General features: G+C 43.1%; 66 protein-coding genes and 1 riboswitch (1 of these 67 running past the window's edge). Of the genes, 64 read left to right on the top strand and 2 right to left on the bottom strand.

Annotated features, from left to right (window positions below; translation table 11 throughout):
- The 32 genes from AC3AQ9_RS07820 to flgL all read left to right on the top strand — a co-directional run.
- A protein-coding gene (locus AC3AQ9_RS07820; RefSeq protein ID WP_488306908.1) for a glycosyl hydrolase family 28-related protein crosses the window boundary here: on the top strand, window positions 1–221 show its 3' end. The gene continues 1,294 nt to the left of window position 1, outside the view; 221 of the gene's 1,515 nt are visible here — the last part of the coding sequence; its start codon lies off the left edge, out of view; it ends in the stop codon at window positions 219–221.
- A 290-nt stretch (window positions 222–511) separates the two neighbouring features.
- A complete protein-coding gene (locus tag AC3AQ9_RS07815) occupies window positions 512–1,585 on the top strand; it encodes a D-alanyl-D-alanine carboxypeptidase family protein (RefSeq protein ID WP_488306907.1) in 1,074 nt (357 codons plus the stop codon).
- A 160-nt stretch (window positions 1,586–1,745) separates the two neighbouring features.
- The gene (locus AC3AQ9_RS07810; protein ID WP_488306906.1) at window positions 1,746–2,807 is read left to right on the top strand and encodes an S-layer homology domain-containing protein; all 1,062 of its coding nucleotides are present in this window, start codon (window positions 1,746–1,748) and stop codon (window positions 2,805–2,807) included.
- A 58-nt stretch (window positions 2,808–2,865) separates the two neighbouring features.
- Window positions 2,866–3,927, top strand: a complete 1,062-nt coding sequence (locus tag AC3AQ9_RS07805) for an S-layer homology domain-containing protein (protein ID WP_488306905.1) — start codon at window positions 2,866–2,868, stop codon at window positions 3,925–3,927.
- A gap of 78 nt (window positions 3,928–4,005) precedes the next feature.
- On the top strand, window positions 4,006–4,383 hold the full coding sequence (locus AC3AQ9_RS07800; protein ID WP_488306904.1) for a hypothetical protein: 378 nt from the start codon (window positions 4,006–4,008) through the stop codon (window positions 4,381–4,383).
- A gap of 115 nt (window positions 4,384–4,498) precedes the next feature.
- On the top strand, window positions 4,499–6,025 hold the full coding sequence (locus AC3AQ9_RS07795) for a glycosyl hydrolase family 28-related protein (RefSeq protein WP_488306903.1): 1,527 nt from the start codon (window positions 4,499–4,501) through the stop codon (window positions 6,023–6,025).
- A gap of 654 nt (window positions 6,026–6,679) precedes the next feature.
- Window positions 6,680–7,693: a glycosyltransferase family 2 protein gene (locus AC3AQ9_RS07790; protein WP_488306902.1), complete on the top strand. Its 1,014-nt coding sequence runs from the start codon at window positions 6,680–6,682 to the stop codon at window positions 7,691–7,693.
- A gap of 31 nt (window positions 7,694–7,724) precedes the next feature.
- Window positions 7,725–9,260 carry a lipopolysaccharide biosynthesis protein gene (locus AC3AQ9_RS07785; protein WP_488306901.1) on the top strand — a complete coding sequence of 512 codons (1,536 nt, stop codon included), beginning with the start codon at window positions 7,725–7,727 and terminating at the stop codon, window positions 9,258–9,260.
- Window positions 9,232–9,849, top strand: a complete 618-nt coding sequence (locus AC3AQ9_RS07780; protein ID WP_488306900.1) for an acyltransferase — start codon at window positions 9,232–9,234, stop codon at window positions 9,847–9,849. Before AC3AQ9_RS07785 ends, AC3AQ9_RS07780 begins: the two co-directional genes overlap by 29 nt.
- Window positions 9,850–10,435: 586 nt before the next feature.
- Window positions 10,436–11,329, top strand: a complete 894-nt coding sequence (gene galU, locus AC3AQ9_RS07775) for a UTP--glucose-1-phosphate uridylyltransferase GalU (protein WP_488306899.1) — start codon at window positions 10,436–10,438, stop codon at window positions 11,327–11,329.
- Window positions 11,330–11,815: 486 nt separating this feature from the next.
- The gene (locus tag AC3AQ9_RS07770) at window positions 11,816–13,042 is read left to right on the top strand and encodes a nucleotide sugar dehydrogenase (RefSeq protein ID WP_488306898.1); all 1,227 of its coding nucleotides are present in this window, start codon (window positions 11,816–11,818) and stop codon (window positions 13,040–13,042) included.
- Between the two features lie 336 nt (window positions 13,043–13,378).
- Window positions 13,379–15,469 carry a S8 family serine peptidase gene (locus tag AC3AQ9_RS07765; RefSeq protein WP_488306897.1) on the top strand — a complete coding sequence of 697 codons (2,091 nt, stop codon included), beginning with the start codon at window positions 13,379–13,381 and terminating at the stop codon, window positions 15,467–15,469.
- 297 nt (window positions 15,470–15,766) lie between these two features.
- Window positions 15,767–16,120: a hypothetical protein gene (locus AC3AQ9_RS07760; protein WP_488306896.1), complete on the top strand. Its 354-nt coding sequence runs from the start codon at window positions 15,767–15,769 to the stop codon at window positions 16,118–16,120.
- Between the two features lie 85 nt (window positions 16,121–16,205).
- Complete coding sequence (gene fliW / locus AC3AQ9_RS07755; protein WP_488306895.1) at window positions 16,206–16,652, top strand: flagellar assembly protein FliW; 447 nt, start codon at window positions 16,206–16,208, stop codon at window positions 16,650–16,652.
- Window positions 16,653–16,655: 3 nt separating this feature from the next.
- Window positions 16,656–16,877 carry a carbon storage regulator CsrA gene (gene csrA / locus AC3AQ9_RS07750; RefSeq protein ID WP_488306894.1) on the top strand — a complete coding sequence of 74 codons (222 nt, stop codon included), beginning with the start codon at window positions 16,656–16,658 and terminating at the stop codon, window positions 16,875–16,877.
- Window positions 16,878–17,496: 619 nt separating this feature from the next.
- Complete coding sequence (locus tag AC3AQ9_RS07745; RefSeq protein WP_488307562.1) at window positions 17,497–17,559, top strand: hypothetical protein; 63 nt, start codon at window positions 17,497–17,499, stop codon at window positions 17,557–17,559.
- A 256-nt stretch (window positions 17,560–17,815) separates the two neighbouring features.
- Window positions 17,816–18,988: a flagellin N-terminal helical domain-containing protein gene (locus AC3AQ9_RS07740; protein ID WP_488306893.1), complete on the top strand. Its 1,173-nt coding sequence runs from the start codon at window positions 17,816–17,818 to the stop codon at window positions 18,986–18,988.
- Between the two features lie 428 nt (window positions 18,989–19,416).
- Window positions 19,417–19,593, top strand: coding sequence for a YjfB family protein (locus AC3AQ9_RS07735; RefSeq protein WP_488306892.1), 177 nt, complete (start codon window positions 19,417–19,419; stop codon window positions 19,591–19,593).
- 35 nt (window positions 19,594–19,628) lie between these two features.
- Entirely contained in the window at window positions 19,629–20,444 is an 816-nt protein-coding gene (locus tag AC3AQ9_RS07730; protein ID WP_488306891.1) for a putative phage abortive infection protein, read from the top strand.
- Between the two features lie 245 nt (window positions 20,445–20,689).
- Window positions 20,690–21,442 (top strand): glucosaminidase domain-containing protein, encoded by a 753-nt coding sequence (locus AC3AQ9_RS07725; protein ID WP_488306890.1) that lies wholly within the window; start codon window positions 20,690–20,692, stop codon window positions 21,440–21,442.
- Between the two features lie 157 nt (window positions 21,443–21,599).
- Complete coding sequence (flaG, locus tag AC3AQ9_RS07720) at window positions 21,600–21,947, top strand: flagellar protein FlaG (protein WP_488306889.1); 348 nt, start codon at window positions 21,600–21,602, stop codon at window positions 21,945–21,947.
- A 12-nt stretch (window positions 21,948–21,959) separates the two neighbouring features.
- Window positions 21,960–23,495: a flagellar filament capping protein FliD gene (fliD, locus tag AC3AQ9_RS07715; RefSeq protein ID WP_488306888.1), complete on the top strand. Its 1,536-nt coding sequence runs from the start codon at window positions 21,960–21,962 to the stop codon at window positions 23,493–23,495.
- Window positions 23,496–23,885 carry a flagellar protein FliT gene (gene fliT, locus AC3AQ9_RS07710; protein WP_488306887.1) on the top strand — a complete coding sequence of 130 codons (390 nt, stop codon included), beginning with the start codon at window positions 23,496–23,498 and terminating at the stop codon, window positions 23,883–23,885.
- Window positions 23,886–23,902: 17 nt separating this feature from the next.
- A complete protein-coding gene (gene fliS / locus AC3AQ9_RS07705) occupies window positions 23,903–24,280 on the top strand; it encodes a flagellar export chaperone FliS (RefSeq protein ID WP_488306886.1) in 378 nt (125 codons plus the stop codon).
- An 85-nt stretch (window positions 24,281–24,365) separates the two neighbouring features.
- On the top strand, window positions 24,366–25,163 hold the full coding sequence (gene motA / locus AC3AQ9_RS07700; protein ID WP_488306885.1) for a flagellar motor stator protein MotA: 798 nt from the start codon (window positions 24,366–24,368) through the stop codon (window positions 25,161–25,163).
- Window positions 25,153–25,932: a flagellar motor protein MotB gene (motB, locus tag AC3AQ9_RS07695; protein WP_488306884.1), complete on the top strand. Its 780-nt coding sequence runs from the start codon at window positions 25,153–25,155 to the stop codon at window positions 25,930–25,932. The genes motA and motB overlap by 11 nt, the downstream gene beginning before the upstream one ends.
- Before the next feature lie 9 nt (window positions 25,933–25,941).
- The gene (locus tag AC3AQ9_RS07690; protein ID WP_488306883.1) at window positions 25,942–26,367 is read left to right on the top strand and encodes a flagellar basal body-associated FliL family protein; all 426 of its coding nucleotides are present in this window, start codon (window positions 25,942–25,944) and stop codon (window positions 26,365–26,367) included.
- Window positions 26,368–26,426: 59 nt separating this feature from the next.
- The gene (locus AC3AQ9_RS07685) at window positions 26,427–26,861 is read left to right on the top strand and encodes a flagellar protein (RefSeq protein WP_488306882.1); all 435 of its coding nucleotides are present in this window, start codon (window positions 26,427–26,429) and stop codon (window positions 26,859–26,861) included.
- 20 nt (window positions 26,862–26,881) lie between these two features.
- The gene (flgM, locus tag AC3AQ9_RS07680) at window positions 26,882–27,154 is read left to right on the top strand and encodes a flagellar biosynthesis anti-sigma factor FlgM (protein ID WP_488306881.1); all 273 of its coding nucleotides are present in this window, start codon (window positions 26,882–26,884) and stop codon (window positions 27,152–27,154) included.
- A gap of 30 nt (window positions 27,155–27,184) precedes the next feature.
- The gene (locus tag AC3AQ9_RS07675) at window positions 27,185–27,670 is read left to right on the top strand and encodes a flagellar protein FlgN (RefSeq protein WP_488306880.1); all 486 of its coding nucleotides are present in this window, start codon (window positions 27,185–27,187) and stop codon (window positions 27,668–27,670) included.
- Window positions 27,671–27,695: 25 nt separating this feature from the next.
- Window positions 27,696–28,919 carry a flagellar hook-associated protein FlgK gene (gene flgK / locus AC3AQ9_RS07670; protein ID WP_488306879.1) on the top strand — a complete coding sequence of 408 codons (1,224 nt, stop codon included), beginning with the start codon at window positions 27,696–27,698 and terminating at the stop codon, window positions 28,917–28,919.
- A gap of 25 nt (window positions 28,920–28,944) precedes the next feature.
- Complete coding sequence (flgL, locus tag AC3AQ9_RS07665) at window positions 28,945–29,766, top strand: flagellar hook-associated protein FlgL (RefSeq protein WP_488306878.1); 822 nt, start codon at window positions 28,945–28,947, stop codon at window positions 29,764–29,766.
- Between the two features lie 143 nt (window positions 29,767–29,909).
- Here the strand turns inward: flgL and AC3AQ9_RS07660 are convergent, their stop codons facing one another.
- Window positions 29,910–30,752 carry a flagellar hook-basal body protein gene (locus tag AC3AQ9_RS07660; protein WP_488306877.1) on the bottom strand — a complete coding sequence of 281 codons (843 nt, stop codon included), beginning with the start codon at window positions 30,750–30,752 and terminating at the stop codon, window positions 29,910–29,912.
- Window positions 30,753–30,770: 18 nt separating this feature from the next.
- Window positions 30,771–31,604 (bottom strand): flagellar hook-basal body protein, encoded by an 834-nt coding sequence (locus AC3AQ9_RS07655; RefSeq protein ID WP_488306876.1) that lies wholly within the window; start codon window positions 31,602–31,604, stop codon window positions 30,771–30,773.
- A 211-nt stretch (window positions 31,605–31,815) separates the two neighbouring features.
- A riboswitch (cyclic di-GMP riboswitch) is annotated at window positions 31,816–31,903 on the top strand.
- 78 nt (window positions 31,904–31,981) lie between these two features.
- Here AC3AQ9_RS07655 and flgB point away from each other — a divergent pair.
- The 32 genes from flgB to AC3AQ9_RS07495 form a co-directional block, all read left to right on the top strand.
- Complete coding sequence (flgB, locus tag AC3AQ9_RS07650; protein ID WP_488306875.1) at window positions 31,982–32,383, top strand: flagellar basal body rod protein FlgB; 402 nt, start codon at window positions 31,982–31,984, stop codon at window positions 32,381–32,383.
- A gap of 6 nt (window positions 32,384–32,389) precedes the next feature.
- The gene (gene flgC, locus AC3AQ9_RS07645; protein WP_488306874.1) at window positions 32,390–32,845 is read left to right on the top strand and encodes a flagellar basal body rod protein FlgC; all 456 of its coding nucleotides are present in this window, start codon (window positions 32,390–32,392) and stop codon (window positions 32,843–32,845) included.
- A gap of 26 nt (window positions 32,846–32,871) precedes the next feature.
- On the top strand, window positions 32,872–33,168 hold the full coding sequence (gene fliE / locus AC3AQ9_RS07640; RefSeq protein WP_488306873.1) for a flagellar hook-basal body complex protein FliE: 297 nt from the start codon (window positions 32,872–32,874) through the stop codon (window positions 33,166–33,168).
- A gap of 32 nt (window positions 33,169–33,200) precedes the next feature.
- Window positions 33,201–34,832, top strand: a complete 1,632-nt coding sequence (fliF, locus tag AC3AQ9_RS07635) for a flagellar basal-body MS-ring/collar protein FliF (protein WP_488306872.1) — start codon at window positions 33,201–33,203, stop codon at window positions 34,830–34,832.
- Window positions 34,833–34,843: 11 nt separating this feature from the next.
- Window positions 34,844–35,860: a flagellar motor switch protein FliG gene (gene fliG, locus AC3AQ9_RS07630; RefSeq protein WP_488306871.1), complete on the top strand. Its 1,017-nt coding sequence runs from the start codon at window positions 34,844–34,846 to the stop codon at window positions 35,858–35,860.
- Window positions 35,853–36,650, top strand: a complete 798-nt coding sequence (locus tag AC3AQ9_RS07625; RefSeq protein ID WP_488306870.1) for a FliH/SctL family protein — start codon at window positions 35,853–35,855, stop codon at window positions 36,648–36,650. The genes fliG and AC3AQ9_RS07625 overlap by 8 nt, the downstream gene beginning before the upstream one ends.
- On the top strand, window positions 36,631–37,953 hold the full coding sequence (gene fliI, locus AC3AQ9_RS07620; protein WP_488306869.1) for a flagellar protein export ATPase FliI: 1,323 nt from the start codon (window positions 36,631–36,633) through the stop codon (window positions 37,951–37,953). Before AC3AQ9_RS07625 ends, fliI begins: the two co-directional genes overlap by 20 nt.
- Window positions 37,950–38,417, top strand: a complete 468-nt coding sequence (gene fliJ / locus AC3AQ9_RS07615; RefSeq protein WP_488306868.1) for a flagellar export protein FliJ — start codon at window positions 37,950–37,952, stop codon at window positions 38,415–38,417. Before fliI ends, fliJ begins: the two co-directional genes overlap by 4 nt.
- A complete protein-coding gene (locus tag AC3AQ9_RS07610) occupies window positions 38,414–39,736 on the top strand; it encodes a flagellar hook-length control protein FliK (RefSeq protein WP_488306867.1) in 1,323 nt (440 codons plus the stop codon). Before fliJ ends, AC3AQ9_RS07610 begins: the two co-directional genes overlap by 4 nt.
- A 20-nt stretch (window positions 39,737–39,756) precedes the next feature.
- Window positions 39,757–40,221 carry a flagellar hook assembly protein FlgD gene (gene flgD, locus AC3AQ9_RS07605; protein ID WP_488306866.1) on the top strand — a complete coding sequence of 155 codons (465 nt, stop codon included), beginning with the start codon at window positions 39,757–39,759 and terminating at the stop codon, window positions 40,219–40,221.
- Window positions 40,222–40,261: 40 nt separating this feature from the next.
- Window positions 40,262–41,041 carry a flagellar basal-body rod protein FlgF gene (flgF, locus tag AC3AQ9_RS07600; RefSeq protein ID WP_488306865.1) on the top strand — a complete coding sequence of 260 codons (780 nt, stop codon included), beginning with the start codon at window positions 40,262–40,264 and terminating at the stop codon, window positions 41,039–41,041.
- 49 nt (window positions 41,042–41,090) lie between these two features.
- Window positions 41,091–41,306: a flagellar FlbD family protein gene (locus AC3AQ9_RS07595; protein WP_488306864.1), complete on the top strand. Its 216-nt coding sequence runs from the start codon at window positions 41,091–41,093 to the stop codon at window positions 41,304–41,306.
- Window positions 41,307–41,320: 14 nt separating this feature from the next.
- Window positions 41,321–42,310: a flagellar motor switch protein FliM gene (gene fliM / locus AC3AQ9_RS07590; protein ID WP_488306863.1), complete on the top strand. Its 990-nt coding sequence runs from the start codon at window positions 41,321–41,323 to the stop codon at window positions 42,308–42,310.
- Complete coding sequence (fliY, locus tag AC3AQ9_RS07585; protein ID WP_488306862.1) at window positions 42,300–43,358, top strand: flagellar motor switch phosphatase FliY; 1,059 nt, start codon at window positions 42,300–42,302, stop codon at window positions 43,356–43,358. The genes fliM and fliY overlap by 11 nt, the downstream gene beginning before the upstream one ends.
- A gap of 26 nt (window positions 43,359–43,384) precedes the next feature.
- On the top strand, window positions 43,385–44,008 hold the full coding sequence (locus AC3AQ9_RS07580) for a flagellar biosynthetic protein FliO (RefSeq protein WP_488306861.1): 624 nt from the start codon (window positions 43,385–43,387) through the stop codon (window positions 44,006–44,008).
- Window positions 44,008–44,694 carry a flagellar type III secretion system pore protein FliP gene (gene fliP / locus AC3AQ9_RS07575; RefSeq protein ID WP_488307561.1) on the top strand — a complete coding sequence of 229 codons (687 nt, stop codon included), beginning with the start codon at window positions 44,008–44,010 and terminating at the stop codon, window positions 44,692–44,694. Before AC3AQ9_RS07580 ends, fliP begins: the two co-directional genes overlap by 1 nt.
- A gap of 16 nt (window positions 44,695–44,710) precedes the next feature.
- Window positions 44,711–44,980, top strand: a complete 270-nt coding sequence (gene fliQ, locus AC3AQ9_RS07570; protein WP_488306860.1) for a flagellar biosynthesis protein FliQ — start codon at window positions 44,711–44,713, stop codon at window positions 44,978–44,980.
- 3 nt (window positions 44,981–44,983) lie between these two features.
- Entirely contained in the window at window positions 44,984–45,763 is a 780-nt protein-coding gene (gene fliR / locus AC3AQ9_RS07565) for a flagellar biosynthetic protein FliR (protein WP_488306859.1), read from the top strand.
- A complete protein-coding gene (gene flhB / locus AC3AQ9_RS07560) occupies window positions 45,764–46,852 on the top strand; it encodes a flagellar biosynthesis protein FlhB (protein ID WP_488306858.1) in 1,089 nt (362 codons plus the stop codon).
- A 22-nt stretch (window positions 46,853–46,874) separates the two neighbouring features.
- Window positions 46,875–48,935, top strand: coding sequence for a flagellar biosynthesis protein FlhA (gene flhA / locus AC3AQ9_RS07555; protein ID WP_488306857.1), 2,061 nt, complete (start codon window positions 46,875–46,877; stop codon window positions 48,933–48,935).
- On the top strand, window positions 48,932–50,080 hold the full coding sequence (gene flhF, locus AC3AQ9_RS07550; RefSeq protein WP_488306856.1) for a flagellar biosynthesis GTPase FlhF: 1,149 nt from the start codon (window positions 48,932–48,934) through the stop codon (window positions 50,078–50,080). The genes flhA and flhF overlap by 4 nt, the downstream gene beginning before the upstream one ends.
- A complete protein-coding gene (locus AC3AQ9_RS07545) occupies window positions 50,073–50,930 on the top strand; it encodes a MinD/ParA family protein (protein ID WP_488306855.1) in 858 nt (285 codons plus the stop codon). Before flhF ends, AC3AQ9_RS07545 begins: the two co-directional genes overlap by 8 nt.
- 38 nt (window positions 50,931–50,968) lie before the next feature.
- Window positions 50,969–51,745 (top strand): FliA/WhiG family RNA polymerase sigma factor, encoded by a 777-nt coding sequence (locus tag AC3AQ9_RS07540; protein WP_488307560.1) that lies wholly within the window; start codon window positions 50,969–50,971, stop codon window positions 51,743–51,745.
- Between the two features lie 37 nt (window positions 51,746–51,782).
- Complete coding sequence (locus AC3AQ9_RS07535; RefSeq protein ID WP_488306854.1) at window positions 51,783–52,265, top strand: DUF6115 domain-containing protein; 483 nt, start codon at window positions 51,783–51,785, stop codon at window positions 52,263–52,265.
- Between the two features lie 14 nt (window positions 52,266–52,279).
- The gene (locus AC3AQ9_RS07530) at window positions 52,280–52,717 is read left to right on the top strand and encodes a YaaR family protein (RefSeq protein ID WP_488306853.1); all 438 of its coding nucleotides are present in this window, start codon (window positions 52,280–52,282) and stop codon (window positions 52,715–52,717) included.
- A 30-nt stretch (window positions 52,718–52,747) separates the two neighbouring features.
- Window positions 52,748–53,098: a PilZ domain-containing protein gene (locus AC3AQ9_RS07525; protein WP_488306852.1), complete on the top strand. Its 351-nt coding sequence runs from the start codon at window positions 52,748–52,750 to the stop codon at window positions 53,096–53,098.
- Window positions 53,099–53,365: 267 nt separating this feature from the next.
- Window positions 53,366–53,851, top strand: a complete 486-nt coding sequence (locus AC3AQ9_RS07520; RefSeq protein WP_488306851.1) for a VanZ family protein — start codon at window positions 53,366–53,368, stop codon at window positions 53,849–53,851.
- Between the two features lie 165 nt (window positions 53,852–54,016).
- On the top strand, window positions 54,017–54,970 hold the full coding sequence (locus AC3AQ9_RS07515; protein ID WP_488306850.1) for an acetamidase/formamidase family protein: 954 nt from the start codon (window positions 54,017–54,019) through the stop codon (window positions 54,968–54,970).
- A 36-nt stretch (window positions 54,971–55,006) separates the two neighbouring features.
- Window positions 55,007–55,462, top strand: coding sequence for a VanZ family protein (locus tag AC3AQ9_RS07510; RefSeq protein ID WP_488306849.1), 456 nt, complete (start codon window positions 55,007–55,009; stop codon window positions 55,460–55,462).
- 30 nt (window positions 55,463–55,492) lie between these two features.
- Window positions 55,493–55,906: a hypothetical protein gene (locus AC3AQ9_RS07505; RefSeq protein WP_488306848.1), complete on the top strand. Its 414-nt coding sequence runs from the start codon at window positions 55,493–55,495 to the stop codon at window positions 55,904–55,906.
- Window positions 55,907–56,200: 294 nt separating this feature from the next.
- Entirely contained in the window at window positions 56,201–57,220 is a 1,020-nt protein-coding gene (locus tag AC3AQ9_RS07500; RefSeq protein WP_488306847.1) for a peptidoglycan bridge formation glycyltransferase FemA/FemB family protein, read from the top strand.
- 72 nt (window positions 57,221–57,292) lie between these two features.
- Window positions 57,293–57,671: helix-turn-helix domain-containing protein (locus AC3AQ9_RS07495; protein ID WP_488306846.1), on the top strand; the 379-nt coding region annotated here is incomplete at its 3' end.

Here is a 57,671-nt window from a genome sequence, read left to right as displayed (position 1 = left end):
TGCCTCCTGCACCGAAACATCAATTCGGAGAAAAACTCGAGATTTTCGTCGAAGACAGCGGCGGCCAGCCAGTGCACTTGGTGTGCGAGTATGCCCGTGTCAATAAACAAGCCGGAAACGTAGGAGTATTCGTTCCAGCTGGAATCGGATTTGTCATTACCGTGTATTACAGCCAAAGAAATTCCTCTTGGATGGTGTCCCGAACGATGCCGGTTAATTAAAAAGCTGTTACAAACAACCTGCTTTTATTCTTTAGAAAGGATAAGAGCAGGTTGTTTTTTATTTCAGTTGTCTGAATAAAACTGGTTTAATTAAGAAATAAAGAATAGAGAGACCAATACATTCCGGTGTTCTCTTACAAATAGTACGAAGAAAAGGGTCATATAAGTTTTTTATTAAGAAAACAGGTAATATAGAAAGTATGTTTTATTAATTTATTGATGTAAAAATCAAATACGAAAACAGGCCTCTGGCAATCAGGTGCAGAGGATGGAAAAGGAGTGGAACAGCGGTGAAAAAATATTCTTGGCTGAAAGCAGCGGGGCTGGCCAGTGCAGCAACGGCATTAACCCTAGCGGTTACGCCGATCGGAGAAGGTTTTTCTTTCAACGAGGTGGCTCAAGCGCAAGCGGCAACTCATACATATCAAACAGCAGAAAATTTAAATTTGCGTACAGGTGCATCAACCGAACATGATGTGGTGAGCATCATTCCGAAAGGTGAAGGGGTTCAGATTATTTCTAAGAGCGGTTCTTGGTATGAAGTCCGATATGGTTCAGAAACAGGCTTTGTTCATTCAGCGTTTTTGAAGAAAGCTGATGGGCAGGAAACAGTCGCCAAGCCATATGTGGCAATCGAGAATTTGAATTTGCGTGAAGGCGCTGGAACGGATTATGGCATCATCACCGAAATTCCAAAAGGCGGAACAGTAAATTACTTATCAAAAGACGGCAAGTGGTATGAAGTTTCCTTTGGTACAGAAAAAGGCTATGTCAACTCTGACTATTTAAAAGGTGCCCCTTTAGAAGCTAAGGAAAATTATCCTGCTCCGTCAACAGACACGCCTGGAACTTATATCAATGATATCCTGGTCATCAATAAAGCAAACGCTCTGCCATCCGATTATAATCCAGGTGTCATTCCGGAAGCTGAAAGAGCCGTTTCCGACATGCTGGCAGATGCCGGGGAGCAGGGAATAGACATCCGAACTGTCAGTGCGTTTCGATCGTTCTCTTATCAAGCCGGGCTATACGATAAGTATGTAAATCAATACGGTTCAGCAAAAGCAGACACCGTCAGCGCAAAAGCTGGGCATTCGGAGCATCAGGCAGGGTTGGCTTTTGATTTTGCGGGATCTTCCAATACCGGTTTGAGTATATCATTTGCGGATACGGAAGAAGGCAAATGGCTGGCAGCTAACGCCCATCAATACGGTTTCATCCTCCGCTATCCAAAAGGCAAGGAACATATTACCGGCTATCAGTTTGAGCCATGGCATTTCCGTTATTTAGGCACAGAAAATGCAAGTAAAGTAAAAAGCAGCGGCAAAACGCTGGAAGAATATTTGAACCTTACTGAAAAATAACGATGGAAGAAGTCAAAATCCGCATCGGACCATAACCGTATGCGGATTTTGTCTATTACATAAAAAATTCTGAATTTTTAATAAATAAAGTATATATTAATATTTTTTTGCTGTTAAAATAAAGGCAAGAAGCAAAACAACGAAGTGGAGGAGTGAAAGTATGAAAAAATTATTGAGTCCCATCGCTATTGTGCTCTCCTTGTTGTTAGTTATCCCTGTAGCAGGTGCTCCGTCAGATTTACCTCAAAAACACCCATTTTATGATGAAATCAATTATTTGATGGAGAAAGGAGTTGTGACGGGGTACCCTGATGGCACTGTGCGCCCTGATGAAAAAGTCACACGAGCTCAGGCTGCGGTGATGATCGGACGCTTGAAGGGGCTGAACGGCACGAAAAAAGCTACGGGATTCCGGGATGTGCCGGCGGGACATTCTGCCAGCGGCTATATCGCGGAAGTGGCAAAAGCCGGGTACATCAAGGGCTTTAAAGATGGCACTTACCAACCGAACAAGCCATTGACCCGCAGTGACATGGCGTTGATCATTGAACGGGTCTTCGATTTAGCGTTCACTTTCAATCAGTCTTTCAAGGATGTACCGCAAAATGCCGCATACTCGGAAGCCATCAGTAAGATTTTGGCGGCAAATATCACCATAGGCTATCCCGACAATACATTCCGGCCGCGCCAAGAAGTGACGCGGGGCCAGTTTTCCGCCTTTTTAGCCCGTGGTTTGGAACCGAAATTCAAGAACGAAGCGGTTATCCCTGATTCATATCAGAAAGATAAAACCAAAACGTATACGTATCGAATGTCAGACGGTACGACCGCGGTACACCAGTTCGTCAATGTGCCGGATCGGGATGGCCTTGACTTTGGCTTTATGTGGACTGTACGGGTTGGAGAAAATGTCTATGAATACCTGGAGCTTGAAAACTATCAATTTTTCGCATTCGGCTACCCTTATTCAGAGTATGATCTAGCGCTCGTTTATCCGGTTGAGGTGGGCAAGACTTTTGAAACAGGCCTCGGCGATGAAACATTGACGAATACCATCACCGGCGTCAACAAAACCGTCACGACCCACTACAAAACATTTACCAATGCTACCGAAGTAACAACAGAAGCCGGCTTGAAATATTATATGGTTGAAGGTTTCTCGACAGTCAAATCGGTAAATGCCCAAGGAGTGGTGGAGTCTGAATTAGTGGATGTTAAATAGAAAAAATAGTTGAGGCTGCCGGCCGGTGTAGGGCTATAAAAACAAAGGAGTGGAGGGTATGAAGAAGTTTTTGAGTCCCATCGCCGTCGTGTTGACCCTGTTCCTGGTTTTGCCTGTCGCTGATGCCGCCACAGACTTGCCGGACAGCCACCCGTTTTATGAGGAAATTAATTATTTGATGGGGAAAAAAGTGATTGCGAGTTATCCAGACGGTACAGTTCGGCCGGATGCAGAAGTGACACGCGCTGAAGCAGCAGTGATGTTCGGCCGATTGAAAGGATTGGACGGCACGAAAAAAGCGACAGTTTTTAAAGATGTTCCAGCAAATCATTTTGCCAGCGGCTATATTGCAGAAGCTGCAGAAGCGGGGTATATTTTGGGTTTTCCTGATGGCACTTACCGTCCAGGAGAAACCATTGACCGCGGCGATTTGGCAGTGATGATTGATCGGGTTTTTGATTTGAATTTTATTTTTTATTTTGATTATAAAGATGTTCCGAATGCTGCGCGGTATCATGATGCGATCCACCGGCTTGCGGCTTCAAGTATTTCCATCGGTTATCCGGACAACACCTATCGTCCGCAGCGTAAAGTCACGCGTGGTGAATTTTCCGCAATGCTGGCCCGTGCCCTGGAGCCGGCATTTAAGAATGATACAGCCATTGAACATTCCTATCAGCGGGACAAAACCAAGACTTATACGTATAGACAGGAAGATGGCAGAATAGCAGTTGACCGCTTTGTCAGTGTGCCGGCAATTATTGGGCCAGGGACTGAATTTGTTTGGGAAACGCGGATTGGAGAGGAAGTCTATTTAGAACTGGAGTACGAAAACTACGACAGTTTTGAGATTGGCTATCCGTACTGGGAATCCGGCGTTCTATTGGTTTATCCCATTCAAACCGGTAAAAAATTTGTTTATGGTCATGATCTTGAACCTATAATTTATACGATTACCGGAGTGAACAAAACCGTTGAAACCGAGTACCAAACCTTTACCAATGCCGTGGAAGTAACGACGCATGATGGCGGAAAGTATTATATGGTGGAAGGGTTTGCCATGGTGAAATGGATTAAAGGAGATGGGGCGGTTTATACAGAATTAATGAATGTTGAATAAAGCATAAAATCAGCCCAGCTCCAGGCGTTTTCTGGTACTTGGGCTGTTTCGTCTTTTATTTTCAGGAGGGGATGCAATATGTTCGGTAAAAATAATTTAGTGCTGGTGCTTGAGGATTATGAGCTGTCATTTGGTGTTCGGCTGATCGACCGGGACGGCTTAGTTTACAGCGACAACCGCTTTATGGAAAAGCCGCATATCTCGAAAATCAGGATCCTTATCGGAACTCTGACGCAAATCTTCGGAAATTTTAACCGTGTGACATATAGCAAGAATTTCGATTTAGTGTGGGACCATGAAGCGCGCCCTGACTCTTTCGGCAAATTTATGGCAGAGCTGTTTACTTCGCATGAAAAGGTTGATCCAAAATATCATATGTGGGAGCAATTCAGCGAGTTTCTGGAGCAGCAGGAAAAAGAATCGCATCGGAGCCGGCTTGAAGATCTGCCATTTTAATATGCGAAAGTTTCGGCAAAGGGCAGGAGTTTGCCAGTGTTTATTGAATATGTACTATTAGCACAATTAACAGGTCTTTTGTCTCGGGATAAACAACGAAGGAGTGGGCATATAGATGGCGTTTGGATTTACGAAAGAAAAACAGACTCTTGCAACTGCAAATAAATTAAAGAAAATGGCTGATGAAGTGACATTCAGTGAACGGCCAGACAAAACTTTCAATGTTAAAGCATTCGGTGCGAAAGGCGACGACGAGGCGGATGATTGGAGAGCACTCCAGCAGGCGATTGCCTTTGCCTATAATGCAAAAGGCGGCGGCACGCTGTTTTTTCCGCCGGGCTTGTACCGTATCAGCAAACCGCTTGAAGTGCCGGTGACCGAAGATGAAAAGGCGGTGTCTTGGGTTGGCTATAGCGATAAGACAACAGTGATTGCACCTTCTGCGCCGATGGATTATTTGGTGCGCATGCGCGGCGGCGATGGCCATATCAAGGGCTTGACTTTCAGAGGCACCGATCCGTTGAATGGCTCTGTGCAGCATGCCAAAGTCTGCATGCTGGCATCCGATATCCGCAACAAGACTTTTTCAAATGTTTCATTTACCTGGGCGAAAGTCCACGGTTTGCAAATTACTGAAGAAGGCAATAACAATCTTTGCGTCTTTGATCAGGCATGTAAATTCGAACAAAATGGCACAGTGGTTACGGGAAGCGATGGCAGCGGTTCTGGAGACCAGGTAACGTTCTCGAAATTCAATCCGGAGTCGGGCAATGTCCATGTCGGTGCATACTTGAAAATCGGCAGTGGCGAAGGCTCGGTTTATCATATCAATTCTGTCAGTGCGAAAGGGATGACGGTATCGCCAGCGCTTAAGAGCCCGCTCCGCTCCGGAACCGAGTACAAAATACATATCGGCTGTGGCCTTCAGACGGACCGTGGCAGCGACAACAATGTTTATGGCATTTACGACTGCCATTTTGTTGGAAATGCGGGCGCCGGGCTAATGGTGCGTGGGTTATATGGCCATAATATTCAGGGCGGCAATTTTGACTCGAACGGCATCGCGGGGATCCATGTCGGATCCGGCATGATCAATGTAACACCTGCTTATTCAAATACCATCAACCATGCTTATTTTGAAGCAAATGGCTACGCCAATGTGATTTTGGATTACCCTTCAGGCCTCAGCATAATCGAACCTTTGCTTGCCGAACCGGTAGATGGTACAGCAGGCGGTATCGCTTCAATTGCTTCACTGCGGAATCTGCCGTTCGATTACGAAACTACCAGTGTCTTGCATAATGGGCGAATGTATAATTTTATCAACGAAACAACCCGGAACTTTGCTTCGAATTCGGTGGAAACCTCAAAAATCACGGTCAATCAGGCAGGCGTTCTAATGGGGCCATCAATCGTCAATCTGCCTGAACCTCCAAAACACCGCTTTAAAGAAGAACTGGAAATCTACGTCGAGAACAGCGGCGGACAGCCCGTGCAGGTTATTTGTGATTTTGCAAAAGTGAATAATAAAGCAGGAAGAGTCGGTGTTCAGGCGCCGGCGGGATTAGGATATAAGATTACCGCTTACTACAGCAGGAGCCTGGATAGTTGGATGGTGTCGCATACGATGCCAATAATATAGCAACACAAAAAATACTCTTAGCATTTGATCATGGAGTTAGGAAAAAGCAACGAGGAAGAGTTTGATAAAGAGATTATCAGAATCAGCATTGGAATGCGATGAATAGACGGCATTCTTCTAGCGTTGCTGAAAGTGAATATTGGCGGACCTCTTATTTTTAGATAGGAGTTGACAAACTATAGCTTGAGTTAAATAAGTAAAGAATTTTTGCAGAACGTTCAAGTGAACGTTCTTTTTTTACAGGCTGCGCATCGTTACCATTACATTGGCTATGATGAAGGAAAAAGAAAGGCTTAGTATTAGAGACATTTTTGGAAATATGATTTCTGATTAATTTAGTTAAATTACTATAATCTAGTATTTTCCATTTTCTAAAGTGCATTCAATTATTTCTATTTCTCACAAATAAATAGTAAGTCTCATTTTTTAAAAAACTTTAAAAAATAAATACTAAAATTGTAAACACTGTTATTATTGAAAGTAAAACAAAACTTTAAAAATTCATTAAATTCAGTTTTTTATTTGTTAGAGGCATGTTTTACTGGAAAGCTTGAACATGAGCGAACCTATATTTGCTTTTGCCAATATCTTTATAGCCTTGTCATTCATTTATTGTGAGGAATAAAGGGAAAATGAAGTCTAGGAGAGTGGGGTATGGGAGAAACTATAAGCATAATCATTCCTGTATACAATGTCCAAGATTATTTGCCAAAATGCATCGACTCCGTTATTAAGCAGACTTATAAAAACTTGGAAATCATCTTGATAAATGACGGATCCACTGACCAAAGCGGAGAAATTTGTGATCAGTATGCCCGAAAGGATAGCCGAATACAAGTCATTCATCAAAAAAACAAAGGGCTAGCTGCTGCTCGAAACGTAGGATTAGAGGCTGCGACAGGCGATTATATTGCTTTTGTGGACAGCGATGATTGGATTGATGAGGATATGTACGAATTTCTGCGTAGGTTAATGGACGAATACCAGGCGGATTTGGCAATTTGTAGATTGAGGAAAATTTTAAGTTCAAGTGTGGTCGACGGTTCTACGGATGAGTTGCTGCTTTGTGATGGTTTAACGGCTTATAAAAAAATGGTTCTAGAAATTTTTCCGATTAATATCGGAGTATTCAATAAGCTGTATAAGAAAGAACTGCTGGAAGGACTCCGGTTTCCAGTTGGAAGATTGACTGAAGACATCTATTTTACGCCGAAGGTCTTGCATCGATGCAAAAAATGCGTTTATCAAGACACTGCGAAATACAATTATTTAAAGGAGCGGCCAGGCAGCATTATGAATGCTCACATCAGTTCCAAAAGGATTTTCGATGAAATGGAAGGATATCTTGAAATCGAACGCTATTTTAAAGAGAAAAACTTAAAAGAACATGCTTCGCTCATTCAGGAGTATTACCTCAATAGTTTGATGGTTTTTTATTATCAAGTAGCAGCCAGCCCACTTAAAGACAAAGAGGCTATCCTGAAAACCTTAAGGATGTACTTTCATAAAAGTAAGAACAAGTATACTCAAAAAACTTTTAGATGGAAGACTAAAACAAAAATTTTTCTGTTTGCTTTTTCACCAGCTTTTTATCAGTCAACTTTCGAATTTGCTAACACCATGAGAATAGCAAAAAAAAATTTAAGGGAAAATATCTTGCGGTTATAGTGGGAGCAATGCCATGAGGACTAAGAAAGCAATGAAGAATTTAATTATTAATTTATTTGCTTTTCTAATAAGCTTGTTTCCTGTGTTTTTGCTTAGGAAAGTATTTTTAGACACTCTTGGAGAAGAGTACTTAGGGATGCATTCCCTTTTCGGAAGCATTCTCGGGATATTATCATTGGCGGAACTCGGGATTGCAAGTGTAATATCCTATTCTTTGTATCAGCCATACGCTGAAGGCAATAAAGGAAAAATAAGAGCATATATTAACTATTACTCGAAGATCTATAAAATCATTGGGGCACTTATTTTTTTGATGGGCGTTCTTCTGATGCCGGTATTAAATCTGTTTATACAAGACGGAGTAAATATTGAAGAAGCACAAAAATATTATTTTCTTATTCTCCTTGGGGCAACTTTTACGTACTTTTTTTCAGTAAGATTATATATTTTAATAGTAGCCCAAGAAGGCTATAAAATAGTAATCGTATACACATTGGCAAAGTTATTGATTGCGCTTCTTCAAATACTGGTATTGAATCTCTATGCTAATTTCTATATTTTTTTGATTGTTCAGATGTTCATTGCATTGCTATATTTCCTATGCATGAACTTATATATACGAAAAGAATATCCATGGATCTATTCTTCGGCGGAACAATTAGCATTTAAAGAGAAGCAATTGCTGATTAAGAATATTAAAGCCATTTTTTTTCACAAAATTGGTGGAGTAGCAATTTTCAGTACGGATAATTTACTGATATCCTATTTTTTGAACTTGACGGTAGTGGGAATATACAATAGTTATAATTTGGTTATCGGAGCAATGACAAGTATAGTGTCGAGTGCTTTATCAGCAGTTACGCCGAGCATTGGGAACTTGCTTGTGGAGGGGAATCACCAAAAGATATTCCTTATTCATAAACGACTGTTCTTTTTCAGTTTTTGGATTGTCTCTTTTTTGTCTATTTCTTTATTTAATACACTTAAACAATTTGTGTTCTTATGGCTTGGCGATTCTCAAGTACTAGGTGATTTTACAATCGGGTTGCTGATTCTCATTTTTTATATGTCATTAATGAGAGGATCCGTTGAAATTTTCAAAGAAGCGGGGGGAGTTTTTCAGCAAGATCAGCTTTTTCCAATCTTGGAGGCCATCATTAACTTGGTTGCTTCTATTCTATTGTTCCAATATTTTGGATTGGCAGGAGTGTTTCTTGGAACATTGATTAGTATGGTGACAGTAGTTTTTTGGGTAAAACCTAAAATGGTTTACAAATATATATTTAAAGAAAAATTGATTCTTTATTTTGTTATGTATTTCAAGTACTTTGGAATCGGTCTAATCCCCTTGTTTCTGACATATGCCATCACCAAAGAGTTACAAAATTCAATTACACTTTATGCTTTCCTTTTGAATTGTCTTATTAATATCCTGGTTATTAATGTCTTTTATTTGATTCTTTTCCGCAATAACGCCGAGTTAATTTATTATAAAAATTTAGCAATGAGAGTTTTATCAAGAAGAGGAGGGACGAAATTTGAGGAAAGCAATTACGAAGAAAATTAAAGATATAAATTTAGTCGCAACTCTCTTGTTAAATAAAAATAAGAAATTAAGCTTTATTATCTATAAAAATTCATTCGTTAAAAAGCTGAAAGGAAGTAATTTTATTATCAAGGGCAGGTTTCGTCTCGGCCGTAATTGGAATGGAATAACCCATAGCAAATCGAGCTTAACGGCTAAAACATCCAGCCAATTGATTGTGAATGGGAACTTCGATTGCTATGAAGGATGCATTATCACAATAGAGGAAAATGCGGTGTTAGAACTGGGAAGTGGCTACATAAATTCCAATTCAAAAATATATTGCTTTAATAAAGTAACTATAGGAGAAGGAGTGGCAATTTCTGAAGAAGTCATCATTCGGGATTCTGATAATCATAAATTGATGTATGAAGGTTATGAAATGACTAAACCGATAACAATTGGCAATCATGTATGGATTGGTTTCCGGGCAGTTATTTTAAAAGGAGTTACAATCGGTGATGGTGCGGTAATTGCAGCGAATGCGCTGGTCAACAAAGACGTGCCACCAAATTGTTTAGCTGCTGGAATTCCAGCTAAAGTCATAAAGAGAGATATCAGATGGGAGTGAAAATGAGTAGGGAAAGAAAATATTATGATCTGATAAAGAGCTTTTAGAGCAGGCTGTGATAGTTGCTAGATAGAGAGTTTCGGTATTAGATTTACGTGCCTTGTCTAAGTTGCCACAACTTCCACGAACAACATTCCTATGTTACCCAATTTCAATTCAAATAATGACATGCCCCGCTATCACCCCGTGAAGTTGCCCGTGTTCTAATTGCTTGTAGCTATTGAGCGATTATTTAATCAAAAAAGAAGCAGACAATACTGCTAGTTTGCAATTTAGATCTGTTTTAAAAGTGACATTTTCCTATTTAAGGGAAATAATAATTTATTTCGACTTAAAAATTTTTATTTTTCGAAATAATCAATTACTTACAATAGAGTTTATGTTAGAATGGAAATGTATCAAATAATAGGCTAAAAGACCAATGGGTAAATTTTTTTTTTGCTCTCATATATTATTGCTAGTTTAAAATTAACGTTTATATTACTAATATTGTATTTAGTGTAAGCGATGTATTAGTGATCATTTTCTTTATAAAACGAATAACAAAATAATATTACAATTTATTAAGACAAAAGGAGGTCAGTAGATGGAAAAGAAAGTAACAAAAGCAATTATACCGGCAGCTGGTTTAGGTACTCGTTTTCTCCCAGCAACAAAAGCGATGCCAAAGGAAATGCTTCCTATCTTAAACAAACCTACTATTCAATATATAGTAGAAGAGGCGGTTGAATCTGGAATAGAAGACATTCTTATCGTAACGGGCAAAGGGAAAAGGGCAATCGAAGATCATTTCGATAATAATTTCGAACTTGAGGATAATTTGCTAAGAAAAGAGAAGTATGAGTTGCTCGAAGAAGTAAGGGCATCTTCAAAAGTGGAAATTCATTATATCCGGCAAAAAGAAGCAAAAGGATTAGGACATGCTATCTGGTGTGCGCGGAAGTTTATTGGCAATGAACCTTTTGCAGTGTTATTGGGAGATGATATTGTCCAGGCGGAAAAGCCCTGTTTAAAGCAGTTGATTGACCAATACGATCGTTTGCAAGCATCAATTATTGGTGTACAGGAAGTCGCTGATGAAGATACACACCGGTACGGGATAATTGACCCTCATTCAAAAAAAGGGAGGAGCTATCAAGTTAGAAGCTTTGTCGAAAAGCCGAAACAAGGCACTGCCCCTTCCAGTTTAGCTATTCTTGGCCGCTATATCCTTACACCAGAAATTTTTCCGTTTCTTGGTCAACATAATATTGGGAAAGGCGGAGAAATTCAATTAACTGATGCCATTCAGCAATTGAATAGTATTCAAAATGTTTTTGCCTATGAATTCGAAGGCAAGCGTTATGATGTTGGTGAAATGTTAGGATTTATACGTACAACGATGGAATTTGCTATAAACGATCAGGAGTTCGGTCCGGAAGTAGAGGTAATCATGGCCGAGCTTTTATTGGAAAGAAAAATCCTATCACTAGAGCCTTGATTGTCAAGTTTCATTAGAAGTATAAGGTTTTCGAAATTGCTGAGCTTTTTAAATGATTAATAATCAGCTTATAAAATAATGAAGCAGCTGATATTAAAAGAAACAACAATTTAATGTGAAATGAATAATATAAGAAATCTTCAGGATTATTACTGGGGATTTCTTTTTTTATTGCTGTAGAGGAAGCGAAAAACTTTGGCATAAGCATTAAATGTACGTTCAAAACTAACCTATCAGTAACTTTATGCTACTTGATTTAAATTATGCTATAATATTAACGCTTGCAAAAAAACAAGAAGAGATTTACAGTCGAATAGTCGCTTCTATATAATGGCAAGGTCCGGTATGGATTCATAAAATAAAACAGATAAATATCGCTGTTTCTTTTAGCCTAATCAGGAAATGAAGAAGCAGTTAATTAAACAATTTGCTCAGCCATATAAGTTTAATGAGGGAAACAATAGCAGCAAAGGGAGAGAAGTTCAAATGTCTTTAGTAAATGTAGTCGGGCTTGGTTATATCGGCCTTCCAACAGCGTTGATGCTAGCAAAAAGCGGGGTAGAAGTAGTCGGAACAGACTTGAACCAGGGATTAGTGGATTCGTTGAATCAAGGCAAGTTGACGTTCCAGGAAGAAGGGCTGCAAGAACTGTTTGACGCAGCGCTGGCGAATGGCATCACGTTCAGTACAGAATACCAAAAAAGCGATACATACATCTTGGCTGTACCAACACCTTATATAGAAGAAAGCAAAAAGCTGGATCCGAAATATGTCATTTCAGCGGTCAATAATGTGCTGAATGTGTGCGACAAGGGCGCGGCGATTGTCATTGAATCCACGATTTCACCAGGAACCATCGATCGCCACATCCGTCCGATCATCGAGCAACGGGGCTACGTCATCGGGGAAGACGTGCATCTTTTGCATGCCCCGGAACGCATTATTCCGGGCAATATGATTTACGAACTGGAAAACAACTCCCGCACGATCGGGGCAGACAATCCGGAAGTGGGAGAGAAAGTAAGAGAAATCTATCAGACCTTCTGTAAAGCGGAAATCGTTTTGACGGACATCCGTTCAGCGGAAATGTCGAAAGTCATCGAGAATACGTACCGCGATGTCAATATTGCGTTTGCCAACGAATTGGCGAAAATTTGCCGGACGGATGATATTGATGTGTACGAAATCATCAAAATCGCCAACAAACACCCGCGCGTCAACATTCTGCAGCCGGGACCGGGTGTGGGCGGACACTGCATCTCCGTGGACCCATGGTTCCTAGTCGGAGACTATCCGGATTTGACGAACCTGATCCTGGCAGCCCGGAAGATAAACGACTCCATGCCGCGGCACGTCTTAGGGCGCATTCGGGATATCATGCGGGAAAATGACATCCGGGACATCTCGAAGATCGGCCTTTACGGCTTGGCCTATAAAGAAAATGTGGACGATACACGGGAAAGCCCGACACTGCAGTTATTGGAGCGCATGGACGAGCATTTGGCGTTCGGCGTGAAAGTGTTTGACCCGTTTGTCAAAGAACGCATGGTGGACCACCAGTTCATGAACTTCGAAGATTTCATGAATGAGATCGAAGTGCTGGTCGTCATGGTGGGACATGACCACATCAAAGAGAACATGGACCTGATCCAGGACAAGCTGGTGTTGGATACGAAAAACATTTGCGAATTTGAAGGCGCATATAAACTTTAAGATAATAGAATTGAATATGATTGTTTATATTTCATGCAAAACCTTCCATTATTCATTTATGGGAGGTTTTGCTTTTGTCAATTTGCCGGCATGTAGACAAAAACAATAGAATATTTAATTTTACCGCTTCTGAAAAGCACTTATACAAAAAGTGCTGATTCAGAGACATATTTTTGAAAATAGAATATCAGTTTTAGCAAAAAAATATAAAAATATATGTTAAAATTAATTTTTACTATAGAGCTTGATAGAAATATGATATAAACTGATTGGAAGAGATAAAAGTTAAATATTACTTTTTTAGCAAAAATTTCAGGGTGGCAAGGAGAATGCTTAGTGAAGAAAATATTGTCGGTGATATCCGTTTTGATGCTTTTTTCTGCTTCAGAAAATGTGGCATTTGCAGAAGATGAGAATTTATTGGCAAAAGAGCAAAACGAAACCGATCGAGTGATCGTAAAAATGAAAGACGATGCCAGCATCAATTTGACAACTTCGGAAACCGTGGCCAGTGAGCTTCAAGGAAATGACCAGCTAATGGCGCTGGAAGTTCCGGAAGATCAATCTGTAGATGCCTTTATCGCTGATTTAGAAAAGCACGAAGACATTCAAAGCGCTGAACCTGATTACCTGGTAAAACTGAGTTACAGCCCGAATGATCCCGATGTCAGTACACAGCAATACCATCATCAAAAAATAGAAATGCCAATGGCATGGGGGAAAACACGCGGATCGGAGAAGGTCATTGTAGCAGTGATCGATGACGGCATCGACATTTCTCACCCTGACTTAATCAAGCAGATTGTACGCCCTTTTGATACGGTAAAAGAAAGCAGCAGCATCGCGGCTGGAAACCACGGCACGCATGTGGCCGGAATAATCGCAAGTTCTATCGATAACAGTATCGGAGGAGCTGGAATTGCCCCCCAAACAAAAATCCTGCCAATCAATGTGTTTGACGGAAACTTTGCCTATACTTCAGAAATTATCGAAGGCATTTATCATGCAGTAGCCCAAGGGGCAGACATCATCAACTTAAGTCTTGGAGGCTATGCTTACAGCAGTGCTTTTAATCAGGCAATCCAGGATGCCCATAAAAAAGGCGTCTTAATTATAGCAGCTGCAGGAAATGAAGGAATCAGCGAGCCTTACTATCCAGCGTCTTATCCAAATGTGATTTCAGTGGCTTCTACGACGTCTTTGGATAAAATCTCTAATTTCTCTAACTTCGGCAAAAACATTGATATTGCAGCTCCAGGAAGTTCCATTTACTCTACGCTGCCGAAAGGTACATATGGGCTAATGAGCGGAACATCGATGGCAACTCCGATGGTATCAGGTACAGCCGCGCTCATTAAGGCGACTGAGCCTTCTTTAACCAATATGGAAATTGAGAACAGGTTGTATGAGTCAGCCGATGACCTTGGAGCTTCCGGAAAAGGTCCTTATTTCGGCCATGGCCGGTTGAACGCCAGAAAAGCATTGATGATCAATTATCTTCCTGCTCCGTATTTGCAGGGTGTTTTTGATTATTCTGCGGCTGTCAAAGGAACTTCGGAAGCCAATTCAACCATTACGGTCAAAAACGGAACGGCCGTGCTGAAAACCGGAATCGCGGACAGAAATGGAAGATTCAATATCGCCATTCCCAAACAGAAAACAGGCACGAGATTAAAAGTTTCCAGCACCAACAAAGCAGGGCTTGTGAGCAAAGAAAAAGAAGTGATTGTAAAAGACGGAACGGCTCCGGCTGTACCGGCCGTCAATCCGGTTTCTTCTATTTCAACGAGCATCACGGGAAAAGCCGAAGCGAATGCGAAAGTGTTTGCTTATGCAGGAAATCAGAAAATCGGGGAAGCGGCAGCGGCTAAAGGCGTCTTCACGATTCCCATGGCTAAACAAAAGCCAGGGGCTGCTATTGCCGTGTATGCAGTAGATGCAGCAGGCAATAAGAGTGCCAGCAAAACCGTGAAAGTGACGGATAAGACCCCGCCGGCTCTGCCGGTTGTCAATCCGGTCACTGACCAATCTGTTGCGGTCACTGGAAAAGCTGAAACGAATGCAGCCGTATATGTATACGCCGGATCCAAGAAACTGGGCGAAGCAATAGCGAAAAACGGAGCGTACTCCATTAAAATTGCCAAGCAAAAAGCCGGGACTGCGATTAAGGTTTATGCAATGGACGCAGCAAAAAACAAAAGTGCTGTGAAAACGGTAAAAGTGGCTGCAGCTTCCAAAACGACTATTGGTTCCAAATATTCAACCACTGCCAATGTCAATATGAGAAGCGGCGCTTCAACGAAGCATGGCGTGATGGTGGTTATTCCAAAAGGCAAGACTGTGGAATATCAAGGAGCAAGCGGCTCTTGGTATAAAGTGAAGTATGGGACGAAAACAGGATGGGTTAGTAAAACCTATCTGAAATGAATTTTTTGAAAATGAAGTAAGCTATTCGATAACGTGAATCCCCTGAAAACATTTCGGGGGATTTTTTATATAGAGGATGAAGCATTTAGTTGCGACAAAACAGTAAATGGGACCTAAAAAAATTTTTTTAGGACCAGTTCACTTTCATCTTTCTGATAAAAAAATGACTTGGAAGTGAAGGAATTGCCTGCAGTCGCAAAAACAAATTCTATACCATTTAACTTTTTGCAGAAAAAGCCGATATAGTAGGAGTAATGCATTAGCACAAGAATAAAAACGATAGGATTGAAGCCGTTTATGTTAGCAAAAGAAACAATATCCCAACCGAAAAGTATTTTATTGACCGAAACCCATGAATTAGAGAAACTTCTTACTGCATTAAATGGTGAGGAAACCATATTGATACAACAAGCATTGACGAAGATTGAAGATATGGAGAAAGAACTGCAAGCTAAAAATTATCGCCTGGATGAAATGTCCAATTTCTTCAGCAATTGGGCAAAAGCCTTTGAATCGATCATTCAGACACCGGTGAATTTGGAAAACGAAGAGCATGTCCGGATACATTACTCTTCTATGCGGAATTCAGCACGCAATTTGGTAGACAGCTGCCGCAAAAAGATAGAAGAGTTTGAAGCAGAGAATAAATAAGAGGGGATATTTTAACCAACTCTCGGCGTTGTTGCACAAAAAACATTATAATAGAATGAACTGAAAGCATGGAAAGGAGCCGGACATGAAAATACAAACAAGCCAGTTTGGCGAAATTGAAATAGCGGATGACCGCGTGCTGACGTTCGCAAAAGGGATACCGGGCTTTGAAGACATGAAAGAATACGTCTTGTTGCCAGCAGACGAAGGGGGCGAATCGCCATTCTTTTTCTTGCAGTCGACCGAATTGGCAGAACTCAGCTTTTTTCTCGTCGATCCGTTTTCATTCTTCCCGGAATACGACATTAAACTTGCGGAGCAATTGGTGGAGCGTTTAGAACTTGAAGAACCGACAGACGCTATCGTGTTAACGACCGTTTCCGTCACCGGTGACATGAAAGACGCCACGACCAACTTGAAAGCGCCGATCGTTATTAACAATAGGAAGAAACTTGGCCTGCAAATCGTCTTGGACAACAAAACCTACCAAATCAAACAGCGTTTATTCCAGACTGAACAAGGGCAGGTGTAAGCGATGCTCGTACTTGGCAGAAAAAAAGGCGAATCGATTGTGGTCGACGACAATATCGAAATCACGGTGACGGCGATTGAAGGGGATATGGTCCGGCTCGGCATCAACGCGCCGAAGCACATCACCATCCACCGGAAAGAAGTGTATTTGGAGATTCAGGAAGAAAACAAGCAAGCGATGTCGAATGTGATTAACATCAGTGATTTTTTGAAGATGAAGAAGTGAGGGAGAGCCTGCAGAGATGCAGGTCTTTTTCGTCCCCCATTAGAATTTCTCGTCTACTCCCAGCTCCACAGCCTCAGACATAATAGTTTCTAATGAAATTGATTGGGGAGCTAAGGTATTTGGACTATTTGTATGAAAAAAGCCGATTATATACAGGATTATAGCTTGTAATCGCCTGAGAAGAATGAGAACTGATTTTAGCTGAGGATGATTTATTGGATGCTTCATCGTAAAATGAAACAGAGCATTGAGAACAGAAAGAAGGTGATTTAAATGAGACGGCTTATTAAAATTTTATTCAGTATAAGGGAAAATAGCTCCGAAAAGAAAGAGCATAGATTTGCAACTACACCGATTAGCATTCGGCACAAAGACGCTATAAAGCACAAACCAGAGCATAGATTGAAATTATGATCTGAATTTGCAAAAAATAATTTCTTCTTGCTTCAACTCGTCGTATTGGTGCCAACAAACGTAAGCGAAGACGTTAGCTTCTTCCGGGTTAATCCGTTTTCCTTCTTCAAGGATTACTACAGATCGGTTAAATGGATGAGCTGCTCAGACTCTAAGACTCAAGGACGACACCATCGAAATTACGGTGGTGGCGATTGAAAGGGATATGGTCCGGCTCGGCATCAATGCGCCGAGCACATCACCATCCACCAGAAAGAAGTGTATTTGAGGATTAAAAAAGAAAATAAGCAAGCGACGTCGAATGTGATTAACATCAGTGATTTTTTGAAAATCAAGAAGTGAGGGAGAGCCTGCAGAAATGCGAGCTTTTTTCGATGGAAGAAAAGAAGATGGAAAAACTTTATAAAAAATTTTTAAAAAACGCTAAACATTTCGAAATACCTTCCGATATAAATATTGTAAGGCAGTCCAAACGGATTTGGACGCTTGCAAAAAACAAAAACATTACACGGAGGTAATACAAAATGATTATCAATCACAATATCACAGCTTTAAACACGCACCGTCAATTAAGTTCTGCAACTAACGCTCAGTCGAGCAGCATGGAGAAATTGTCTTCAGGTCTTCGGATTAACAGCGCGAAAGATGATGCTGCTGGCCTTTCAATCTCTGAAAAAATGCGCGGACAAATTCGTGGGTTAGAACAGGCTTCTTCTAACGCTCAAGATGGCATCTCTTTGCTACAAACAGCTGAAGGTGCGTTAAACGAAACTCATGACATTCTTCAACGTATGCGTGAACTATCTGTACAATCTGGAAACGATACAAATACAAGTGTCGACAGAGAGGAATTACAAAAAGAAGTTGATCAGCTTTCAAAAGAAATTACACGAATTGCTGAAAATACTGAATTCAACACAATGAACTTGCTAGGTAAAGATGGTAAAGGTTTCGAAGGGAAATTTCATATTGGGGCAAATGCAAGCCAAGATATTGATATTCAAATCAATGACATGGGTGCAAAAGCTTTAAAAGTTACAGGAGTAACTGCTGGAGCAAATACAACAGTTGGAGATTTAACTGTTAATAACCTTACTACAGATGCATATACAATTAGCTTTACTGCTGCTTCTACTGCAACTGGTAATGGAGCAGGGGCGGTTGCAGAAACAACTGCTGCAATAAATAAAGATAATAAAACTATTACTATTACCCTTGCACAAGCAGGAGGGAATGGAACTACAGCAGGAGGGCTTACTGCTACTAATGCTGATATTGTCAAAGCTTTAGAAAAAACTGGAGTAGTGAAAGCAGTTGCTGCTAACCCTACTACTGTACCAGCTACAGTTCCAACTGGTGGAGCAGTAGCAGCAGGGACAGTAGATGTAACAAAAGGAATTAATATTTCAAGCCAAGGTTCAGCTTCGGCTGCAATTACAACGATAGATGCTGCAATTAAATCAGTATCTAGTGAACGCTCAAAACTAGGGGCGACACAAAACCGTTTAGAGCATACAATCAATAACCTTGGAAGCACTGCTGAAAACCTAACTTCTGCGGAATCACGTATCCGCGACGTTGATATGGCTAAAGAAATGATGGAACAAACAAGAAATTCAATTCTTGCACAAGCATCACAAGCAATGTTGGCTCAATCCAATCAACTACCTCAAGCAGTATTGCAACTATTGAGATAATTGATTCTAGGGCGTCTAACTAGGTAACGGGTTAGAGTATAACTGGGTGAATTGCTGGAACTTCCTAAAGCTTCATCAACCACAGCGTAACTGGAAACGGTCGGCGTCACGGTTTGAAAATGATGAGGATGGACCAATGGATAATCAGCAGCCAAGCTCCTGTGAGGAAACTCTGGAGAAGGTTCAACGACTAGGATAGACCGTCTAAGGCGAAGCTATGACGATGAAATCCGTAGGGTGGCAAGTGCCATTCGAAGTGCCCAGCCCCTCGGAATTGAGGGTGAAGATATAGTCTATTCTATGATCGAAAGACATAGCGGCAAAGCAAGCCAACCAACAGCCACAAGCTGTTCTTCAATTACTACGTTAATATTAAGAAAAATTGGGAGCCTAGAAATAGGCTCCTTTTTCTATAAGGAGGGTTCCACATGGACATCGCAGCTTTATCAATGGCATTGAGCCAGATGAAGATAAGGCAAGAAGCGAGCATTTCGGTTATGAAGAAATCGATGGATCAGGCGGAAGTGAACGACGAGAATGTTGTTAAGATACTTGAACAATCTGTGCAGCCGTATCTTGGTGGATCAGTTGATTTGAGAACATAATAATTAAAGTGAAAATTTCTATGGGGAGTGGAATTTTGGAATTTAAAAAAAGTGTGATAAAAAACAATCTTCTTGAACTTGGATTAATTGCCGCAGCGGGGTTATTTGTTTTAGTAGCTTTAGTAATGCCGGTTATTATTTGGTTAAGGTATAAAAGGTACGATGATTATAGTGGACTAGCTGCTTTAGGACCTATAGGAGATTTTATTGGAGGATCTACTATTGCTTTCTTTAATATAGCAAGCATTCTATTGCTAATAGCAACTATCGTAATTCAAGGGCGGGAATTAAAAGCTACAAGAGAAGAGAACAAACTTACTAATAATACTATGGTAAAGCAACAATTTGAAAATACATTTTTTAATATGTTGAAACTGCAAAGTGAGATAATAAGTAATATGAGTCTCAACAATCATACCGGGAGAAAAGCATTAATGATAATACTTTTTAACTTGCATTCGCATTTAAAAAACATTAATTTTAATCAAGAAGAATATTTGATATATCAACAAATTAAAAGTCAATATAGTACGTTTTTTAAAAATAATGAGAATAATATTGCTCACTACTTAAGAAATTTATATAGAATAGTTAAAATGATATCTGTATCGGAGATGGAAGAAATAGACAAGAAAAACTATTTCGGCATATTAAGAGCTCAGTGGTCCAAGGATGAATTCTTTTTAATTTATTTGAATTTGTTTTCTGAGGACGGAGCTAAATTTAAAGCCTATGTAAAAAAATACGATATTTTAGATATTGAAATAAAAGTTGAAAATAATCATACGATTTTAAAAGATAGTGTACCTTTTGGTAAAAAATATTCTTTCTTATATGAAAAAAATCATTAAAGTAATTCTCTTTGATTAAAGAAATTTCAAATACTTTAAATGCTGGGGCGTCATTGGGCGACTGAGGTAAGAAGACAAACGTACCGTGCTTGGCTTCTCGCGAGAAGCATCCCCCTAAGCGTCCTAAGTATTTCCAGAAGACTAATCTATTTATTTTTCCTGCCACAATTATCCTATTCTTTTTTCCTCCAATATCCTATACAATAAACGTGCATTCATTTAAGCAAAAGGTGGGAACTTCCGAAATGACTGGTCCAGTTTCTTCAAATTGGTTTTATTACATGACAATGGCTTCTATGGCGCAAGTAGCGCCTTCGATAAATCAGACAAATACGGCATCACCGCTAGGCGGCATGTCGAACGATAATTCACTATTCATGATGATCTTGAATGCGGCGATGCAGAATATGCAGCCTGCTTCTTCAGAACAGACCCTGCAAGTTCCAACTCAATTAATGCCGCAGACAAGCGGTTCGTTTACTCCGATTCAAGTAACAATCAAACCGCTCGAAACTGAATCGGCAGCTATGACTACTGCTTCGCCAATCGATACAAGAGCAGTCGCGACAAGTCCGCAAGATACAAGCGAATTCGGCTTCAAGCCTGTGCAGTTCATCAAGCTTGAGAACATTCTCGACGGTAAACTCAGCGGCACAGCAAATCATTTCATCAATGCTGGGAAAAAATACGACATCAACCCAAACCTTCTTTCAGCAATCGCCATCCATGAAACAGGGAATGGCTCGTCAAATGCCGTCAACCAGAAAAATAATGTCGCCGGCATGATGGGCAAGAACGGCCTCCGTAGCTATGATTCCATCGAGGACAGTATTTTTGATATGGCGCGAAACTTGCGGAAGAATTATTTAAATGAAGGAAAAGACACCATCGCAGCAATCGGTGCGAAATACGCTCCGGTCGGTGCGGCGAACGATCCAACCGGTTTGAACAATCACTGGACAAAAGGTGTCAGCAAGCAATTCAATAATTTGGCGTAAGAATAAGCCGGTTCCTCAGTGAATCGGTTTTATTTTTTTGCGGAAATCCGTTAAAAAATGATTTCATTTGCCGATAACTATTATAGATAGATGACGGTTCGAGCTCGCTTTCCTGACTCAGCCGACCAGCTAATTGAACGGTAAGGGAGAGTTAACCATGCAAGTGAAGCAGCCACCTGTAGTTTATATTCCAGTGAAGACAGCGGAAACGGCAGTTGTAAACGCTGTTCAGCCTAAAGAAAAAATAGCGGAACTTGAAATCGAAAAAACAGCGAATGTCTCTAAAGAAAAGCTCATTGAAAAAGTGGAAGGCATGAACGACTTCCTTGAGCCGACTAACACGTCTGTCAAATTCCAATTCCACGACGAATTGGGCGAGTATTACGTCCAAGTCATCGATACGATCACCGATGAAGTGATCAAAGAAATCCCGAATAAGAAATTCCTCGATATGTATGCCTCGATGGCCGAATTCGCAGGATTGTTAGTAGATGAAAAACTGTAAGGAGTGAGACTATTGCGTATTGGTGGTTTAGCATCCGGAATCGACACGGATTCCTTAGTAAAAGAAATGATGGCAGCACAGAAATTGCCGCAGGATAAATTGACGCAGGAAAAAACGTTCACGGAATGGCAGAAAGACGCTTACCGCGACGTTAACTTATCGCTGTCCAATTTGCGGACACTGGCAAGCGACATGCGCCTTCAAAGTTCGTTCAATTCATATAGTTCAATAGCTGTTGGAGCCAGCATAACTCCGGAAACAACCGCTTTATCGGTCAGCGGTTCTTATAATGTAAAAGTAAACAGCCTGGCAGCTGGTGCAAAGATCAATTCAGCGGCACCGATAAAAACTCTGTCAGCAACTCCTACGGCTGCGAAATCGACAGATGCTATCGGCGCTGCAGGAAGCATCACCATCAAAGGATCAGGAGCAACGGCAACAAACATTATCGTGCCAGTTTTAGCTACGGAAACTTTTGAGCAAGTAGCGAAAAAAGTCCAGGAAGCAACAGCTGGAAAAGTGCCGGAACTGCGGATGAGTTTTGATAACACGACTTCAAGCTTCTTCATCTCCACGAAAGGCATGGGAGTAGATCAGAATTTCACGATGGATTTTAGCACTCCGGAATTAGCTGGTCAAGTGATCAATGCGAAAGATGCAGCGAACGGGGATGCGATTATTACCAGCTTTTCAACGAAAGCCACTGATGTAGCTTCTAAAAAGTATATTTCGGCAGCAGCCAATGGTTCGGTAACTTTTGATGGAATTGAAGTGAAAGATTTAACTTCTAATAAAACAACAATCAATGGACTAACTTTAAATCTTGTACAAACCGGAGAATCGACGATCACCGTTCAAGCGGATCCAACAAAGACCTTCGATAAGATCAAAGGGTTTATTGATAAATATAACGAAACGATTAAAGAAATTGAGAAGCAGCTGGTTGAAAAACGCTACCCCGATTTCCAACCGCTTTCTGCAGAGCAGAAGAAAGAAATGACGGACAACGAAATCGAATTATGGGAAGAGAAGGCGCGCAGCGGCTTGCTTCGGAATGATCCGATTTTAAGAAGTGCAATCCAGGAATTGCGCCAATCATTTACAGGCACGGTCGCTGGAATGCCTACAGGCAGCATCAATATGCTGTCGCAAATCGGCATCAACACCGGAACTTGGTCTGAAGGCGGCAAGCTTTTCATCGATGAAGATAAATTGAAAAAAGCGCTGATGGACAAGCCGGACCAAGTGATGGCATTATTCACAAACCGGGTCGGCGATAAGAACGTTGGAGTCGGCGGACGAGTTTATGAAACTTTGAATGATGTCGTAAAAAAATTAAGCGACAAAGCGGGCAGCCCGACAAGCTTGGTGGACAACAGCCAAATCACCAAATACATCAAGCAAATGGACGAAGAAATCAGCCGTTGGCAAAAACGTCTCGACAAAATCGAGGACCGCTACTGGAAGCAGTTTACGGCGATGGAAAAAGCCATTAGCCAGATGAACTCACAAAGTGCCTGGATCTCGCAAAGTTTAGGGATGATGTAAATGAACGAACAGCATGAGTATCTGCAGCAGCTACTAGAGCTTACTGAAGCAATTTTAGAAAAAGCGAAAACAATCGGATCAAAAATGGAAGACAATACAGCGGAAGATTTGGTGGAAGTGCAGATTTTATTCGACAGGCGCCAGGAAGCCATAGATAGGCTTGAAGCTTCGAAAAGAGAAGTGAACTTCGATTGGACGGAAAAAGGCGAAAAGATGGTTATGGAACTGCAGGAAATGGAATTGCAGCTGAATCCGTTGATGAACAGCCTGCATCAAGCTTTCGCCAATCAAATGAACCGCATCAGCCAAACCAAACAGATGTCGAAGAAATATCGGGGTGCTTACCAAAGTTCGCCGACAGATGGCACATTTTTTGATATACGGAAGTAGAAATAGGGGGATAGCAAATGGCCACGATCAATCCTTACCAGGCATACCAGCAGAATTCAGTGATGACGGCTTCGCCGCAGGAACTGACGCTGATGCTTTACAACGGCAGTTTGAAATTCATGAAGCTCGCAAAAAAAGCGATGGCGGAGAAGAATTTCCAAGAGAAGAATACGAATATCATCAAAGCGCAGAACATTACACAGGAACTGCGCGTAACGTTGGATCCAGACGCAGAGATTTCAAAAAACATGGAGCAATTGTATGAGTACATGTACACGCGCTTGATCGAAGCGAACACGAAAAACGATTTGGGCATTCTCGAAGAAGTAGAAGGCTTGATGGTAGAACTGCGTGACACTTGGAAGCAAGTGATGGGACTCGTGAAAAACAACTAGATAAAAGCTTTAATGCAAAGCAGAGGATTAAAGAACTGATGCCTTGCAGCAAGGGGATATTAAGAAGTGAAATGAGGTTTTTGGTGTGGATAAGACATCATGGGTAGGCGTAATACTCGGATTGGTCGTGCTGGTCGGTGGAATGATCCTGAAAGGGTCAGATCCGATCGCTTTATGGAATCCGGCGGCACTTGTCATCATCTTTGGTGGTACTGTAGCTACGATATTAGTGGCATTTCCAATGGATGAAGTAAAGAAAATCCCGAGTTTGTTTAAAGTCCTTTTTGGCGAATCGAAGATTGTGCCCATAAAGGAAATGATTCCGCTTTTTACCGAATGGGCAATGGTCGCAAGAAAAGAAGGGCTATTAGCGCTTGAAGAACGTGCAGAAGAAGTGGAAGATCCGTTTTTACAGCGGGGATTGAAAATGGTGGTGGACGGCCAGTCACAGGAATACATCCGTGAATTGATGGAAGAAGAAATTGCGGCAATGGAAGACCGGCATTCGCTTGGTGCCAAGATATTTTCACAGGCGGGTACTTATGCCCCGACTTTAGGGGTGCTTGGAGCTGTAATCGGACTTGTGTCAGCTCTTGGACATCTGGATGATATCGCGTTACTGGGGAAATCCATCTCCGCTGCGTTTATCGCTACGCTGTTCGGGATTTTCACAGGATATGTGCTATGGCATCCATTTGCCAATAAGTTGAAACGCAAATCCGAGCAGGAATCCCAGATGAAGCAAATTATGCTGGAAGGCTTACTGGCTGTCCAGGAAGGCCTGCCGGTCCGATCAGTGGAAGAAAAATTATTGACGTATCTGCCGGCGAAAGACCGGGTTTTAAAAGAAGAAGAAAAGGTAGGTGCCCGTGTTGAAGCGTAAACATAAGCACGAAGATCATGTCGACGAGTCATGGCTCATTCCTTATGCCGATATTTTAACGCTTTTGCTTGCCTTGTTTATCGTGCTGTTCGCCGCCAGTGAAGTGAATTCCCAGAAGTTCCAGGAAATCTCCGATTCGTTCAACCAGGAACTCCAAGGGGGGACCGGAATTCTTGATCATCAGGCACCGGCGGAAGTACCGGGTGATACTTCTAAGCTTGCCGACTTGGAAGAAGACGGAAAAGAAGAAGAAAACAAAGACAAAACGCCTGAAGAAATCGCTTTGGAACAGGATTTCAAGGAATTGGGAGAAATCCAGGAGAAAATTGAGGCTTATATTAAAGAAAAAGGGCTGTCACCGAGGTTACAGACCCAGCTCACCGCAAAAGGCTTGTTGCTGACGATTAAAGAAGGCGTATTATATCCGTCAGGAAGTGCTGACATTACAGACCAGGCAGAGAAGATGGCAAGTGAAATCGCCAACTTGCTGGTTACAGATCTACCAAGAACGATATACATTGAAGGTCATACCGACAATATCCCTGTCCAGACGCCAGATTATCCGTCAAACTGGGAATTGAGCTCGGAACGGGCGATCAATTTCATGAAAATCTTGCTCGAGAACAAAGACTTGGATCCTAGAAAATTCAGTGCGACCGGATACGGAGAGTATCAGCCTGTAGCGTCCAATGATACAGAAGAGGGACGCGCAGAAAACCGCCGGGTGGAAGTGCTGATTTCTCCATACAGTGAAGAAAACAAAAAATAGAGGTGAATTATGAAAAACTTAAAAATGCTTTTCATTCTTTTGATAGCAGTTGCAGTCGTTGGTGGAGGCGCCATGTATTATTTGAAAAGCAGTGAAGCGAGCGCTGAAGGAAAGCAGAAGGTTTCAGCGGAAGAGCTGGCGGCCATGAGCATTGACACGGATATCATTACGACTAACCTGGCTTCTGAAGATAATTACGCGGTCGTTCAGTTCAATATACTGCTTGGCAGCGAAAAAGCGAAAGAAGAAACGGAAAAACGCACGCCTGAAGTCCGGGCAGCGGTAATCTCAACCGTAGCCGGCTTTACGAAAGAACAATTAGTCGGAAAAGAAGGCATTGCGACGCTGGAACAGGAACTTACACAGAAACTGGACGAGATCGTTAATGAAGGAAGAGTGGAACGCGTCCTTGTGACAGAATTTAAGTTACAATAATCTAAATAAAAGCTAAACATTTTGTCGGGAATGCCGATATAAATAGTAGAAAGATTCAGGTGAAGCTTGTGGAAACAGAGCGATTGGCGAATTGCCATGTTTGCGGCAAATTATATATCAAATCTTACTCCGATTGCTGTATGGATTGCCACCAGGAAATCGAGCAGGATTTTAAAACTGTTGATACCTTCTTGAAAAATGTGAATCCTGAAATTGTGTCACTTGAGCACTTGAGCGAAGCGACCGGCGTCATGATCAAGCGGATTACAGATTTTATCCGTGAAGGGCGCATTTACGCAGCAGATTTTCCGAAGCTCGGTTATCCATGTACCCATTGCGGTACACAAATCAAAAAGCAGATGCTCTGCTCTTCTTGTTTCGACTTGTTCTCCTCAGACATCAATCGTCTGATGCAGCACGAGGCTTTTGCAGAAGAAGCGGATCGTATACAAAAAGACAACTCAACAAAAGTACAATATTGGCAATTAAAATAAATTAAGAGGGCGGTGACGAAATGCATATCGACAAAACAAACGGTTCTACTTTTATCAATTCTTATCAGAAGCAGGCGAATGTCTCTCCGGTAGAAAGAGCGAAGCCGATCCAAAAAGAAGATCAAGTGCAAATTTCGAACCGGGCCAAAGAAATGTTTGAAAAGAAAAACGAAATCAGTTCGGAAAGACAGGAAAAAATCAATTTGCTGAAAGCCCAGATTCAATCTGGAGATTATCAGGCCAACACGAAAGAAGTGGCGGATAAACTCTTTCAATTTTGGTTTGACAAGTAAGTTCCGGCTTTATGAAGAGGAGAGTGTCAGATGCTGAAGGAATTGGGCACCGCGCTGGATGAATTGATCCGCATACAAAAACAACTGATTGAATTCGCCGGACAAAAGCAAACCGTGCTGATTGAGCGGCGCATCGAAGAGCTCAATGTTTTAGTGAAAGAAGAAGCGAAACTGATCAAACAGCTCAATGCAATAGAAATAGAGCGCGAACAGTTTGCTGCGCAATTGATGGAAGAACATTCGGCAACAAGCTTCACTGAAATGGTAGCTGGCCTCCCGGATGAAATCATGAAGCGGAAATTACAGAACCAAATCCAGACCTTGCAGGAGCTTTTGCAGGAACTGCAGGCTAAAAATAAAATCAACGAACGGCTGCTTCTCGATTCTATGCATTTTGTTCAGCATATGATTGATCAGGTCACGAAGACCAAACAGCAAAATTTCAATTACCAATCGCCATTAGGGCAACAAAAATCACAAACAAGCAATCGCGGCTTTTTTGATACAAAAGCTTGATGGAGCTTAGAAAGTAGGGAATTACATGGTTTCAACATTTCATGGATTAGAGCTAGGGAAGCGTGGATTAGCAGTTGCCCAGACAAACATCACAACAACGGGCCATAACATTGCGAACGCCAATATAGAAGGCTACTCGCGCCAAAAAGTTAATTCAAGCGCTACTCCTTCACTGGATGTCTGGACAAATGGCAAAACAAGCCAGTTGGGCACCGGAGCTCAAATCGACTCGATCACCCGTGTAAGAGACCGCTTTCTGGATGCGCAATACCGCGACCAATCAAGCACATTCGGCGAATGGAGTGTGCGCCAAGAAACCCTTGGACGATTGGAAGTGGCCATCAACGAACCGAGCGAAACCGGCTTGAATTCCGCAATGGATCAGCTCGGGGCTGCATGGCATGACGTACAGAATAATCCGGGCGATGCCTCAGCGCAAGTTGTTTTGAAAGAGCGAGCAGAAGCGTTTGTTGAAACGGCCCAAGCGATGAATAAATCAATGGATCATATTACAGCAGATCTTGACATGCAAAAAGCAGCAGCGCTGCAAGAAGCTGGCGGGCTTATAAAACAAATCAATGAATTGAACGACAGCATCAAGCGAAGCGGCAGCAATTCGAATGATTTGCTTGATAAACGGGATTTATTAGTCAGCAAGCTTTCTGAGATTGTTCCGGTTACAGTGACTGATAAAAAAGATGGAACAGCAGAAGTTAAACTTCCAGCTGGGGTTTTCCAAGCGAACGCGGATGGCGCATTGGTTCTGAATGCTGGTGTTGAAGTTCCAGGCGGCAAATTAGCAGGGTTTCAGAAGTCGATTGCGATGGTTGGTGAATACCAGAAGGAATTGAAAGATACAGTTAAGAAATTCGCAGAAGCGAATGGCATGTCTGCAGGCGATGATAAATTATTCAAAGCGGATGCCAGTTTCACAATTGAAAGTCTGCAAGTCAATAAATCAGCTGCTGTAAACCTTGCTGATAAAGGTGATTTAGAAGGTGCCCAGAAAGATTTCCGGACTCTTGTCAGCAAACTGGGCGTACAAAGCCAAACAGCCATGAACACAGTAGCAAATCACGAATCGGCTTTACTCGCGACAGAAAATCGGCGCCAATCGGTGACTGGCGTTTCGATTGATGAAGAAATGGCGAATTTAATCATGTTCCAGCATGCATACAGTGCAGCTGCTCGATTTGTCACAACAACGGATGAGATGCTGGATACCATCATCAACCGCATGGCAAATTAAAGTTAAGTAACGGAGGTAAATCACGATGAGAGTAACTCAGCAAATGCTGCACCAAAATTCAGTTCGCCATATGAATCAGAATTTAAGCCGCTTCGAAAAAACCAATAGCCAAGTGGCATCCGGAAAGCTTCTTGAACTGCCATCGGATAATCCACATGGCGTCAGCAAAGCCATGAGTTTGAAAAGTTCTCTAGCGGCAAATGGACAATATGAAAAAAACATAGATGAAGCCAACTTATGGCTGGATGAGACAGACCAGACAATCAGCCAGATGACGGATGTCATGCAGCGGGTGCGTGAATTGGCTGTCCACGGCAACAATGGGACATTGGCAGCTGAAGACCGTGCTACGATTGCAGCTGAATTAACGGAATTGGCAAACCAGCTTGAGCAGTTTTCGAACGCCCAAGTGAATGGCCAAAACTTATTCGCTGGAAACCTTGGCGGAGAGAAAACATTTACCATCAGCAACGGCATTACTATAGAAGGAAATGTTTCAAAAACAGCTTTGTTCGGAGAAGGAACATCTGACTTAATCGCTTCAGTGGCAAATTGGGCCGAAAAAATCAGTAAGGGCGAAGAAGTCCCTTTGGATGAAGTGGATGGTGGGCTAAACCGCTTGCTAAGCGTCCAATCTGAAGTCGGTGCCCGCACCAACCGGGTTGAAGCTTTCGAAAATCGGGTGCTGGACAACACTTTGCAGCTTCAAAAAATGCTGTCCAGCATTGAAGATGTCGATTACGCAGAAGCAATGATCAGGCTCAAAAGCGAAGAAAGCATCTACCAGGCAAGTCTTGCTTCTTCGGCAAAAATCATTCAGCCAAGCTTGATGGATTTCTTAAGATAAAGTGAAAAGCAGCCGGAAGTTCTTTTAAAAGAACTCCCGGCTGCTTTTTTGTTAAGTTTTCAATAATTTTTATCGCTAAAAAATATATGCGAAATAAATAAAAAAAGCTACCGGAAGATCCGATAGCCTGAAAACTTCTTTTCTTACCCTCTGATCGTATTCACAAGGCCCATCATATCATCCGCGAACGAAATGGCTTTCCCTTGTGATTGGATCAAGCGCTGAGTGGAAATCAATTCTGTCATTTCTTCGGTCAAATCTACATTCGACATTTCCAAAGCACCTTGCCCGACACGGATGGTTCCGTTATTTTGCTGGGAAAGGTCCACGATGCTCAAGGTGCCATTTCCGATTTGCTCACCTTCAGTTCCGGGGAGCTGATAGCGATTGCCTCCTGCTTTTTCAAGCAAATTAGGACGGCTGATATCTGCAATACTCAATTGAATCCGGTCCGCAGTTTTGCCAGGAGTCTTATAAGTAATTTCCAAGGTGCCGTTTTCATTGACTTTGATGCCGCTGTAATCGGAATCAAATGAAATGGGGTTATTGTTGATGTCCAGTACGGCATCTCCGTTTGAAGTTACCAAGTTGACTTGATTTGAATTCAATACGGGTTGGGCCTGGAAAGATCCGTCTTTGGTATAGAAGACATTTCCTTCAGAAGCAACCCGGAAAAATCCAGTGCTTCCTTGAAGCATAAAATCAAGGTCGCGGCCAGTCTGCCGGATCGATCCTTGTTCACTTCGAAGGCTCGTTTCGGCGATTTTTACACCTGAACCAATCCGTAGGCCATTTGGAGTGATTCTGCCGATTTCGTTATGGGCACCTGCTTGTTTAGTGATCGATTGAACGAGGGTGTCAGAGAAATTTGCCTCTTGCCGTTTATAGCCGTTCGTATTGACATTTGAAATATTGTTGGCGATGACGTCGACTTTTTTCTGAAGTTCACGCATCGAATTTGCTGCTGTATTCATTTGAATGTTCATCTAGGGGAGACCTCCATTTTACACACGGCCAATTTCGTTGACCGCTTTTTCCATGCTCCGATCGTACGCCTGCAAGACTTTCTGGTTCGATTCGAAGCCTCGGTACGTAGCCATCATATCAGTCATTGTCTGCGTCAAATCGACATTTGATGATTCAACAAATCCTTGCTTAACAAATGAACGGGAATTATTGAGAAACGGAACGTCTTCAGCAAGCTGCGGAGCGTCCGCTCCAGTACCTTCCCAACGCATTAAACCGTGGCCTTCTTTTACAAGTTGTTCCGGATTTTCAGTGTAGCCAATCCATAGGTTATTAGTACCAGTTCCATCCGGGAAAGTTATTGTGCCATCATCTCCGACTGTAAATTCTTTTGAATCCACACGGATAGGAGCGAGATCGGCATCTAGCACATTATAGCCTTCACTTGTCTTCAATAAGCCGTCCGGCCCGACTGAAAACTGTCCATTTTTGGTGTAGCGCACTTCATCATTAGAAAGCGAGACGGCAAAAAGCAGCGAGCCGCGCTGCTGCGTTCCGGGAACGACTGGCAGCAAATCATCCGTCAATGCAAAATCGGTCGAGTTTCCTGTAGATTTTAAAGCACCTTGTGTGAAGGAAGGAATGCCTTCCTGAGCGTAAACTCCGGTAGACATCTTCCCGAGATGCGGACCAGAAGCGGCAGTTTTTGCTGAACCCATCGCTTTAATAAGTTGGTCAGGGAAAGAGCGGATCATGGTTTGATCTTGTTTGAATCCAGGGGTATTGGCGTTCGCCAAATTATTTGTCAGAATCTGTTGTTTTCTGTTATGTGCCATCATTCCAGAAGTAGCGGTGTGGAGTCCACGAAACATAATAGTTCATTCCTCTCAAAACTTAATAACCTTATTCACGCGATAGCATAACATTAATTTATGACTATTAACAGATATAATTGTAAATTTTATACTAATAAATTTAAAAAAGAAAAATATACAAATTAATACAAACATGTTACTATAATTTCGAACTCAATTTTAAAAATGGTACGAAATAACGAGTTTGAAAATGAAATAGCTGAAATCATAACGATAATGGCAAACCTGTCGAAAGGCAGGGACGCAAAGCTACGGGCCTAAATATATTCCATATAAATGGCAGCCGGGTTACCGAAAAATGGTTGATTTAGTATAAATCCGCCTTTTTTAGAGGTGTTTTTTTATTGTCGAAATTTCCATAAAGGAGCAAAAAAATGAATCTTTTTCCTCAATCGTTTCAGTCTTTGGAACAAGCCATGTCAACCGCCACTTTGCAGCAGCGCGTCCATACCGCCAATATTGCCAATGTGGACACCCCGAATTATAAAAGCAAAGAAGTAAACTTCAAAAAAGCTCTGGATAGCGCAATTAGCAACCAGTCCATGTCAAGTTTCAAAACAGATGCCAGACACATAGCGTTCAGCACAGAAAACGGCCAGGCTTCTAGCGCTCTTATAAAAGAAAACAATTCCACTAAAATAACCCCGAACGGCAATAACGTCGATATGGATGTGGAAATGGCCGAGCTTGCCAAAAATCAATTATGGTACAACGCCTTGACAGATCGGGTCAATGGAAAATTCAATTCACTGCGCACCGTAATCGAAGGGAGATAATAAGAGATGAACTTATTTAATGGCTTAAATATCAGTGCCTCTGGATTAACTGCGAACCGCCTTCGAATGGATGTGGTGTCATCCAATATCGCGAATGCCAATACTAACCGGGCTCAGCTCGTGGACGGGGAATGGGTGCCATACCGCCGGAAAACCGTGGAACTGACACAAAATGGTGTTTCGCCTTTTCAGCAGCAGCTTTCATCCGCAATGAATCGCGGAGCTGGCCCGGTGTCGGGAGTTTCGGTTTCTTCTATTGAAGAAGACCGGGCACCATTTGTTCAGACATATGACCCGAATCATCCCGATGCGGATGAGAACGGTTATGTCCAATCACCAAACGTGGATCCTGTAAAAGAAATGGTCGACTTGATGTCAGCAACCCGTTCTTATGAAGCGAACGTTACAGCTTTGAACGCATCCAAAAGCATGTTTATGAAAGCACTGGAAATCGGCAAGTAAGCCGCCAGGCTATTTAGGAGGTAATTATGGAAACGATTAGCCAAATACAAACACCTTTTTTACAAAATCAGCCGATTGCAAAACCGAGTACGGAAAACAAAGTGGAAGGTTTTGGAGAAATTTTCAAAAAGTCGCTTGAAGACGTGAAAGCGGCCCAAAACGAGTCCGATAAATTAACGAACCAATTAGTGACAGGGGAAGTACAAGATGTCCATGAAGTGATGATTGCTTCGCAAAAAGCGAGTTTATCCCTGCAAATGACAGTCCAGGTCCGCAATAAAGTAGTAGAAGCTTATCAGGAAGTAATGAGAATGCAATTATGATTCCGGCACATGACAAGAAGGATGGAGCATAGATGAAAGAAAAGATAACCGTATACCGAACGAAGATGAAAGAGTCGTGGGAAAAATTTCCGAAATCGACGAAGTGGATTATCGCCGGTTCCCTCATTGGGACGATTTTATTGATTTCGATTTTTGCGTTCTTGAATTCGAGAACCGAATATGCGGTGCTGTATTCGGATTTATCTCCTTCAGAAGCCGGAGAAATAAAGACAGCCATCGAAGAACAAGGAATTCCGGTTCAAGTGTCAGCAGACTCCAAAACCATCAGTGTTCCGGATGAAGAAGTCGCCAATTTGAAAGTCAGCCTGGCTGCTGATGGCATTCCGCAAAGCGGCAACGTCAATTATAGTATTTTCAGTGAAAATATGGGGCTTGGCATGACTGACCGCCATTTTGATGTAGTGGAACGTGATGCGATGCAAAATGAATTAGCGAATTTGATCAAACAAATCAAAGGCGTCAATGAAGCGAGCGTCATGATTACTTTGCCGAAAGAAAACATCTGGATCACCGATGAAGAACAAGTAGCGACAGCATCTGTAGTGGTCCAAGGAGACCCGACGTTCGAGCTCGACCAGAAGCAGATCAATGGTTTATACCATTTGATCAGCAAGAGTGTACCGAACTTGCCGGCTGACCAGATTGTGATCATGAACCAGAACGGCCAAGTATTCGAAGCGCTTGAGGAAAACCAGATGGACACGACGCTGTCGGTTTACCAGCAGCAACGTGAAATCCAGAAAGACATTGAAAAAGATATCCAGCGCCAACTGCAGCAAATGCTCGGCATGACGATGGGCCAGGATAAAGTAATTGTTTCCGTAATGACCAGCATGGACTTTACAAAAGAAAAACGTGAAGAAAATCTGGTGGAACCTGTCAACGAAGAAACGGGGACAGGACTCGACTTGAGCGTGGAACGGATTGTGGAAACCTATAAAAGTGAAGGTGCCGGAGCAGAAGACGCTTCAGGAACCGGAGATTCTGAAATCTCCAATTATGAAGCGGCAGACGGCGGTGGAACGAGCGAGTCCGAACGGACCGAAGAACGGATTAACCGGGAAGTGAACCGCATCAACCGCCAGATTGAAATGAGTCCGTATGTCATTGATGACATCACCATCAATGTGGGAGTTGAACCGCCTGTACCGAACAATCCGGCAAGTTTATCCGATGAGAATGTAGCGGATATCCGGAATTTGCTTATCAATACGGTTTCTACCACGCTTAGTATGAGTGGAAACAATGTCGATCCTTTGGATTTGGAAAATCGGATTTCCGTTTTTGCAACTGAATTTAAAGGCAAACCGGAAATTGTTGAACCTGTAACTCCTCAGGCATGGTGGACCGTCTTGCCGGCATGGCTGCTTTGGACAATTGGAGGCTGCTTGGCTTTACTCGTTATCGGGCTGATTGTATTCCTATTGACGCGCAGAAGAAAAGTGGACGAATACGAAGAGGAGTTCGAATTTGGGATGTTTGAAGCGCCATTGGCTGGAGCCCGGATTGATGAAATCGAGGAAATTGATTTAGCGGAATTAACATCCAAATCAAATCCGAAACGCAAAACAATTGAAAAACTTGCCAAAGAACGGCCGGAAGATTTTGCGAAACTATTGCGCACGTGGATGGCTGATGAATAGGAGAGTGGATCATGTCTAAACAACGCATGAAAGGTTTGACGGGTGTACAGAAAGTAGCTGTCCTTTTGGTCGGATTAGGGCCTGAAGTGTCAGTTGAAATCTTCAAGCAGCTGAGCGAACCTGAAATTGATCAATTGACGCTTGAAATATCAAATGTACGCCAATTGAAAAACAGTCAGACCGAACAAGTCATGAATGAATTTTATGGCATGATTCTTGGCCAGGACTTTATGAATGAAGGCGGCCTCGATTATGCAAAAAATATATTGGAAAAAGCATTAGGGAAAGAACGGGCGCTGGAAACAATCGGCCGATTGACGAGCCGTCTGGAAGTCAAGCCGTTTGGATTTGCCAGAAAAGCGGATCCGAATCAGATTTTATCGGTCTTGCAGCATGAACATTCACAAACAATCGCTTTGGTGCTGTCTTATTTAGATCCGAAACAGGCATCTCAAATTATTTCCCAGCTGGAACCGTCTAAACAGGCAGAAGTGGCACGGCGGATTGCGCTGATGGAAAGCACAGCGCCGGAAGTCATCCACCAAGTCGAACAGATTCTGGAACGGAAATTATCTGCTACCGGAGGCCAGGACTTTACGTCAACTGGCGGTGTCGAAGCAATTGTCAAAGTTCTTAGCAGAGTTGATCGTGGAACTGAGAAATCGATTTTGACCGAACTGGAAATTGAATCGCCGGAATTAGTGGAAGAAATCAAGAAACGCATGTTTGTTTTCGAAGATATTGTGTTGCTTGACGCCCGCACCATTCAGCGGATTATCCGTGAAGTGAATGACAGTGATTTGATTTATGCCTTGAAAGTGGCGAATGAGGATGTCAAAGACGGCATCTACCGCAATATTTCTTCACGCCGGGCAGATGGCATCAAAGAGGAAATCGAGACAATGGGCCCTGTTAAGCTGAAAGATGTTGAAACAGCTCAGACGAATATCGTTGCACTTGTCCGGAGCCTCGAAGAAAAAGGCGAAATTACAGTTGCACGCGGTGAAGGGGAGGAAATGATTGTCTAATATCATTCGTTTCCAGCAGCCTTCCATTCTTGAGAAGAAAGTTCTCCAGACAAAAAAGATAGAAAATAAAATGCCCAGCTTTACCGGGCCGGAAGCAGATCCAAGCCAACAAAAACAGTCCCTTTTGCAGGAAATCGAATCGCTGCAGGCACAGCAGCAAATGCTGAAACTCCAGCTGCAAACCGAACAGGAAGAAACCCGCGCTGAACTCCGTTCATGGCGGGAATCCGAACGGGAGAAAGCGGAAATCGAAGCAGAGCGATTGGCTGAAGAAGCGACACAGCGCGGTTATACAACAGGGTACGCCCAAGGAGTAAAGCAAGCGGAAGAAGAATTCCGCCAAGCGCGGGAAGATATGCAGCAATTGATCGAGACGGCTTACGAAGAGAAAACGAAAATCATCCGTGATGCCGAGCCATTCCTTTTGTCGTTGAGCGTACGGATTGCTGAAAAAGTGCTGAAGAAAGAATTGAAGCAGCACGATGACCAGCTGCTGAACATCGTCCAGCGCGCATTGAAACGGGTGGAAGAAGCGGACGACGTCATTATGCAAGTATCTCTCGAGGACTATCCGATCATCATTCCGTATTTGAATGAACTGAAAACATATATCCGGGCAGACTCTGAACTGAAAGTGGTGCCCGTCGCAAATCTGACTAAGGGCGGCTGCATGATCCACACTGCCAGTGGTTCCTATGACGTAACCGTCGACAGCCAGCTTGAAGAAATCAAACGACAAATGCTCGCTTACAGTGAGGAGAAGACATTCGATGAACCTTCAAACAGATGAATACTTGGAACTCCTGGAAGAAATTGAACCCGTCAAAAAGCATGGGAAAGTGATTCAAGTTATTGGTTTAACGATCGAATCGAAAGGTCCATATGCCAAAATAGGCGAGCTTTGCCTGCTGTATCCAAACCATTACGAACGCCCGATTGAGGCAGAAGTGGTGGGCTTTAAGGAAAACAAGATTTTATTGATGCCGCTCCAGGATTTATCGCAAGTCGGCCCTGGCTGCTTGGTCGTGGCAACGGGAGTCCCGCTGCAGATCAAAGTAGGGCCATCGATTTTAGGCAAAATTCTGGATGGCACCGGCAAACCGCTTGACGAAAGCATTTTGCCGTCAGGTCTGACAAAATACTCGACGAATAACGTCCCGCCGAATCCGCTGAAGCGCCCGCGGATTACCCGTCCACTAGAAGTCGGGGTACGGGCGATAGATGGCTTGCTGACAGTCGGCCAAGGCCAGCGCATAGGCGTATTTGCAGGCAGTGGTGTAGGGAAGAGCACCTTGCTTGGCATGATTGCACGCAACACCGAAGCCGATATCAACGTCATTGCGCTCATTGGAGAGCGGGGACGTGAAGTACGGGACTTTATCGAACGCGACCTTGGTCCGGAAGGGTTAAAGAAATCGGTGGTGGTTGCGGCAACTTCTGACCAGACGCCGCTGCAGCGGATCAAAGGGGCTTTGACGGCAACCGCCATTGCAGAATATTTTCGCGACCAAGGCAAAAATGTCATGCTGATGATGGATTCTGTCACGCGTTTTGCCATGGCTCAGCGTGAAGTAGGGCTTGCGGTGGGAGAGCCGCCGACAAGCAAAGGCTACACCCCAAGTGTCTTTGCGCTGCTGCCAAAACTATTGGAGCGGTCCGGCACTTCGAACAAAGGCTCCATTACTGCTTTTTATACGGTACTGGTTGACGGAGATGACATGAATGAGCCGATTGCCGATGCAGTCCGCGGAATACTTGACGGGCATATCGTTCTTGATCGGAAAATCGCACAAAAAGGCCAGTTCCCGGCAATCAATATCATGTCGAGCGTGAGCCGTGTGATGCATGACGTTGTTTCAGAAGAACACCAAAAGGCAGCGGTCCAATTCAAACGGCTGCTGTCCGCATATGACGCTTCGGAAGACTTGATAAATATAGGAGCCTATAAGAGTGGCGCCAATAAAGAAATAGATGATGCCATCCGTTCTTACCCGCTGATCAAAGAATATCTTCAACAGGATATTTATGAAAAGGCCAAGCTGGAAGAAAGTGTAGATAGGCTATCCGCACAATTTGGAGGAGTACAAACGTGACACAATTCAACTTTCGGTTCCAAAAAATACTTGATTTAAAAGAAAATGAAACAGGCTTTGCACAAATCCAAATGGCGGACGCCATCAAACAGCAAGAAGCCGGTTATCAGCGCAATGAAGCGATTTACAAAAAACTCATTGATGCCGAACAACTTATCAATACGAAGCAGGAAGACGGAGTGAACATTTCGGAACTCCGTATGCTTGTGAATTATATACAGCAGCTGCAGGAGCAGTTAGTGGCATCGAACCGTGAACTTGAATTGCTGCAAAACAACGTTGTCCGCACGCAGGATCAATTGCAGCTGAAAGCCCAGGAAGAAAAGACTTGGGATAATTTGAAACAGAAAAAGCATTCTCAGTTTATCGAAGAAAACAAAACGATTGAACAAAACTTCTTTGACGAATTGGCAAGCACCCGATTTTACAGGACGTCTCAAGCTGCCATCGCAGAAAGAGGGTGAGTCCGATAACTGTCATGAAAACGTCAGGACCAATTTCGGTCAATGTTCCTCAGACAACTGCTAAGCCATCAGCCGATGGTGTTCTTGAAACAGGCGCATTTTCAAAGCTGCTTTCTTCCCTCACACCAGAAGAAGAAAATCCAGCAGAAACTGCACCGGCAAAACTGCAGGAAAAACTTGAAGAAGTACTGGTGGCACTCGAACAGATTCCGCTGGACACATTAGCTCCCGAACAACAGGAACTATTAGCTGCATTGATGCAGTTGCTGGCTCTCCAAACAGATCAAATAGAACAGAAAACAAAGGGTGAAAATCCTGAGTATGCAAAAACTACCGCATCTTACACAGAGAAAACAGACCTAATAACTGAGAGTTTGCTGAAAAATACACCGATTCAACAGAAAATGGTGGAATTACTCCAACAGATTGCTCAGAAAACAAAAATTTCGGATTCAAATGTTGTTAAAGAATTCGCCGTTGTCCCTATTTTTATGGGGGCTGAAAAGGAATATATTTTAAATGAGCCAAAAATTGTTAATGAAACGATAAAAATACTGACACAGCTGCTTCAGCAACTTGAAACTGCTCAAGAGGAAAAAGGCCAACTCGTTTCCGCGAAAATTCTTGAACAGACAGGAGAGCTTTTGAAACAGGCAGATTCTCTTTCCGTAAAGCTGGAAAATGCGAACTTAACGCCGAAAAATGAGATTCCGGCAAACATGCTAACACGGCTCTCTTCAGAACCGGCTTCCATTCAACAAGTCGAAGCAGTGGCTGGTGGTACAAATCATCCAGAAAATACAGCAGCACAGCTTGAAGGGGTAAAAGCACCTCCAGTGCAGGTTCGGACAGAAGCACCGGCACCGTCCGTCCGGATGGCCAATTTACCCGAAGATCTTAGCGGTGTGTTGAAAAACTCTTTAAAACTTATCGGATCGGGAGAAAGCACTCAGATGAAAGTAAGTATTTTCCCAGAACATCTCGGCCACCTTGAAATCCGCTTGAGTACGGTGGACGGAAAAGTGGCAGCGCAAATTTTTACAAGTAATTTATTTGCCAAAGAAGCACTGGATCTGCAAGTTTATCAATTGCGAAACTCTCTGATTCAGCAAGGGATTTCAGTTGACCGTATTGAAATTTCGCAGCAGGCCACTGGACAGTCATTCAATCAGCAACAAGCGCAGCAGGAACAGCGATTTGCCCAACAGCGGCAAAACTCAACAAAAAACGGCTATCAGCGGCAAGAGGAAGAAGCTGCGGCTTTTGTTCGCAACACCTCTACAGCAGGCTCGGTAATGTCGGTCGATTATACAATTTAATAGACGAAAGGAATGTCCCTATGAATGTCAGCAACACAAATGCAGCTGTTATGCAAACAGCGCAGACCGCAAAGACTGGCGCTGAAAGCACACTAGGAAAAGATGCTTTCTTGAAAATTCTCGTGACCCAGATGAAAAACCAGAATCCGCTGGAGCCATTGAAAGATACGGAATTCATCGGCCAGATGGCCCAGTTCAGCAGTCTTGAACAACTTACGAACTTGAATACGACGATGAATACATTCGTCAGTGGACAGGGAACCCAGACGCTGTCGGAGCATGCTAATCTAATCGGCAATAAAGTATTTTGGGAACGCGAAGTAAACGGTGAGACTGAAAAGGGTGAAGGCATTGTCAAAGCAATTGCCATGAAGAACGGGGAACTTATCGTTGAAATTGAAGGTGACGGAACAAAGTTGCCGATCAACACCATCCAGCGAATTGAAAAATATACAGACCAGCCAAATGAACAGCAGACCGTCTGATCCAAGAGAATTCAGCCGGAACTTGAAAGGGGAAAAATAAATGTTACGTTCAATGTATTCAGGAGTATCAGGCATGAAAGGTTTCCAGACGAAACTTGATGTGATCGGAAACAACATCGCCAATGTCAACACCATCGGCTATAAGAAAAGCACCATCAACTTCCAGGATCTTCTCAGCCAGAACCTATCAGGCAGCGGCGTTAATCCGATGCAAGTAGGACTGGGTGTCCAGACTTCAGCCGTCAATGTTATCCACACACCAGGGTCCGCAATGACGACAGGTGTTGGAACAGACTTGGCGATTATGGGTGATGGGTTCTTTATGGTTAAGGATCCGGCGAACGCAGCGGGCCAAACTTTTTTAACACGCGCTGGGAACTTTGTAGTGGATGCTGACGGAGACTTGGTAACTTCACAAGGCTACGCGGTCCAAAGCACAGCAGGAAATGCCATTCGAATCGATCCAAATACGTATGCTTCATTCTCGATTGACCGTGAAGGCCGTGTCATCGGAAAAGAACCAAATGGTACGGAAAGAACTGTAGCGACAATTGCTGTGGCAAATCCGGCAAATCCTGCCGGGCTGCGTAAATATGGTGGCTCACTCTATGAATTGACAACTGCTGCCGGTGCCATGAATGCTGGCACAGCAGCAAACGCAACGTCTATGATCTCAGCAGGCATGCTCGAAATGTCAAACGTTGATTTAACTGAAGAATTTACCGAAATGATCGTTGCACAGCGCGGATTCCAGGCAAACTCACGAACGATTACCACTTCTGATGAAATCCTGCAGGAAGTCGTCAACTTGAAACGATAATATGGGGGGGACAGGCTGAAAGTGCATTGAGACGCTTTCAGCTGTTTACATGATTAAACTAACTAGATTGAATAAGACGCCGTTCACGCTGAATGCCATCTACATCGAGCGGATTGAATCGACGCCAGATACCATCGTCACCCTCATGTCCGGCAAGAAAGTGCATGTCTTGGAATCGGTCGACGAAGTCGCCGACCGGATTACGGCCTACTACCAGAAAATCAACATACTGCCGAGCCTGCAGCATCCAAACTGGGCTGAATGAAAGGAGGGACCATTGTGGAGAATTTCCTGACCGATGAGAATATAGACGCCCTTCTTTCGACTCTGCAGAAAAACGCGCCCAAACCGGCAGCAGTCATGCGGGAGCGAAAAGTGCAGACATACGATTTTAAAAAGGCATTGCGTTTCTCGCAAGACCAGATCCGTACATTGACCCGGATCCATGAAAACTATGCCCGGCTTATTACATCTTATTTATCAACACTTCTTCGGACGTATGTCCAGATTTCTGTGGCATCTGTCAACCAGTACACGTATGAAGAGTTTATCCAAAACGTACAAGATAAATCGATCCTGGGCGTATTTAAAGCCCTTCCTCTTCAAGGAAGCATGCTGATGGAGTTTTCTCCTAATGTCACGTACATCATGCTCGATAGAATGCTCGGCGGCCAAGGGGAAAGTGCCACGGAAATGAATGATCTGACGGAAATCGAAATGAGTGTCATCGAACGTGTGTTCATCAATGCACTTGCGAGCTTTCAGGAAGCCTGGTCATCCGTTATTAAACTGGTGCCCGAGCTGAAGGAAATTGAAGTCAATCCGCAATTTCTCACCACCTCACCGCCAAATGAAACGGTCATTCTAGTTTCACTTCGGACCAAAATTGGAGAAGTTGAGGGCAATATCAACATTTGCTTGCCATACGTCATGCTTGAACAGGTATTGCCAAAGCTGTCTGCAAGGCATTGGCTGGCAAACCAGAAAAAAGCGATTGAAAGCCATGAAGCGGTTGCCTTGGAATTGAAAGTTCAAAGCACACGGCTTGATGTCAAAGCGGTGCTTGGGAAATCATCAATCGAAATCAGCGATTTTTTGAATTTGAAAATTGGCGATGTCATTCGTTTAGATGAATCCTTCAGTGATCCAGTGACCGTTCTGGTTGATGAAAAACAGAAATTCTTTGCACAGCCAGGTGTTTCTAAAGGCAAGATTGCTGTGCAAATCACCGAAATACATTCTGAAGGTGAGGACTACCATGAACTTTGATAAAGTATCCCCGGATGAAATCAGAGGCCTGCTTGGCCAAAAAGAAGTGGAGGGAAAACAGATGTCTGCAGAATCTTTTTTGCCTACAGAAAAAGAAGCCTTAACGGAATTGCTTGCGGTATCCCTGGGTGGCTCGTCAGCCGTACTTTCTGAAATGTTCGCTGAAGAAACGTCCGTCGCTCCACCCGTTATCGCAATCAAACAGCGCGATGAAATTTTATCCAATACTGCATCGCCGTTCTTTGTCGTGCTGGGTGAATACACCGGCGGAGTCAATGGAATCCAAATTCTTTCCATCAATAAAGGCGATGTCCAGATGCTTGCGGAAACGATTGATCCAGAGATTGAAGCGGAGGATATGGAAAAGCAATTCCAAGTGCTCCAGCAAGTGGTCGAGAATATGTTCATTTCAGTATCCAAATCGATGTCAATGCTGCTGGAACAGGAAGTCGCTTATTCGCTTTCTGGAATGGATGTTGTTGAAAAACAGCAGGATTTCCCGTTTGCAAAGTTTACAGGAGAACAATGGTTTGCCGAAGCCAGCTATGAAGTGAAGATTGGCGAAGATAAAACCGCGAAATTTGAGCTGGGCATCCCGGTCCCGCTGGCGAAGCAATTGACGGCCATCTTAATCGGTGAACAAATCGAGGAAGATGCGGAGGAGACAGAAGAAATGGATTATCAAACAACGAATCAAACAGCCACAGAAAATAAAAAGAACACAGCCCCGAACATTCAGTCGGTCCAGTTTTCAAGCTTTGATGACACAGCGCAAACTCATGCAGAACCAAGCAACTTGAATATGCTTTTGGACATTCCGCTGCAAGTCACTGTGGAACTCGGCCGGACAAAACGAATGGTCAAAGAGATTTTGAATGTATCGCAAGGTTCGATTATCGAGCTTGATAAACTGGCAGGTGAGCCGGTCGATATTCTGATCAACAATAAAGTCATTGCAGTCGGAGAAGTAGTAGTCATCGATGAAAATTTTGGCGTGCGCGTAACGGATATTCTCAGCACAGCCGACCGTCTCACTAAACTGCGCTAATGCCTGAAGTAAGGAGTACACCGAGATTGAGCAAAAAAAACTCTTTTTTAATACCTATGGTTCTATTGATCGCCATCGCATTTGCTGTTTCGGTTCCTAGCGCAGCATTTGCAGAACCGAATGTAACCGACTGGATTGAAGAAAAGAAGCCGGATGCAGTACAACCGGTGGAAAGTGTAGAAACTGTTGAAGAACAAAGCCTTTTCGGAATCATTGCCAAGCTGGTGTTTTATACGCTTCTCATATTAGCGATGATTTACGGCCTTATAAAATTCCTGGCACTTCGCCAGCAGAAGTTTCAGCCGAACCAGGCGGTCAAGCTGATGGGCGGCACCCCGCTCGGCAATAATAAATCGCTGCAATTGGTGAAGGTTGGCGAAAAAGTATTGCTGGTAGGAGTCGGCGACGAAGTCACTCTTTTGAAGGAATTCACCGACAGTGAAGAAATCGGGGCCATCGAGAAAAATCTTGAAAAGCCGCAAGCCGTATTTTCAAAAGCGGCGCTAAAGCTTCCGCAATGGAAAAAAGGGGCGGCAAGCCAAGGGTTCGAACAATTATTCGCCCAGAGTTTGAATAAGCAGAAACAAAAACAGGATGAAGTCAAACGCAGCATGATGAAAACAGAAGGCAAGGAAGGTAATTCGAAATGATGGCAGATTTGCTTTTACTCGTGAATATTCCAGGCATCGATTTCGGCAATGATAATCCGGAAGATGTCGGAGTGACGCTTCAATTGCTGGCATTGCTGACGATCCTGTCGATTGCCCCCGCGCTGCTTATTCTGATGACGAGTTTTACCCGTATCGTCATCGTGCTGTCGTTTATCCGGACCGGACTCGGCACGCAGTCGATGCCGCCGAATCAAGTGCTGGTCGGACTTGCACTGTTCATGACTTTTTTTATCATGGCGCCGGTATTCACCGAAATTAATGAAACGGCGCTTCAGCCTTATCTTGACGGTGAAACGACCCAGGAAGAAGCGATGGACACGGCAGTGGTGCCGATCAAACGTTTTATGGCGGAGCATACACGGGAAAAAGACCTTGCTTTATTCTTTAAATACCAGGAATTGGAGAAGCCGGAAAGCATTGAGGAGATCCCGCTCATGTCGCTTATTCCAGCTTTCGCCATCAGCGAATTGAAGACTGCCTTCCAAATTGGTTTTGTTATTTTCATTCCCTTTTTGATCATAGACATGGTCGTCGCCAGCACTTTGATGGCGATGGGGATGATGATGCTTCCGCCGGTCATGATTTCCTTGCCGTTTAAGATCTTACTATTTGTCTTGGTGGACGGCTGGTATTTGATTATAGAATCGCTGCTGGTCAGCTTTTAGTGAAAGGAAGAACAAGATGACACCTGATACGGTAATAAAACTGGCAGAACAATCGATTTACATGATTATCATCATCTCCGCTCCAATTCTGCTCATTGCGCTTGGCGTCGGCCTCATCGTCAGTATATTCCAGGCGATGACACAAATTCAGGAACAGACACTGGCATTTGTCCCGAAGATTATTGCCGTATTTCTGGCAATTGTCATCTTTGGGCCGTGGATGCTGACGATGCTCCTGGACTACACGCGTGACTTGTTCCAGCAGTTGCCGAGCCTCATTGGATAGCATATGGAACAATTCTTAGCAACTCTGCCATATTTACTGCTTGTCTTCCTGCGGCTAACCAGCTTTTTCGTTGTCGCACCGCTGTTCTCAATGAAAGGCGTTCCCAATCACTTGAAAATCGGGCTTGCTGCAATTCTCGCGTTCATCGCTTGGTCCAGCATGGATACCGAAACGGCCATTGCGCTTGATGGATATTACATCCTGATGGCGCTCAAGGAAATTGCAGTGGGCATTTCCCTTGGATTCATTGCGGCGCTCGTTCTCTACACTGTCCAAGTGGCAGGAGCATTCATCGACTTCCAGATGGGCTTTGCCATGGCATCTGTCATGGATCCGCAGACAGGCTCCCAGGTGCCAATCATTGGCCATTTCAAGTACATTTTAGCGTTATTGTTCTTATTGGTCGTAAATGGCCATCACATGATGCTCGACGGCATTATGCAAAGCCTGCGGATTTTCCCTGTCGGTACCTTGGATATCGGAGTGGAGTTCGGAGGATTGGCCTCTTTTGTGACAGGCTTATTCACGGACATGTTTTTAATGGCGCTGCAGATTGCGCTGCCGATTGTAGGAGCTTTGTTCCTCGTTGATGTTGCCCTTGGGATCCTTGCGAAAACGGTACCGCAATTGAATATCTTTGCCGTGGGCTTTCCACTGAAGATTTTCGTCGGCTTTGTGCTGCTGATGTTTTCCATGCCGGTTTACTTTTATCTGCTGCAGACGATTTTTGAAAAAATCATGGTCAGCATGGGCGACTTGGTACGCTTATTAGGAGGGGCATAAATGAAAAAAAGAATGTCCCTCGACCTGCAATTCTTCTCGGGGGAAAAGACCGAAAAAGCAACACCACAGAAACGCCAGGAGTCGAAACGCAAAGGCCAAGTGGCCAAAAGCGCCGAACTTCCTTCCGCCATGATTTTGATAGGCGGCATTATGCTGCTGAGTTTTATGGGCGGCTGGATGCTCGATCAGCTTTTGTCGATTTTCCGGGTCAATTTCACGGAGTACATTGCGTGGGATTGGACGGAAAAAAACGTCCGGACCCTGTTTGAGCAGATGACGATGAATGCCATGAAAATCATGGCCCCCATCATGCTGGCTGCAGTCGTTTTCGGTATTTTCGGGAACTTCATCCAAGTGGGAGCCATGTTCACGACTGAGCCGTTGATGATGAAGCTGAATCGGCTCGATCCAATCCAGGGGGCTAAACGGATTTTTTCCGTACGGGCCCTCGTTGAACTCGCAAAATCACTGTTGAAAATTTCCATCATCGGTTACGCCGCCTTTACCGTTTTATGGGGCGGGAAAGATGAATTGTTTCTATTATCCCAGAAGAGCCTGAAGGATTCTTTAGGATTTATCGGTGGATTGACTATCAAACTTGGAATCACTGCGGCCATCATTTTGATGGTGCTCGCCATATTCGACTATATGTACCAGAAATATGAATTTGAGAAGAACATCCGGATGTCCAAACAGGATATCAAGGATGAATATAAGAAATCTGAAGGCGATCCGCTGATCAAACAGAAAATCAAAGAACGCCAGCGATCCATGAGCATGAATAGAATGATTCAGGATCTGCCGAATGCGGATGTCCTGATCACCAACCCGACCCATTACGCTATCGCCATCCAGTACGATGCGGAGACGATGGAGGCGCCGAAGGTCATTGCCATGGGCAAAGATCACCTGGCGTTGAAAATAAAGGAAAAAGCGAAAGAGCTTGATATCGTCATTATGGAAAATAAGCCGCTGGCCCGTGCATTATATGCGCAAGTCGAAGTAGGGGATTATGTCCCGGAAGACTTGTTTCTCGCGGTCGCAGAGGTTTTAGCATATATCTACAGATTAAAAGGCAAGATCAGCTGACAATGAGTGTGGAGGAAAAAGAATGAAAATCAAAGACTATGCCATCTTAATATCCGTCATCATGATTATCGTCATGATGGTGATCCCTCTTCCACCGCTATTGCTGGATATCTTGATCCTGGTCAATATCAGTATTGCAATGACCATCCTTCTCGTTGCCATGAACACGAGAGAAGCGTTGGAATTCTCTATTTTCCCGACATTATTGTTGTTAACTACATTATTCCGGCTCGGGTTGAACGTTTCGACCACAAGATCGATTTTAACAAACCAGACAGGCGGAGAAGTCATTGAAACCTTCGGTTCGTTCGTAGTCGGCGGCAGCGCGATTATCGGAATTTTGGTGTTTTTGATTTTGGTTATCATTCAATTCCTGGTCATTACAAAAGGATCGGAGCGTGTAGCGGAAGTCGCTGCGCGTTTTACACTCGATTCCATGCCAGGTAAACAGATGAGTATAGATGCAGACCTTGGTGCAGGAATGATTTCGGACCAGGAAGCAAAAAAGCGCCGCGAAAAAGTCGGCCAGGAAGCTGACTTTTACGGTGCTATGGACGGTGCCAGCAAATTCGTAAAAGGCGATGCCATTGCCGGCATTATCATTACCATCATTAATATCATAGGCGGCCTTTTGATTGGAATGCTGGTGCACGGAATGCCATTCGGCGAAGCTGCAGAACTGTTTACGCTCTTGTCAATCGGGGATGGGCTAGTGAGCCAGATTCCGGCCCTGCTGATTTCTACGGCAGCCGGAATCGTCGTGACCCGGGCAGTTTCAGAAGGAAACCTGGGAACAGACATCACCAAGCAATTGTTTGCATATCCAAAACTTCTCTATATCGTCGCCGGCACTCTTACGCTGATCGCCTTTTTCACTCCAATCAATCCGATGCTGATCATGCCTCTTGCGGCCTTGGTGGCCTATGGCGCATTTACCATGCAGCGCAATTTAAAAAACGAGGAGCAGCAGGAGAAAGAGACGGCAGAAAAGAGCCCGGAACTGGAAAGTTTAAAAAGCCCGGAAAGTGTTATTGATTTGCTGCATGTGGATGCCATTGAATTTGAGTTTGGCTATGGTTTAATCCCGATTGCAGATAAAAACCAGGGAGGGGATTTGCTGGACCGGGTGATTATGATCCGCCGGCAATGTGCCATCGAATTAGGGATTGTCGTTCCGGTCATCCGGATACGCGATAATATCCAGCTGCAGCCGAATGAATACGTCGTAAAAATCAAAGGCAACCGGGTGGCTTCCGGCCAGATTATGCTAGATCATTATTTGGCAATCAGTCCGGGCATCGACGATGACAGTGTTGAAGGCATTCCTACGGTTGAACCGGCGTTCGGTATGCCGGCGCTGTGGGTCAATGAAGACATGAAAGAAGAAGCCGAAATGTCGGGATACGCTATCGTAGATCCGCCTTCGGTCGTATCTACTCATTTGACAGAAGTGATCAAGCGCCATGCCCATGAATTGCTCGGAAGACAGGAAGTAAGGGCATTGATCGAGAATGTGCGTGAAACTTCACCAGCGGTTGTCGAAGAGCTTATTCCGAACATGATGGCAATTGGCGAAGTACAGAAAGTATTGATGAAGCTGCTGAAAGAAAAAGTCTCCATCCGCAATTTGCTGGGCATCTTAGAGACGCTTGCAGATTTCGCTTCGCAGACCAAAGATCCGGATATCTTGACGGAGTATGTCAGGCAGGCATTATCACGCCAGATTACGCTGCAATATGCACAGCCGAATGAAGCCCTGCAAGTAATAACGGCAGGAGCCAGCCTGGAAAAGAAATTTGCGGATTCCATACACCGGACAGAGCAAGGCACTTATTTATCCATTGATCCGGAAACATCGCAGACCATTTTCCAAAAGATTTCAGAACAGGCAACCCAGCTGCAGCAGACGGGCGTCCAGCCGATTCTTTTGACTTCCCCGGGAACGCGCATGTATATGCGCCAGTTTGTTGAGCGGTTCGCTCCGGAATTGCCGGTACTTTCCTATAATGAGCTGGAACCGGAAATAGAAATTCAAAGCGTCGGAATCGTTAATATTTCAAGTGGGGCGGTAAATGTGACATGAGATTAAAAACATATGTGGTTGATAATGTAACCGAGGCAATTCCGATGATTAAACAGGATCTGGGTGCCGAAGCTATGATATTGAACACCAAGAAAGTCAAAAAAGGCGGATTTTTAGGTTTTTTCCAGACAGAAAAGCTGGAAGTGATTGCAGCTGTTGAAACCAAATCAGCTGACAATAAAACAGACGTCTCAAAGTCTATGCCTTTAAAAGAAAAACAGCCGGTTCCAGCGGATACTGGGCTGCCCCAGGATTCTAATTCCCGTAAAGAAGACTCTTCTGCGGATGAATTGATTTCCGAATTGAAAAGCATCAAACATTTCATGATACGTGTGGTCGAAGAGGATAGAATGCCGGATGCCTTAAAACCTTTAAAAGAGCTAATGGAAGAGCAGGAAGTTTCGAAGGAAGTGCAATCTGAGATTTTCGCTAAACTATTGGCGGCTCTTGACCGCAATCCCGACTTGGCGATACAGCAAATAAAAGCATTAGCCCGCCTTGAAATAATCCGTTTGATAAAAACCCATCAAAAGCCGTCAATAAACAAAAACCCGAAAATCATTTGCTTTATCGGACCTACTGGTGTGGGGAAAACAACGACCATTGCCAAGATCGCAGCGGATTATATGCTGAAGGAAGATAAAAAAGTGGGCCTGATCACATCAGACACTTATCGGATAGCCGCTGTAGAACAATTGAAAACTTATGCCAGCATTTTAAGCATCCCGATTGAAGTAGTGGAGTCTTCTGCAGATTTAGTTGCAGCAATGGACGAACTCAGTGGCTGCGACATTATTTTAATGGATACGGCTGGACGCAACTACCAGCAGAAACAATACATTGACGACTTGGAAGCCTTATTGCCTGGAAAAGAAAGTGTCCAAATCAATCTGGTTTTAAGCCTGACATCTAAATATGAAGATATGAAGAAAATCATAGAAAATTTTAAGACCATTAAAATGGATCAGCTTGTCATTACAAAACAAGATGAAACGAGCACATCGGGAGCAATCTTGAATTTGATTTATCGGTATTCACTTCCTCTCCGCTATATTGCCAATGGACAAAATGTCCCGGATGATATTTTAGAAGCGACTCCTGAATTGATTGCCGATTTTGTATTAGGAGAAGATACGGATGATTGATCAAGCGAAACAGCTGAGAGAAAAAATGCTGCAGAAGAAAAGCAAGAAAGAAAATCGGCAAACAAGAGTTATTGCTATAACAAGCGGCAAAGGCGGCGTGGGCAAATCGAATTTCGCCTTGAATTTTGCTTTAAGCCTTGTGGAACATGACAAGAAAGTATTGATTTTTGATGTCGATTTAGGATTCGCCAATATTGATGTTTTATTGGGCAGATCTCCTAAGGAATCCATTGCTACGATGATCGACAAGGATTTATCGATTTGGGACATCATTGAAGAAGGGCCGAATGGCTTGATGTTCATATCCGGCGGAAATGGATTCGATGAAATGTTCCGCATGGATGAGGACAAATTGAATAAGTTCTTCACGGAATTAAGCAAAGTACAGGGGCATGTTGACTACATCGTTCTTGATACAGGAGCCGGGCTGTCTTATGAAAATCTGCGATTTATCTTAGCGGCTGACGATGTTATTTTAGTGACTACACCCGAACCGACTTCCATAACAGATGCTTATTCTGTCGTGAAAATGGTCCAGGCGAAAGATCCGAACGTCCATTTAAAACTGGTAATCAATCAATGTACGACTAATAAAGAAGGAATTGATACGGCATCCAATTTCCGGCAAGTGACCGAACAGTTCTTAAACAAGCAACTGGAGGCTTTGGGTTATATCCCCAGTGATGCAGCCGTGCCGAATGCTGTTAAAAAACAAGTGCCTTTTGTCTTAGCATATCCCAACAGTGCGGCTTCCAAAGCGGTGAAAAACCTGACCCATGATTTCCTGGAACTGGCTGTACCGTACAAGTTGGGGCTAAAAGGGTTCTTGCTGAAAATGCTTTTTAAGTAAATTTGTTTTAACTAAAAAAGTAAGTGGTGGTGAAACTCATATTGAATACAAGATTATCAAAAGATGAACTCAATTACTGGGAAGACTGGCAGAAACATCGTGATGCAGAAGCAGGAGACCATTTGGTCGAGCAATACCTTCCATTAGTGGACTATATAATTCAGCGCTTTATGATCAGTTTGCCAAAAACGGTCGATAAGGATGATGTTCGGAGCTTTGCTTTTGAAGGCTTGCTTGATGCATTTGATAAGTTCAATATTGAGAAAGACTTGAAATTTGAAACCTATGCGACCTGGCGAATTAAAGGCGCGATCATAGATGGATTAAGGCATAGAGATTGGCTGCCGAGATCTGTAAGGGATAAGGTAAAGAAAATAGAAAAAGCTTATGCGTATCTGGAACAGCAAAATAACGCGTCAGTGACAGATGAAGAAGTCAGTGCGTTTTTGGGAATCACGAAAACCGAATTAAATAAAACTGTTTCGGAAGCGGCTTTGTCAGCGATGGTTTCAATTGATGAAGCTACATATGATAACGATGAAGCGGCTGGCAAATACAATTTGATTGAAAATGACCATGCTGCTTCCCCAGAGAAAGCTTTATCAGATCAACAGATCAAAGAATCGCTGGCCAGTGCGATTGACCGCCTGCCCGAAAAAGAAAAATTAGTGGTTTCTCTTTGTTATTTTGAGGAATTGAAAATGACAGAAATCGCTGAAGTGTTGAATGTGAGTGTATCGCGTGTTTCTCAATTGCATTCGAAAGCCATGCTGCGTTTAAAAGCCGCTGCCATTGCTCCGTTTGACCATTATTAAGGTAATAAAAAGGTAGAGAAGGCCAAGGTGATAAATAATGGTATGGTTATTAGTCGGATTAATCCTTTTAACAATATTGGTCAATATCAGATCCTTTATTGTATTTTCCCAATTTCAAAAAAAGAAAGAAGAGATGGATGAAAATTTAAGTACGCTCCATCGAAGCATGGAAGAGTATGTAGAACAATTAGAAACAGGAAATGAAGAACTTTATCAAAAGCTGGCTGGTTATGTGCAAGGAAGAGAAAGCCATTTTGAAAAGAGGCTTCGCATAATCGAAGAAAAGCTGGGAAAAGAGATAAAACTTGATCTATTGCATGTGGAACCCGTGGAAAACGGTCAATCTGCCGAGTTAGAAGCCGCAGTTCTGTCGGAGGATTTAACGAACAATGATAAAGTGTCGAAATTATATCTCCAAGGTTTTTCTCCCAAACAAATTGCGAAAGTGTTAAAGATCGAAAACGGAGAAGTAGAATTAATCATTAATATGCTGAACAAAAAGAAAAGCTATCAAAAGTAAAAGAGGTGCTTTCAATGCGGATTGATGGAGCGGCAAAAACGATGAGTGATCGAGTTCCTAAAAATGCCGTAGAAGGAAAATCCACTGATTCCTTTGCTGCAGTTATGAAAAAATCACAGTCCCAATTTCAATTGAATACTTTGAACCAATTACTGGATCGAGTGGATCAACAAGGACAAAAACTGGCTAAATACCGCACCTTAGAAAACCTTATTGAGTATAAAACTTTGGTGAAGCAGTTTATTGGAGAATCCATCAATTATGGCTTGCAGTTATCGGACAAACAAAGCTTTCAGCCAGGGGGAGAGATGAAATCCCATCAGCTGGTTGAAGTAATTGATGAAAAACTGATTGAAATCAACGACCAAGTAATCAACAATGAAAAAGAAGGAATCGATACACTTCGGCTGGTTGGAGAAATTAAAGGTTTGCTGGTTAATCTGTATATGTAAAATAGACAGTCATTCAGAAGGAGGAACGAAATGAACGAGAATCGCCGGGAATTTTTCCGAGTTTTTTTAACCCCCACTTTGCAAGGTGAAATTGCTGTAGCTGATGGAAATTTTATGCCCATAGAAATTGAAGACATCAGTGTAAAAGGACTGAGATTTCTTTCAGCTATGGATTTTCCTCCAGAAGAAAAGATTCAATGCCGTTTTGATGTATTGGAAATGAATTTTTTACTGGATGGCACCATAGTCCGAAAGATTTCAAAAAATGGCTTCCAAGAATACGGGGTCGGGTTTTTAGTAGATCAAAGCAACGCTTCACGATTATTCAAACAGCTTAATTATTATCAGATCCGCCAGCGAAAAGGAATGGATGAGGAGTAATAAGAAATCAGGAATCGCCAAATAAAACATCATTCTATTAGCGGCTAGAGCTAGAGAAAGATGTTTTTTTGTTTTGTGTACTTTCCAATCTTCTCATAGCCTAGATAAGGTAGGAAGATGCGTATGCAGGCCCTCCAAGAAATTTAGCATAGTGCGGAAGAGGATAACGGGAAGAAGATTCCACAAAGCCGATTCCAACTTGAATTGGGTGGTGCTATAATCACTCTTAGGAATAAATGACATTTTGAAGAAAAGGAATTGGATGCTATGTCTTTACGTAAAGTGCTTTCTTGGACTTTGGTGGCTCTTTGGATGGCTTTGATTTTCTCTTTGTCCCATCAACAGGCATCGCAGTCCAGCGAAATGAGTTCAGGAATCACTGAAGTGATGCTGTCGGCAGTTGAAAAAGTGCTTCCGTCCTTGGAGGAAGATATCGGTTCGGTGGAACCGATCGTCCGAAAAAATGCTCATTTCTTCATTTATTTGATCTTGGGCATATTAACGGTGAACGCTATGAGAAAAAGCGGGTTTCGCCGGGATACACTGTTTGCTATCGCGATTTGTGTATTGTATGCGTTGTCGGACGAGTTTCATCAGCTCTTTGTGCCAGGCAGAAGCGGAGAGCTGCGTGATGTGTTGATCGACAGCTTTGGAGCAGTCACCGGAGTTATCATTTACTTGCTGGCCAACCGCGTAAAGTGTGCGAAAAGGAGCACTCGCAAAGCGCTCACTCCACAAGAAATTCAAAGTTAGACGGAGCTTCTTCCATTTATGGAAGAGGTTTTTTTGTTTAGAAAGAATTTTAGTTGTATTCGAAATATAGTTAGATCCTAAACGCATTACAAAGGCAGCGTATAGTTTTAAAGACCTTTCAATTATGCTATTATTCAGATAATTAAGAAGGGGGGAATCAGAAGAATGGCAAAAACTCATGAATTTCCTGAAAATCGAGTACATTTCACTTGGGCGAAAGAACCGGAACCAGTATTGACGATTCAAAGCGGTGATACAGTGGTTTTTAAAACACGTGAAGTGGCAGACAATCAATTCAATAAAAACTCCACAACAGAAGATATCGATGGCTTGAACTGGGAGCGGGTTTATCCTTTGGCCGGCCCTGTTGCAGTCGAAGGCGCAGAGCCTGGAGATACGCTGGAAATTGAAATTATTGATTTGAAGCCGGGTGATTGGGGCTGGACAGCTATCCTTCCAGGGCTTGGTCTGTTGCCGCAAGACTTTCCTGATGCTTATTTAAGGACTTTTGATTTATCAGACGGGGAGTTTATCCATTTCAGTAATCGCATCAAAATACCGATTACTCCTTTTTTAGGGACGATGGGCGTAAGCCCAAAAAACGCAAGCGGCCAGGCCATCATGCCGCCAGGGATATTCGGGGGCAACCTGGATACGCGCCAGCTGACGGTCGGCACAAAACTATATTTGCCTGTGCAAGTGGCGGGTGCTTTGTTCAGCTGCGGTGACGCGCATGCTGCACAAGGTGACGGAGAAGTATGTGTGTCGGCGTTGGAATGTCCGATGACCGCTACATTGCAATTCAGGCTTATCAAAGGAAAAGAAATACCAGCTCCGCAGTTTTTGACCAAGGGTGCTTTGACGCCGAAAGTGAATCAAAAAGGTTTTTACGGAACTACGGGGGTTGGACCGGATTTGATGGCATGTGCACAAGACGCTGTCCGGGCGATGGTGGCCCACTTGTCTGAGAATTATGGATTGGAACCGAAGGATGCATACTTGCTTTCAAGCCTTTGCGTCGATTTGAAAATCTCCGAAATTGTAGACGCCGGTCAATATGTGGTCAGCGCGGTGCTGCCGCTGGCGGTGGTGGCGGACGAGGCTGAGACGTTTAAATGAAAAGAATAAATTTTAAGGAAAAGGGTGGATATAGTGATGATGCAAAGGAAAGGGGAGTGGCCGTTGAATATCAAGCTCGTTTTTGTTTTAGTATGGGTGCTGGTTATATTCGTTGCTACTTGCACCAGTGATGCAAGAACATTTCTATTTGATCAAGCAGTGGATTTCAGTTTTGATTTAACGCCGGAATGGATTGAGCTTCTGCGGCTGGATGATATCAGCTTTAACGATAGTTTTTACTTGATCCAAAAAACAGGCCACTTTCTGTCTTTTGCATTGTTCTATGCCCTCGTTTGGAACTGGCTGAAAAAAAGAGAGGCAGCGTTTATCTTAAGTGCGGCATTTGCTCTTTTTACAGAAATTCTGCAGCTTTTTTTTGAGAGGGACGGCAGATTGTTTGATGTGAGCATTGATCTATTAGGGATCCTCTTTGCATATGGTATTTTCAAAATTGCCGCTAATGGCAAAAAAGCGGCAGTGGATAATCTTTAGAAAAAGCAGTCCCTTTTGGTAGGAACGCTAGTGGGAACTTTAGGCGGTCCGCTCGGCATGCTGCTGGGGTTCGGCATTGGTTCGGTGGTCGGCATGGCAAAAGATGCAGGTGAAGCGAAAGAAGAAACAAGTCTTATTACCGCAATCGCTTCACGGATGAAAGATGGAGACGTTGCACTGATTTCAGTTGTCCAAGAGCAAACGGAAGCATCCTATAACCGTATAGTTGAGAAATTTGATGCAGTGACCGTCCGTTATCATGCCAGCGACATTCAGGAAGAAGTGGAACATGCGAGTAAAGTGGAGAAAAATCTCCAAGAGCAGGCAAAAGAAGAAATGCAGCAGGAACGTTCTGAACACCGCAGAGAAAAGGCTGAAGAATACCGCAGTAAATTCAAAGAAGAGTTTGAATCCCTTAAAAAACGCTTTTCTTCTACAGATTAAAAGTAAATGAACTGAAAGAGTATATAAAGTAAAGAACCGGCTGCTTCTGTTGGAAACCAGAAGCAGCCGGTTTTTTTTTGCATGATAGGAATTGTCATATATATCGAAAAAATTACAAAAATTTAGAAAATATCTTATTGAAAGTCCGTGGGAATCGGTGTAAGGTAGTAGGTATAACTGAGCAATAAATCTAAATAATTAAAAAACATCATGAAACTGTAGTCCGAATAAGGTGATGCAAATTTGCTGAGAGGGGTACAGGAAACACATTGCAGGAATGAGGGGACAGGAGATATGGATATATTTTTCGAGGAAAATTATGGAAAGCTATATGAGGAAATTGAGAATGGCAAATGCGAAGTGTATACATTCAACCATCCGCTTGGCATTGTGAAGCATCTTTTCATTAAGCGGGAAATCCCCATCCGGATCGGCATTGAAACCTATTATGACATTGTCACCCCTTATGGCTATGGAGGGCCTATCGTATTAGCTGGAGAAGAAGCCCATAAGGCGCAGCTGGTCCAAGAATTCAAAAAAACGTTCCAGCAATATTGTATGGAACAGAATATTGTTTCCGAATTTGTCAGGTTCCATCCGGTTCTTGGCAATGCCAAAGATTTTACAGATTGCTACGATGTCGTTTTCACACGCAAAACGGTGGGCACCAACCTGCGGGATTATGAAGATCCTGTACAAGCGGAGTTTTCCAAATCCACTCGAAAAACTATCCGCCATGCCATGCGCATAGGCGTTGATTACCGGGTTACGGTAAATCCGGTAAATTTGGATTTGTTTAAAGAAATTTATCAGGAGAATATGAAGCGAATTGGGGCAGATGCGTATTATTACTTTGATGACTCGTATTTTTCCAAATGCTTAAGGTTTTTTGGAGAGAAAGTCATATTGGTTGAAGCGCTGTATGAAGGACAGGTCATCGGTGCGGAGTTGCATTTCTTATATAACAACATTATACACACCCATTTGTCCGGCACTTTAGCAGAGTTCCATCATCTTTCTCCGGTATATGTCATGACGTATGGCATTGCTATGTGGGGCAAAGAAAATGGGGCAGTGCTCATCCATGCGGGTGGCGGTACGACAAACAGCCCGGATGATACACTTTATTTATTTAAGAAAAAATTTGGCAAGAATACGGAATTTGATTTTTATGTGGGCCGTAAAGTTTGGAACGAAAGCATTTACGAAGAATTATGCATGGCTGCAAGAGTTGAAAAAGAAACCGGATTTTTCCCGGCATACCGTTCTAAGACAGCAGAGCAGTTCAATGAAATTCAAAAGGTACAAGGATAAAGAAGAGCCTTCCGCTTCGGTAGTGCACCCCAAAAGTTAGAGTCCAAATCTAACTTTTGGGGTGTTTTTTATATGGCAAAATATAGTGAAGGTTTCAAACTGCGATTGGTGAAAGAGTACTTGGAAAATTCGTTGGGCTATACCCTGTTAGCCCGGAAATACGGAATGCCGAGTGCGACTCCGATCAAACGCTGGGTACGTGCTTATCAGGCATTTGGAAAAGAGGGATTGCGGAAGAAGCAGACGAACCAGGTGTATTCTGTTCAATTCAAGGTGGATGTATTACACTTTATGAAACAAACAGGTGCTTCTTACCAAGACACAGCGATCCGATTTAAGCTGAACAATCCCTCAATCATTGCGAGATGGAACCAGGAATTTTTGGCGGAAGGGGTAGAAGGCCTGGAAGAACGAGCGAAAGGACGGCCGCCCATGTCGAAAAAACCAACAA

Source organism: Planococcus sp. VCh962 (assembly GCF_057748275.1).
This window is presented reverse-complemented; position numbering and strand designations above follow the sequence as displayed.

Excerpts from the sequence above, each read along its gene's own strand:
- AC3AQ9_RS07810 (WP_488306906.1), top strand. The coding sequence starts at position 1,746 with ATGAAAAAATTATTGAGTCCCATCGCTATTGTGCTCTCCTTGTTGTTA.
- AC3AQ9_RS07805 (WP_488306905.1), top strand. The coding sequence starts at position 2,866 with ATGAAGAAGTTTTTGAGTCCCATCGCCGTCGTGTTGACCCTGTTCCTG.
- AC3AQ9_RS07800 (WP_488306904.1), top strand. The coding sequence starts at position 4,006 with ATGTTCGGTAAAAATAATTTAGTGCTGGTGCTTGAGGATTATGAGCTG.
- AC3AQ9_RS07795 (WP_488306903.1), top strand. The coding sequence starts at position 4,499 with ATGGCGTTTGGATTTACGAAAGAAAAACAGACTCTTGCAACTGCAAAT.
- AC3AQ9_RS07790 (WP_488306902.1), top strand. The coding sequence starts at position 6,680 with ATGGGAGAAACTATAAGCATAATCATTCCTGTATACAATGTCCAAGAT.
- AC3AQ9_RS07785 (WP_488306901.1), top strand. The coding sequence starts at position 7,725 with ATGAAGAATTTAATTATTAATTTATTTGCTTTTCTAATAAGCTTGTTT.
- galU (WP_488306899.1), top strand. The coding sequence starts at position 10,436 with ATGGAAAAGAAAGTAACAAAAGCAATTATACCGGCAGCTGGTTTAGGT.
- AC3AQ9_RS07770 (WP_488306898.1), top strand. The coding sequence starts at position 11,816 with ATGTCTTTAGTAAATGTAGTCGGGCTTGGTTATATCGGCCTTCCAACA.
- AC3AQ9_RS07760 (WP_488306896.1), top strand. The coding sequence starts at position 15,767 with ATGTTAGCAAAAGAAACAATATCCCAACCGAAAAGTATTTTATTGACC.
- fliW (WP_488306895.1), top strand. The coding sequence starts at position 16,206 with ATGAAAATACAAACAAGCCAGTTTGGCGAAATTGAAATAGCGGATGAC.
- csrA (WP_488306894.1), top strand. The coding sequence starts at position 16,656 with ATGCTCGTACTTGGCAGAAAAAAAGGCGAATCGATTGTGGTCGACGAC.
- AC3AQ9_RS07740 (WP_488306893.1), top strand. The coding sequence starts at position 17,816 with ATGATTATCAATCACAATATCACAGCTTTAAACACGCACCGTCAATTA.
- AC3AQ9_RS07735 (WP_488306892.1), top strand. The coding sequence starts at position 19,417 with ATGGACATCGCAGCTTTATCAATGGCATTGAGCCAGATGAAGATAAGG.
- AC3AQ9_RS07725 (WP_488306890.1), top strand. The coding sequence starts at position 20,690 with ATGACTGGTCCAGTTTCTTCAAATTGGTTTTATTACATGACAATGGCT.
- flaG (WP_488306889.1), top strand. The coding sequence starts at position 21,600 with ATGCAAGTGAAGCAGCCACCTGTAGTTTATATTCCAGTGAAGACAGCG.
- fliT (WP_488306887.1), top strand. The coding sequence starts at position 23,496 with ATGAACGAACAGCATGAGTATCTGCAGCAGCTACTAGAGCTTACTGAA.
- fliS (WP_488306886.1), top strand. The coding sequence starts at position 23,903 with ATGGCCACGATCAATCCTTACCAGGCATACCAGCAGAATTCAGTGATG.
- AC3AQ9_RS07690 (WP_488306883.1), top strand. The coding sequence starts at position 25,942 with ATGAAAAACTTAAAAATGCTTTTCATTCTTTTGATAGCAGTTGCAGTC.
- flgM (WP_488306881.1), top strand. The coding sequence starts at position 26,882 with ATGCATATCGACAAAACAAACGGTTCTACTTTTATCAATTCTTATCAG.
- AC3AQ9_RS07675 (WP_488306880.1), top strand. The coding sequence starts at position 27,185 with ATGCTGAAGGAATTGGGCACCGCGCTGGATGAATTGATCCGCATACAA.
- flgK (WP_488306879.1), top strand. The coding sequence starts at position 27,696 with ATGGTTTCAACATTTCATGGATTAGAGCTAGGGAAGCGTGGATTAGCA.
- flgL (WP_488306878.1), top strand. The coding sequence starts at position 28,945 with ATGAGAGTAACTCAGCAAATGCTGCACCAAAATTCAGTTCGCCATATG.
- AC3AQ9_RS07660 (WP_488306877.1), bottom strand. The coding sequence starts at position 30,752 with ATGAACATTCAAATGAATACAGCAGCAAATTCGATGCGTGAACTTCAG.
- AC3AQ9_RS07655 (WP_488306876.1), bottom strand. The coding sequence starts at position 31,604 with ATGTTTCGTGGACTCCACACCGCTACTTCTGGAATGATGGCACATAAC.
- flgB (WP_488306875.1), top strand. The coding sequence starts at position 31,982 with ATGAATCTTTTTCCTCAATCGTTTCAGTCTTTGGAACAAGCCATGTCA.
- flgC (WP_488306874.1), top strand. The coding sequence starts at position 32,390 with ATGAACTTATTTAATGGCTTAAATATCAGTGCCTCTGGATTAACTGCG.
- fliE (WP_488306873.1), top strand. The coding sequence starts at position 32,872 with ATGGAAACGATTAGCCAAATACAAACACCTTTTTTACAAAATCAGCCG.
- fliF (WP_488306872.1), top strand. The coding sequence starts at position 33,201 with ATGAAAGAAAAGATAACCGTATACCGAACGAAGATGAAAGAGTCGTGG.
- fliG (WP_488306871.1), top strand. The coding sequence starts at position 34,844 with ATGTCTAAACAACGCATGAAAGGTTTGACGGGTGTACAGAAAGTAGCT.
- fliI (WP_488306869.1), top strand. The coding sequence starts at position 36,631 with ATGAACCTTCAAACAGATGAATACTTGGAACTCCTGGAAGAAATTGAA.
- flgD (WP_488306866.1), top strand. The coding sequence starts at position 39,757 with ATGAATGTCAGCAACACAAATGCAGCTGTTATGCAAACAGCGCAGACC.
- flgF (WP_488306865.1), top strand. The coding sequence starts at position 40,262 with ATGTTACGTTCAATGTATTCAGGAGTATCAGGCATGAAAGGTTTCCAG.
- AC3AQ9_RS07595 (WP_488306864.1), top strand. The coding sequence starts at position 41,091 with ATGATTAAACTAACTAGATTGAATAAGACGCCGTTCACGCTGAATGCC.
- fliY (WP_488306862.1), top strand. The coding sequence starts at position 42,300 with ATGAACTTTGATAAAGTATCCCCGGATGAAATCAGAGGCCTGCTTGGC.
- fliP (WP_488307561.1), top strand. The coding sequence starts at position 44,008 with ATGGCAGATTTGCTTTTACTCGTGAATATTCCAGGCATCGATTTCGGC.
- fliQ (WP_488306860.1), top strand. The coding sequence starts at position 44,711 with ATGACACCTGATACGGTAATAAAACTGGCAGAACAATCGATTTACATG.
- fliR (WP_488306859.1), top strand. The coding sequence starts at position 44,984 with ATGGAACAATTCTTAGCAACTCTGCCATATTTACTGCTTGTCTTCCTG.
- flhB (WP_488306858.1), top strand. The coding sequence starts at position 45,764 with ATGAAAAAAAGAATGTCCCTCGACCTGCAATTCTTCTCGGGGGAAAAG.
- flhA (WP_488306857.1), top strand. The coding sequence starts at position 46,875 with ATGAAAATCAAAGACTATGCCATCTTAATATCCGTCATCATGATTATC.
- flhF (WP_488306856.1), top strand. The coding sequence starts at position 48,932 with ATGAGATTAAAAACATATGTGGTTGATAATGTAACCGAGGCAATTCCG.
- AC3AQ9_RS07545 (WP_488306855.1), top strand. The coding sequence starts at position 50,073 with ATGATTGATCAAGCGAAACAGCTGAGAGAAAAAATGCTGCAGAAGAAA.
- AC3AQ9_RS07535 (WP_488306854.1), top strand. The coding sequence starts at position 51,783 with ATGGTATGGTTATTAGTCGGATTAATCCTTTTAACAATATTGGTCAAT.
- AC3AQ9_RS07530 (WP_488306853.1), top strand. The coding sequence starts at position 52,280 with ATGCGGATTGATGGAGCGGCAAAAACGATGAGTGATCGAGTTCCTAAA.
- AC3AQ9_RS07525 (WP_488306852.1), top strand. The coding sequence starts at position 52,748 with ATGAACGAGAATCGCCGGGAATTTTTCCGAGTTTTTTTAACCCCCACT.
- AC3AQ9_RS07520 (WP_488306851.1), top strand. The coding sequence starts at position 53,366 with ATGTCTTTACGTAAAGTGCTTTCTTGGACTTTGGTGGCTCTTTGGATG.
- AC3AQ9_RS07515 (WP_488306850.1), top strand. The coding sequence starts at position 54,017 with ATGGCAAAAACTCATGAATTTCCTGAAAATCGAGTACATTTCACTTGG.
- AC3AQ9_RS07510 (WP_488306849.1), top strand. The coding sequence starts at position 55,007 with ATGATGCAAAGGAAAGGGGAGTGGCCGTTGAATATCAAGCTCGTTTTT.
- AC3AQ9_RS07500 (WP_488306847.1), top strand. The coding sequence starts at position 56,201 with ATGGATATATTTTTCGAGGAAAATTATGGAAAGCTATATGAGGAAATT.